Source organism: Acidobacteriota bacterium (genome assembly GCA_016184105.1).
In the GTDB taxonomy this organism is placed as follows: Bacteria; Acidobacteriota; Vicinamibacteria; order Vicinamibacterales; family 2-12-FULL-66-21; genus JACPDI01.
In genome coordinates this window covers 1-57,671 of sequence record JACPDI010000027.1, presented here as the reverse complement: position 1 = coordinate 57,671, position 57,671 = coordinate 1, and the positions used below count along the sequence as shown (strand labels likewise).

The window sequence follows — 57,671 nt, the reverse complement described above, 5'->3', positions numbered from 1 at the left end:
CGCTGCCGACGGGCTTCGGGCGTCGCCCCGGCGCCGCCGCGCGCCGTCCCCCTGTCGAGCGACTCGGCGTCGCCACCACGGGGGCCCCCACCGGCGCGGCTCCATCAACCTTCCGCGGGCGTGCGGGCGCTGGCGCTTCGGCAGCCGCTCCCGACAAGGCGTCGGCCGCCGCCAGCTCCCGCACCGCGAGGTCCGTCTCACCCAACGCCGCGTACACGAGCGCCGCGTGGATCCGGAACTCCTGACGCTCCGGCGATCCGCTCACCGCCTGCTCGAGGTACCGGCGGGCGGTGATGTTGTCTCCGAGCAGGTGATGAACCCAGCCGATCGTATCGGCGATCGCCGAGTCTCCTTCGGCGAGACGAAATGCCCTCTCGGCGTACGGGAGCGCCTCGGCGGGCCGCCGCAGATCGACGGCGATCAGGTACGCGAGGTCGTTCAGCGCCGGCACGTTGTTCGGATCGACCGCGAGCACCTCGCGGTACGCCTCGGCCGACCGCTCGTGGAACCCAGCGCGCTTCAGGAGTCCTGCCTGGAACAGCCGGGCGCGCACGAAACGCGGGTCGAGCGCGATCGCCGCTTCGATTGCCTGCTCCGCGGCGGCGAAATCGTCGCGCGCCAGCCGCGTCTCTGCCAGCGCCATCTGAACGCGCGCCCCATCCACCGCCGACTCCGGCGCGAGCGCGGCCACCCGGCGCGCCGCGAACCAGTGCGGCAGCCCGGTGCGCGCGTCGATCGCGGGCTCTTCGACCGGGGCCTCCTCCCCCTGCCGCCGCCCGAACGGCGCGCAGAACGGGTCGGCGACGATGACCGACTGCCAACTGAGATAGGGCAACGCGAGATAAAAAGCATCGACCTGGTTCATGCCCGCCAGATAAGCCGGAAATAGAATGGCCGGCCGAATCGCGCCGTCGACGTACGGATCCGCCACCGATCCGGCCGCTGCAGCGCCCGCGCCGATCAAGGCCCCGAGCCCGGGGCTGCCTGCGGTCGCAGCCCCCTGGAATGTGCCGGCATCGCCGGCGAACAGGCCGGATGCAATCGCGCCCGGCGCGAAGCGCGCCTCGGGCAGGCGCGGGTGACCGTGGACCGCGCCCGACGAAAAGTAGCCGAGCAGCGCCTGGTCCGTCCGCAGCGGACGCGAAGTGTCATCGGTCACCACGCGTCCCTCGAAGCCGCGGGCGAGGAGGGCCGCGGCGGCCTCGCGGAACAGGCGCTCGCGCACCGCATCCTCGGTCCCGGACCTGTCGAGCGCGAAAACGCCGTCGACGGCGGGTGTCCCGGTCCGGTCGATGAACGCGCGCACGTGCGCCTCGGTCACGCCGTCAAGGCGCGAGACGAGCGTGACGTCGTGTGCCTGGTGGGAAAACGGCCGGGCCGCGTCCAGCGGCTCCAGGCCAAGAAAGTACGGATTCTGTACCGGTCCGGCGATCTTGACGGGCCCTCCCGCGAGCCGCCGGTAGATCAGCGCGAGTTCGGAGTCGACGCTGGCCGTCGTGCCTTCCCGGCCCAGGGTGCCGGCGATTCGCAGCGGCACCCCTCTCATCAGGACGATGTACCGGACGCGGTCCTGCGCGCCGCGCCGCAGCAGCCACTCCGCGACCGGCCGCTCGACGTTCCGCGCGTACTCGGCGCGCGAGATCTCGTCCTGCGGGGGCACCGCGATTCGCACCACGTGGTCCGCGGGAATCCCGCGCGCCCGGACGTAGTAGTCCGCCAGTTGCATCGACGCGCGGCTCGTGCCGTTGGCCACGACCAGCACCTGGTCGGGCCGCGGCACGGCCGCCGCCGCGTCGGCGCACGGCAGAGCGAGCAGACACAGCAGGGCGGCGGGAGCCGCGCGCGCGCGCGCCATCACGTCTCCACGCGTTGGCCGGCCTCTGCGCGGCGGTCACGACCGCTCCTGCGATCGAAGACCACCGGCGCCTGGAGCGACGCGGGCATCTTTCGCGCCGTGTGATCGTGCTGAAAGATGCGTCCCCCCGTCGTTTCAATGCGCAGGTTGAACGCGATCGGGAAGTGCACCAGTACGTCGCGCACGGCGGTGAACAGTGCTGACGCGCACAGGGCCTCATCCTCCGGGGTCATCGATGAGATGAAACGTATTTCCATGGTTGCCGTCCGCACTCAGCCGTCGCAGGGTGCCGCGAGTCGTGCAAGCAGTATTCCGCCGAAACCGCAGCGGTGGCAGCAGATCGTCCCCACCGCGCGAACAAGTCGCCGCGGCAACGGACAAACATCTGCCGAACGTCGAACCCATGCGCGACGGCACACGCCGGATATCGGCAGGTGAAGCGTTCGCGTGGCACGCGCTGTGCGACGTCGAACCGCGTCCATGCCATCGGCGGGAAATTCGTCTGCCCACCTCCCAATCGATGCGTCGCTGGAACGAGTAATCACGTCGGTGATCCGGCCGCTCGTCTTGGCATCCGACGTCGGGCAGGCGCTCGCGTCGGCTGTCTCGGCATTGCTGCAGGCGCCCTCAGTGCTGATGCTCCGCGAGGACGGTGCCTGGCGCGTGGAGGCGTCGGCAGGCGGCGCCGACCTCGAACCCGACCCGGCCTCGCTTGCCGCGATGCTGGGCGGCGACTTGTCGCAGCCATTCATCGCGGTCGAGTCGACGCAGGGCGGCCGGCCGTGGGTCTGCGTGCCGTTGACCGTCGATCCCACGCGCTCGCGCGTGCTGCTGATCGCGTCGGCCGCACGCGCGGTGGGGTCGGCGGCCGCCGAGTTGACGTTCGCGCCCCTGCTCGCCGGTGCACGCGCGGCCAGCCGCGCGGCGAGCCGGATCATGCGACGCGCGTACCGGTTTTCGCGCGCGCTCGGGGTGGGTCTCTCGCGACAGGCGCAGTATCAGCTCATCGTCGACTCGCTCGCCGGTGCGGCGCGCGCGCGCATCGGCGCGCTGGCGCTGAAAGATCCGGCCTCCGCGTTTCTGAGCGTCGTCGCGACCAGTGGGTATCCGGCTGCGCTCGTCGCCGACCTGCAGATCGCGCCGGGCGTGGGCATCATCGGTGGGACCTACGTGAGCGGCAGGCCTGTCGTGGTTTCCGACGTGGCGACGCTCGGCCGTCCGCCCCGGCCGCGCTACCGCACCGCATCATTCATCGCGGTGCCGCTGCGCGCCCGCCGCGAAGTGCTCGGCGTCGCGTGTCTCGCGGACCGCACGGACCGCCGCCCGTTCGACCGCGCCGACTTGCTGGCCGTCAAAGCCATGTTGGCGCCGGCTGCGCTGGCCCTGGTGTCGGATCGCGCCGCGCAGGAGGCGGAGGCGCTCGCGAAGGCGGCGGCCCTGGACCCGCTGACCAGGCTCCTCAGCCGACAGCATTTCTGGCAGGTGTTGCAGGCGGAGGTCGAGCGCGCCAGGCGCCACGGGCTGGAACTCTCGCTGCTGATGCTCGACCTGGACGAATTCAAGGCGGTCAACGACACGTACGGGCACCTGGTGGGAGACGCCGTCCTGCGCGAGGTCGGCGACGTGTTCCGGCGGTCGATCCGCGCGTTCGATATCTGCGCGCGCTACGGCGGCGACGAATTCGTCATCGTGCTGCCGGCGAGTGGTGCGGAACAGGCGCTCCGCAGCGCACGGCGCATCGGCCGGGCCGTCGCCATGCGCTGGACTTCCCAAGCCGCCCAGTCGGGCGGCGCGCGGGTGACCGTCAGCGTCGGGGCGGCGGTGCTGCGCCCGTCGGACAACGCGGCGGATCTGGTGGCGCGCGCCGACCGCGCCTTGTATTCCGCGAAGGCGAGCGGCCGGAACATCGCCTGCCTCAGCGACGACTGAGCGTCAGGCGCGTTCCCCGGCCGGCCGGACGAGAGCGGCCAGCGCGACACGGCTCTGAATCCCGAGCTTGTGGAAGATGGAGTGCAGGTGCACCTTGACCGTGCCTTCGGAAATTCCGAGGCGGTTCGCGATCTCCTTGTTCCGCAATCCGTTGCCCACCATTCCGGTGATCATCTGCTCGCGCGGCGTGAGGCTTTCGGCCCCCCGCATGGCCGTCTTCAGGAGCCGCCGCACGACGTCGCTCGCCAGCCGGCGCTCCAGCCAGAGTCCCCCGGTGCTTGCCACGTCCAGGCAGCGTGCCATCAACGCCGGGGCGACATCCGCCGGCAGGACCGCGCGCGCTCCCAGCCTCAGCACGCTGACGACGTGGGCCGTCGACAGGTACTCCACGACGACGATCAGCCGGGCGTCGGGCGCGGCGACGCGCGCCCGCTTGACGAACTGGATGTCGGACTGCCGATGAAGACTGAGGATGGCGATCTGCGGGTCCGTGGTCTTCAGAACCTGCAGGAACCTGGACGGAGAGGTTTCTGCGCCCACGACGTGAACGCCCTTTCGCCTGCGGATGGCATCCGTGATCCCGTCCAGCATCCGCCGCCGGTGGCCGAATACGGCGATTCGCAGGGTCGCCATGGCGCAAGTATGGCTGGAGAGTCCGGCCGGATGTCAATCCAATCCTTGTAAAAAACCTGTGATCTCTACGTGTACGATATATGCCATCAGTCATATTGTGTTCTGCGGCCAGTCGCGGTACAGTCCGCGCCTCAGCCCAGCAAGGGTGGCAGCCGCGAGCCGCCCGAGTGATCGGGACGATCGGAGCCCAATGCCAGTCGCCGACAGTTTGATCGGTGTGAGCGAAGCTATTCGTCGTCTGGAGCAAGATATCCAGTGCGCGACCGGTTCCGACGCGAAAGTGCTCATCACGGGCGAGAGCGGCGTCGGCAAGGAAGTGGCGGCACAACTGATTCACAAAGGCAGCACACGGCGGAATCGGCCCTTCCTGACGCTGAACTGCGCGGGTGTGCCCGACAGCCTCCTGGAATCCGAGCTGTTCGGCCACATGCGGGGCAGTTTCACCGACGCGTATCGCGACAAGCCCGGACTTCTGGAAGCCGCCGACGGCGGCACCGTCCTGCTCGATGAAGTTGGCGAGATGAGCCCCAGGATGCAGGGCCTGCTGCTCCGATTTCTCGAGAACGGCGAGATGCAGCGCATCGGCGCGACACGAAGCGAAACCCGCATCGACGTGCGGATCATCGCGGCCACCAATCGCAATCTTTTCGAGGGAATTGCCACCGGCGCCTTCCGGGGCGACTTGTACTATCGTCTCAACGTGATTCGGATCGAGATTCCCCCCCTCCGCGCGCGGCCGGAAGACATCGGCCCTCTGGTGACGCACTTCGTCACGCACTTCGCGGCGATGTACCACATTGCGCCCCCCCCGCTTGGGCCGCATACGCTGAGCACGCTGCAGTCGTACCCGTGGCCGGGCAACGTCCGCGAGCTGCGGAACTACGCCGAGCGCCTCGTCGTGCGCTGCGTGGCCGGGCTTCCCAGAGACGAGCCCCCGCCGGGGGAACAGACGCACGCGGCGGCGCCGGCAGAGAGTACGGCGCATCCCCAGATCTCCCGGGCCGATCGCCTGTACGAGCGCATGGTGACCGGAGGAGAGTCGTTCTGGTCGGCCGTCTACCCGGGATTCATCAACCGGGATCTGACGCGGGAAGACCTGCGCGCGATCGTGTCGCGCGGCCTCCAGCACACGCGCGGGAGCTACAAGTTGCTCCTGCAGCTCTTCAACATGAAGCCGGAGGACTACAAGCGGCTGCTGACATTCCTGCGCAAGCACGACTGTCACATGCCGTTTCACACGTTCCGCACGGCCGTGCCCGCAGACGAGCTGCGCTCGCGGCCTGCAGACACCCGCAGGACCGCCTGAGCGCGCCGGCGCCGCCGGTTTTCTTTATCGAGCCGACAGCTCGTCGAAGGCCACGCCGAGCACCGTCGCCAGCGTCAGTCGCGGCGGAGCTGACTGGTACCCTTCGAAGCCCGGCAGCGCTTCGAGCGCGGTGATTTCTTCCCGGGACCGGCCCGCCGCCAGTCCCTTGCGCACGTGCGACAGCAGCGCGTCGAAGTAATCGCGCTGCCGGAGCACGTCCTTCCCGCTGACGGTCACCGGCAGCCCCTCCTTCGCGTGGCCGGCGATGTAAATCGTGTCGCCCGGCATCGCCTTCGCGATCTGCTCCAACGAGGTCAGCCAGTTCTGGATCGAGGCGCCGGCGCCCCGATCGACGAACGGGTGCCTCTGGTGGAACAGCAGGTCCCCCATGTGCACCACCTGCGCCCTCTCGAAGTGGATGACCGCGTCGCCGCCGGTGTGCGCGGGACCGTGATGGCGCGCCGTCACGCGCTCGTCACCGGCCTCCTCCGTCCACACGGCTTCGAAGGTCGCGTCTGGGAACACGGGCGACGCCGCGTTCGGCTGCGCCTGCGCGGCCGCCTGCTTCTGCAGCTCGGGCACGCGCGCGTGCGCGACGATCTTCTTCACCACGCCCTTGAACACGCTGTTGCCGCCCGTATGATCGCCGTGGTGATGTGTCAGCAGGACCAGGTCAGGCGCGCGGCCGGCCCGCTCCCGCAGTCCATCGAGGCAAATCTTCGCGGTATCGGGAAACTGCGTGTCGACGACCAGCAGCGTGCCCGGGTTCGACAGCCACCCGATGGTCCCGCCTCGCGCCGTGAAATATCCGACGTTGCGGCGGATCGCCTCGAATGTCGCGGCCGGGGGAGCAGCCGGGGCCTGCGCAAACGCAAACCCGCGGAATGGGACCGCCGTCATCGCGGCGGCGGCCGAAGAGAGGGTGAGAAATCTGCGGCGCGTGATGGACATAAGCCGAATACCTACCACAGCGGCCGCCGGAAGACCAAACCACGGGGGACTCAGAGAACGTGATCAGTTGCCGTGGCGTGGTGCCTGACGAATAATCACGGGGTGGATCTGGGGCTGAAAGGCAGGATTGCCATGGTGGCGGGCGCGAGCCGCGGGCTCGGGCTCGCTGTCGCGCGCGCGCTGGCCCAGGAGGGGGCGCGGGTATCGATGTCGTCGAGCAACGCGGGCGCAATCGGGGCCGCCGCGCGGGCGCTCGCCGCGGAGACCGGCGCGGAAGTCGCGGCATTCACGTGCAATGTCAGGAAGCCGGACGAAATCGACCGCTGGGCTCGCGACGCCGCGGAGCGCTTCGGTGGGATCGACCTGCTCTTTACGAACTCCGGCGGGCCGCCCGCTGGTCCGGCGATCGAGTTCGACGATGCTGCGTGGCGGGATGCGGCGGAACTGCTGCTGTTCAGCGTGATCCGGTTGATCCGCGCGGCGGTGCCCTCCATGAAGGCGCGCGGCGGCGGCGCAATTCTCGTCTCCACCTCGTCGTCGGTCAAGGAGCCGATCCCGAACCTCGGGCTGTCCACCGTCATGCGCGCGTCCGTCTCCGCGCTCGCCAAAACGCTGGCGCAGGAACTCGCGTCGGAGAAGATCCGGGTCAATCAGATCATCCCGGGGCGCGTCGATACCGACCGCCTGCGGCACCTCGATGAGATCAACGCGAGAAGAGCCAACATCTCACCCGTTGCGCAGAAAGCGCGCTCGATCGCGGCGATCCCGGCGGGACGCTACGGCACGCCGGACGAATTCGGACGCGCCGCGGCGTTTCTCCTCTCCGACGCGGCAGGATACGTCACGGGCGCGACGCTGCAGGTCGACGGCGGGCTCATCCGCAGCATCCTCTGACCTTTGCCCTATTTCCCGCCAAGGATCGCCGTGTACTCCGGCTCGACGTTCTCGAAGAACACCCCCTGGAACTGGCCCGGCTTGAGCGCCGGCAGCTGCAGCTCCAGCGTGTGCTGGCGGTCGGGCGCCAGCGCCGAGACATCCGCGTAGAATCCCACGAACGTTTCGCGGACAGCGCGTACCGCCGAGTACGCGCGCTCGAGCTCGACCGCCTGCCCGTCGATCGTCAAGCGCGGTTCCCATCGATCGTCGGGTTCCGCGATCTGCACGTAGAGCAGCAGCCGGTGCGGCGCGAGCCATGTCGCGCGCAGTTGGTCGGCGGTGTAAGAAATCGGCCACGCCTTCCGCCTCGCCGCCAGCTGATCGAAGACGCGGCGCGGTACCGAGAAACGTGCGGTCAAGGTGCCGCCCGCGAACGCCGGATCGTAGTCCCCGATCGGCTCGGCCCGTCCGAAGGGGACGCCGTCGAAGGTGACGCGCGTTTCAAACACTCCGGGCGACGGGGAAGACACGGGGAATTCCCGCCCGTTGATTCGCAAGCCGGTCACTTTCGGGCGGCCGGGGAGCAGGACCGTGATCTGACCCGACGTGCCCGGCTCCCCGCGCACATCGGTCAGCGACACGACCCCGCCGGCGAACGACACCGACCCCGGCACGCCGAACAGCAGCGGCTCCAGCACGGGGCCGGCGACCGCTTGCACGGAGAGCACCAGGGCGGAGTGCCCGTCCATCCGCACCGACATCGCCTCGCCGTGGGACCACAGGCCGCGGCCGGGCCTGCCGAGCCGGCGTGGCACAGGGTGCACCTCCTCGACGTGATACGAGCCGCCGCCGGAAAGGCCGATCCGCTCGTCGAGCGGAACCTCCGCCCGCAACGCGCGCGCGTTCGGGTTGAACAGGAAGATGTAGCCGTGGCCGTCGACGATCGCGGCGGTGCCGTCGATCCGCCCGATGCCGGGCTCTCCGAGAATCGTGCGCGTGTGTCGCAGCACGTCCCGGTTCAGCCGCGCCCATTCGAGCCACGACCGGAACCACCGCACGTCTTCCGGAGCGAAGTGCCGATACTCCTCGAGATCGCGCGCGGGAATCATGTTGATCACGTTGTTCCAGCCGCCGACGGCGATCGACGACAGCAGCGAGTAGCGCCAGCCGACGGAGTCCCAGTCGCGCACGCGGAACGGCTCGAGCACGATGCCGCGGTCGGATTGATGCTGCGGCATGTCGCCCGTCTCGTCGCTGCGCGGCGTCTGGTGGGTGATGAAACCGGGCACGAGTTCGCCCGGCGCGAAGTCGTAGTTGCGATAGCGGTACGCGGTGTACCGCTCGCGGTTCGCCGATACGCGGTCGACGCTCAGATCCGGGAACGGCGTGAAGCTCTCGGGTTGCTCGTCGTTGTACGTCGGATGCGGGTAGCTGCCGGCGAGCCAGCTCCACGGCCCGTACAGGTGATACGCCTGGCGCCCGTCAATGACGATGTCCGGCATCCGCGCGCGGAGCGTCTCCATGACCCGCCGCCATCCGGCCCACTGCGCGTACCGGCTCGGCCCATCGAAATTCAGGAACGTGTGATCGAAGGCATAGCCGCTGATGCCGGTCTTCTTCCTGAACGCGACGAGGGTCTCGATCAGCCAGTCCTGCAGCGAGCGGAATCCCAGGCTCGCGTATGTCCTCGCGCCGGCTGCGGCATGGGGACGCGTGACGAGCCACTCGGGATTCTGCGAGAAGGCGAGCACCGGATAGACGTAGGCGACGAGCGACACGCGGCGGGACTTCGCGTGGTCGAGCATCTCCTGCACGGAGGGGGGCACCGCATCGGCCGCCGGGTTCCACTCGTTGCGGCGGATCTTCTGGCCGAGCCCCAGCCACAGGAGGTTTTCCCACTTCCAGTCGTCCGTGCTGTCGTCGCGGCGCGCGAGCGACGAGTTGGTTGGCGCGAACAACACGTGCGCCGCGCCGAGATCGGCGGCGCGGTCGATGACGCGCCTGTACTCGGCCCGACCCGCCTCGGTGGCAATGTCAATCTGATAATCGTTCACGCACCAGCCGACGAAGATGTTCAGCGGTTCGCGCGGCTCGTACAGCATGAAGGCGCGCACGATCGCGGTGAACGCCGCCACCTCGGCCTGGTCCATGCCGGGCGTCGAGGCCGCGGGGCCGAAGCGCCACTCGGGCTGCATCCGCGCCGGCAGCAGCACGCCGCTGCGCTGGTACGGAGCGAGGATGCCGCGGTCGGCGACGAACGGCCCGTCGGCGCGTGTCCACTCCATGGCGGGGCGGTAGCTCACCGAGACGCTGTTTCGATCGCGTGCGATCTCCAGGAAGGGATTCTGGGCGAGGGCGAGCAGGCCCCGCCCGTCGGGGAACCGAAGGGCGGCCGCGTAGCTCCCCAGCCCCAGATCGTTCCGCTCCATCGGCGCGATGTACGCCTCGGCGACGTGCGTCGTCAGCGTCGCATCGAAGACGACGACCTCGTCGACGCGGAAACGGTCGCGCGTCCCCGGTTCGATGGTGATCTGCTTGCTGATGAAGCGCCAACCCGGCTTCAGCTCGTATGTGACCTGGATCGCATGTGGGCCGGCTGGCCACGTGAACGTGACGCGCTGCGACTCGGCGATCTTCCGGCTCGGCGCTGCGGGAAACCCGTAGCGCGTGCCGTCGACCGTGACACTGAATGCGTCGCGCGCGAACCCGTACGGCGCGTCGCCGGAGCCGTCCGCGAGCGTCGTCAATCCGCTGGGGCCGAATCGCGCGGTGACGAGGCCGTTGGAGAGCGTCTGCGCCGAGGCGGGGGCTGTCTCAGAGCCGGCGGTAACCGCGAGTGCGAGCAGAGCGGCCGGGAAACGGGCAGCTATCACGGCAGTCCTCCTTCGAGAATTCCCTCACCGTAGGGTCGCGGCAGTTCGCGGGACCACCCGCAATGAACAAATCGCCAACACGCACGGCACGAAAAGGCCGCGTTTCCTGCCAGTGCCGTGTACGTTCACGTTAAGGCCACACCATCTTACGACAACAGCGCGGCGCGCGGGTAGCCCGGTCGCTGGCACCCGACGGCGGGCCTTTCCTACCCCAGTCGATCCAGGAACAGATCCAGATTGCTTCGCATCACCACGTGCGGTGCAATCTGCACCCTCGGCGGCGGGCACGTGCCGTACAGGAGGTACTGACACAGCGACTGCAGCGCAATGCGCCCCTGTGTCAGCGGCCGCTGGTAGAGCGTCGCCGCGACTTTTCCCGCGCGGATCCATTCGACCAGTTCCGGAAACAGATCCGTCGTCACAATCGTCAGGTTGTGCAGCCGCCGTTCCTGCTCGACCGCCTGGAGCACGGGCAGGGAGTTCGCGGTGCTGACGTAGATGCCCTTGAGCTCACGGTGAGTTCTGAGCACTTTGAGCGCGCGCCGGTATCCTTCGCGCGGGTCGTCGTGGGCTTCCACGACCGGCCCGAGGTGCAGCGGCGATTCGGCCGCCTTCAGGCTGGTCTCGAAGCCACGGAGCTTCTCCGCATGGTCCTGCGTGCCCAGCCACCCGGTGAAAAATGCGACGCGGCCCGCGCCGGACGCGAATCGCGCGAGCAGCTCGCCGGCGACGGCGCCGACCGTGTAGGGATCCGATGAGACCGATGTGAGCCGCTGCGTCTCCGGCGCGTCGGTGACGACGCAGACCACCGGGACGTCGCGGCGGGCTGCTCTGCGGATGCAGGAGCGCAGCGCCGCCGGATTGCCCGGGGCGATGATGAGGCCGTTGGTGCCCTCACGCAGCGCCTGCTCGAACAGCGGCACGTCTCCCTCGCCGAGGCGCGGGTAGCTGCGGAACTCGACGTGCAGCGCCGGCGCGAACAGCGCGGCAGCCTCGCCAATCCCGGCGCGCAGCGAACTCCAGAAGGCCGCGATCTCCTGCGGCAGGTGTACGGAGACGAGGATGTGCTTTCGTGACTTCAGGTATCGCGCCGCGAGGTTCGGCCGGTACCCGAGCGACTCCGCCATCCGCAGGACGCGCGCGCGCGTCAGCGGGTTGATGCCCGGTTTCGCGTGGAGCGCGCGGTCGACGGTTCCGATGGACACGCCGAGCGCCTTCGCAATGTCCTTGATGCCGACCGGCGGGCGCGGCGTCGTCGCGGTGTGTCGGAGGTCGGAAGTCATCTGTCCGCGCGAGCCTTCAGCACCTGCTGCGATGGAGTTTCAGGCGCGCGATGCGGACGGCCACGGCCTGGCATCATACGCCATTCCGGACGCTGCTTGACCGTGGTGCCGCGGATGCGGTAGCGTATGCCGCGTTCCGTGAACGTTCACGGTAACGCAGTGAAACCGCCGGAACTAGGGTTTTCCAGGCGCATATTTCCCCCTCGCTTGCGGGCCGCGCGGCGCGCCTCCCCTCGCGGTCCTTCGCTCTCGCTGCCGGCCCCTCAGCGGGCCGGCGTGTTGGAAGGAGTTCCGCCATGATGTCTGCAGTCCACCGACAGTGCCGCGGGCTCGTGCGTGCGAGCGCGATCGCGATCGCCTGCGTCACGCTCGGAGTCATCACCGCTCCGGCGGGCGCCCAGCAGCAGCTGGGCGCCATCCAGGGCACGGTAACCGACCGATCCGGTGCGGTCGTGCCCGGGGTCACCGTGACCGTTCGCAATCTCGCCACCGGAGTGACGATCACGGCAACGTCAAACGACGTCGGCGTCTACCGGATGCCGAGCCTGGATCCGGGACGATACGAGGTGACCGCCGAGCTGACGGGGTTCCGCAAGATGGTGGAGCGGGACGTCACCGTCTCGGTCGGTGCCACGGTCGGGATGGACTTCCGGATGCAGCCCGGCGACCTGTCCGAGACGGTGGAGGTCGTCGGCCGCGTCGCGGACATCCAGACCGAGAAGGCCGAGCTCTCGGCGGTCGTGGAGATGGAGAAGATTGTCGATCTCCCGCTCGTCAGCCGGAACCCGCTCGCCCTGGCGGGCTTGCAGCCAGGCGTGGTGGGCATTCCCAGCACGGCCAGCCTGTTCGCCCCCGAGCAGGGGCTCGGCATCACCGCCAACGGCGTGCGCGAGAGCGGAAACAACACGTTTGTCGACGGCATCACGGTCAGCGGCAACCCGTGGGGCGGTTCGATGCTGATTGTGCCCAACGTCGAGGCGGTGCAGGAGTTTCAGATCATCGCGAACAACGCCTCGGCGGAATTCGGACGTAACGCCGGGGCCATCGTCAGCGTCATCACCAAAGGGGGGACCAACGAGCTGTCGGGAAGCGCGTTCGAGTTCAACCGCAGCGAGCGGTTGCGCTCGAAAAACATCTTCGAGACCGCCAAGCCCCCTTACAGCCGCAACGAGTTCGGCCTCAGCCTCGGAGGACCGATCCGCCGCGACCGGACCTTCTTCTTCTTCTCGTATGACGGGTTGCGGCAGGAAGGCGGCGGCGCCGCGCTCCGCACCGTCGAGACCGAACAGCTCGTGAACTGGGTCGCGACGAACCGGCCGAACTCCATCGCGGCGCAGCTGCTTCAGAGATACAAGCCGTCGATGTATCCAACCGGCGGGTTCCGCGATCTGGGCGGTCCCCTGCCGGGGGCGAACGTGTGGTCCACGATCCCGGACGGCGTCCCCGATGTCGGTACTGTTTCGCTGGCGCTGACGGCGAAGACGATCGGAGACCAGTTCAACTCACGGATCGACCAGGTGTTGCGCGCCGGCAGCGATCGGATTCGCGCGTCGTACTACGTGAACAAAATCAATACTCCGTTTGTGTACGTCCGGCCCCCGTTCGACCACGACTACCCGTTTCTCAACCAGCTCCTCGCGGCGAGTTACTCGCGCGTGTTGTCCAGCCGGACCCTGAACGAGTTGACGGTCGGGTGGGTGCGCCAGCATGGAGAGACCGGCGACCCGACGCCCGAAGCGCCGACCATCAGCATCGCGGGCCTGAGCTACGGGTTCGGCGTGCCTTTCTGGCAGCCGATTTCGTTTACCCAGAACAACCTCGAAGTTCGCGACGTCGTGACGCTGAGCCGCGGCACGCACAGCTTTCGCACCGGAGGCGAGTTCCGGTACACGAGGGATTTTGGTTTCCTGAATCTCTGGAGGCGTCCGACTTACAGGTTCCAGAGCATCCTCGATTTCGTCGACGATGAGCCGTTCTCCGAGACGCGGGCCGTGGACCCCGCGACGGGCCAGGCGGTCTCGAGTCCCGGGACGTTCATCACGAAGGAGTGGGGGCTGTTCTTCCAGGACAACTGGAAGCTCCGGCGGAATCTCACGCTCAACCTCGGCCTGCGCTACGACAATTTCGGCAACCCGCGGAAGAAGGAAGGTCCGTTCAACGGCATCATCCTCGGACCGGGCGGGAGCCTGCAGGAGCAGGTCGCGCGCGCGAAAGCCGGACTGGTGGATGCGATCTACAAGACCGACTGGAACAATGTCGCACCCCGTGTCGGCATCGCCTGGGATCCTGCGGGAGATGCGGAGCTCGTCGTGCGTGGCGGCGCCGGGGTGTCGTACAATCGCATCAACAACACGGCGTTCAGCGACGAGCGGCTGAACCCGCCGTTGTTCGCGGCGGCGACCACCAGCATTCAGACGCCGTCGGTTCCGATCGTCTACACGCTGGGGCCGAGCTATTCGCCGAATCCCGCGCTCGGCAGGGGGCTCGACGAGAACGGCGGGATCCGCGGCGCGCGGGTCGAACTGCGCGCGATCGACCCGGCGATCACGATCCCCTACGTGTACAACTGGTTCGCGGGCGTGCAGCGGCAGCTCGGATGGAGCGTTGTTCTCGACGTGAGCTATGTCGGGTCGGCGAGCCGGAACCTGCTGGGCAGCGACGCGCCGACGAGCACGGACGTCAACCGCGTCGCGGGCGACGTGCTGGATGGCGTGCTCGATCGCCTCAACCGGAGCTTCGGGAGGATCGACATCACGGCGAACCGCATCGATGCGAGCTATCACGGCCTGGCCGCCCAGGTGAGCCGCCGCTACAGGCGGGGATTCGCCTTTCAGGCGGCATATACCGTGGGGAAGGCGACCGACTACGGCGGAGATCCCGAGGCACTGACCGATCCCGGGCGCGAGAAAGGACCTGCCGACTACGACATCCGCCACTCGTTCAAGTGGAACGCGGTCTGGGAGATCCCGTTCCGCTCGAACGCCAGGGCGCTGCGTGCCCTGCTCGGCGGCTGGCAAATCAACACGGTGACCGTCTACCAGTCCGGCAGCCCGTTCAACGTGACGTGTGGCTACGCTTACCCCCGGTGCGACTTCAATGCGGATGGCCAGTCGGGGGAGCGCGTCAACCTGACGAGCGCCGATCTCGGCAGTCCCTCGCAAGCACAGTGGCTGTCCGGGGTTCTGACAACGGCGGATTACACGCTGCCGGCCCAGGGAACGCTCGCGACGGTCGGGCGCAACGCGCTGCGCGGGCCGTCGTACTTCAACACGGACCTGTCGCTGTTCAAGAACGTTCGCCTGCCATGGGGCGAGCGCACGCCGACCGTGCAGCTCCGGCTGGAGGCCTTTAACGTCTTCAACAAGGCGCACCTGAACAACCCCGTCAGCGGGATCGAGGACGGAAACTTCGGCAAGGTGGTGTCGCTGGGCCGCGACGCACGTGTCATCCAGCTCGGGGCGAGATTCTTCTTCTAGTCCCGTCCGCCGGCCGGCGCGCCCACGAACGGGCGCGCCGCGCGGCGGATCTTCGGACGGACTGGCTGGCCGACCGATGAGGCACTCGTTCGAGGAGTCGATGTACATCGTTCCGTTGACCCGAGCGCGCGATGCGCGCGGCTGAATCTCCCTTTCCACATCGCCGCTACAATCCGCTGCTCGATGAGTGGGTGTTGGTGTCGCCGCAGCGCCTCGCACGGCCCTGGCAGGGGCAGGTCGAGTCCGGGAGCGATGAGGACCTTCCGCAGCACGACGCCCGCTGCTATCTTTGCCCCGGCAACGAGCGGGTCGGCGGGCAGCGGAACCCCGCCTACAGCGGCACGTTCGCCTTCGACAACGATTTTCCTGCGCTGCTGCCTGCGGCCCCCGGCGGGCCGCCGAGCCGTCGGCTGTTGGTATCGACCCCTGAGCGCGGGCGGTGTCGCGTCGTCTGTTTTTCGCCGCGGCACGACGTCACGATCGCAATGATGGATCGCCCCGCCATTCGAGCCATCGTCGATCGCTGGGCGGAGGAGTGTGCGGCGCTTGCGGCCGGCGGGCCGTTCGCCTATGTGCTGCCGTTCGAGAACAAGGGGGCGATGATGGGGTGCAGCAATCCGCATCCGCATGGCCAGATCTGGGCGACCGAACACGTGCCGACCATGGCTGCCAGGAAAGACAGGATGCAGCGGGCGTATTTCGCCGCGCACGGCAGTGACCTCGTCGGCGACTATCTCGCTGAGGAACTCCGAAGCGGAGATCGGATCGTGTGCGCCAACAGTGCCTGGGTGGCGCTCGTGCCTTTCTGGGCGGTGTGGCCGTTTGAGGCCATGGTGGTGCCGCGGCGTCACGTGCGAGATCTGCCGTCGTTGACCGACGCCGAGCGCGACGCGCTGGCGGATGCCCTGAAGCGTCTCACGGTCCGCTACGACAACCTGTTCACCTCTTCGTGTCCCTACTCGATGGCCTGGCACGCTGAGCCGGCCCATGGCGAGCCTCACCCGTACTGGCGGCTGCACGCGATCTATCAGCCGCCGCTGTTGCGATCGGCGAACATCCGCAAATTCCTGGTCGGATACGAGCTCGCCGGTGAGCCCCAGCGGGATCTCACGCCGGAAGAGGCCGCGGCCCGGCTGCGCGAGTCTTCAGAGCGTCACTATCGCCATGACGATCGCTGACCTGCACCGTGGAACGGGAGCGCGCGCCGCACACCTTCGGCGCGCTCGACCTCCATCTGATCCGGCCGCCTCCGGCGGCTCGCGTCGTGACGACGCCGATCGCGAACGGCCGGTTCGCCGATGACGCAGCGCAATGCCCCGGCACCAGCGCTGGCGAAAGCGGCCTGCGCGCGGTTCAGCGACCGGTTCTGCGCCGCGCCCGCCCGCGTCTGCTTCGCGCCGGGCCGGGTGAACCTGATCGGCGAGCACACCGACTACAACGAGGGGTTCGTCCTGCCGATGGCGATCGATCGCGGCATCGCGGTGGCAGCCGCGCCGCGCCGCGATGGCGTCATCCGGGCGCACAGCCCGGCGTTCGGCGAAACGCGCGAGGCGGCGCTCGACGCCCTTGGTCCAGCGCGCCAGCTCGGATGGTTTACCTACGTCGCCGGCGTGGCGTGGGCGATGCGCGAGGCAGGATACGTCGTCGCGGGCGCCGATCTCGCCATCGAATCTGATCTGCCGTCCGGCTCCGGACTCTCTTCGTCGGCGGCGCTCGAGGTCGCCTGCGCCCGGGCGCTCACGGATCTCGCTGGGGAGCGGTGGGACCCGGTCGCGGCGGCGGGCCTCTGCCGGCGCGCCGAGAACGAGTTCGTCGGCGTTGCGTGCGGCATCATGGACCAGTTCGCGTCCGCCCTGTCGCGTCCGGGCGAGGCGCTCCTGCTCGACTGCCGCTCGCTCGAGAGCACAGGAGTGAGGGTGCCGCCCACCGCGGTCTTTGCCGTGCTCGACACCGCCGTGCCGCGGGCGCTGGCGGCCAGCGCGTACAACGATCGACGCGCCGCCTGCGAGGCGGCCATCGTCGCGATTCAACGGGTCGCTCCGGCGGTCCGTGCGCTGCGCGACGTCGATCGCGCGCTGCTCGCGTCGGCCGGAGATGGCCTTGACCCGATCGTCCGCCGGCGCGCGCAGCACGTGGTGGACGAAAACCTCCGGCCGGGCGCGATGGCTGCCGCGCTGCGCGAAAGAGACCTCGCGGCGGCGGGGCGCCTGATAGACGCGTCGCACGAGAGCCTGCGCACGCTCTACGATGTGTCCTCTCCCCATCTCGACGCGATCGTCCGCATCGCGCGGCGGCAGCCCGGGTGCGCCGGCGCGCGGATGACGGGCGCGGGCTTCGGCGGGTGCGCCGTCGCGCTGTTGCACCGCGACGCGGCCGGCGGATTCTCCGACGCCGTGCGGGACGCGTATCGCGCCGAAACCGGCCGTCCCGGCCAGGTGTTCCTCGTGTCCCCCGCCGGCGGCGCGCGCATGATGGCGTGCACCACAGGAGCGTAACGGCATGCGTGTTTCGACAATCGATTACGTCATCATCGCGATGTACTTTGCCTGCGTGCTCGGGATCGGCGTCCTCCTCAGGAAACGCATGCGGAAGAGCACCGACTTCCTGCTGGCGGGCCGATCCATCCCGGCGTGGGCCGCCGGGCTGGCGTTCATCGCCGCCAACCTCGGCGCGCAGGAAGTGATCGGGATGGCGGCGAGCGGCGCCAAGTACGGCTGGCTGACCAGCCATTTCTACTGGGTCGGCGCGATCCCCGCGATGGCGTTCGTCGCCATCTTCATGATGCCCTTCTACTACGGCTCGCGCGCCCGCAGCGTGCCGGAATACCTGAAGCTGCGGTTCGATGAAAACACCCGCACGTTCAACGCGCTGTCGTTCGCGGTGATGACCGTGCTCTCGTCCGGCATCAGCATGTTCGCGATGGCGAAGCTGCTCAACCTGCTCCTCGGGTGGGACATGACGGCGAGCATTCTCCTCTCGGCCGCGGTCGTCCTCGGCTACATCGTCCTGGGCGGGCTGACGAGCGCGATCTACAACGAGGTGCTGCAGTTCTTTCTCATCCTGATCGGATTCGCGCCGCTCGTCTGGATGGGCCTGCGCGACGTGGGCGGCTGGAGCGGCATGCGCGCGCGGCTGCCTGACGGCTTCACGCACGTCTGGTCGAACCTCGGGAGCGCGACGGCCAACCCGATGGGGATCGAATGGTTCGGCATCGTGATGGGACTGGGGTTCGTGCTGTCGTTCGGCTACTGGTGCACGGACTTCCTCGTCGTGCAGCGGGCGATGGCCGCCGACTCGATGAACGCGGCCCAGCGGACGCCGCTCATCGGCGCGATCCCGAAGATGCTGTTCCCGTTCGTCGTGATCTTGCCAGGCCTGATCGCGATGGCGCTGACGCTCTCACCGCCTGCCGGATCACCGCCGCTGCTGCCGATGCTTCCGGACGGGACGCCCGATTACAACATGGCGATCCCGTCGATGCTGGCGCGCTACTACCCGGCCGGGCTCCTCGGCCTCGGCCTGACAGCGCTCATGGCCAGCTTCATGTCGGGCATGGCGGGCAACGTGACGGCGTTCAACACCGTGTGGACCTACGATCTGTACCAGGGGCACATCAACCCCGGCGCGCCCGACCAGCATTACCTGCGGATGGCGCGCGCCGCGACGGTGGCCGGCATCGCGCTGAGCGTCGCGACGGCTTACATCGCGATGCGCTTCAACAACATCATGGACATGCTGCAGCTGGTCTTCAGCTTCGTGAACGCGCCGCTCCTTGCGACATTTCTCCTCGGGATGTTCTGGCGTCGCGCCACCGGCCATGGCGCGTTCTGGGGGCTCGTGGGGGGCACGCTGGCGGCGCTGCTGCACTACCAGCTCACCTCCGTCGCCGGCGCGGCGGCATCGCTGCTGCCCAAGCTCGCAGCGTGGCACGCCTATCCATCGGACATGGCGCAGAACTTCTGGGGCGCGATCTGGGCGTGTGCGGCGTGCTTCGTGCTGACGGTGGCCATCAGCCTCGTCACGCGCGCGCCGGATCCCGCGTCATTGAAGGGGCTCGTGTACGGGTTGACGCCGATGCCGGAGCACGGACACGAGCCGTGGCACCGCCGGCCCGCGGTGCTCGCGGTCGTGGTGCTGGCGGTCACGATCGGTCTGAATATCGCCTTCTGGTGACAAGGGCCCGACGGAGCCGGGACAGTGAGGCGGCTGCCGCTACTCGACGCCGAACGCGAACACCGTCCGCGACACGTACTCTTCGCCCGGCCGCAGCACCGTGGACGGAAAGCTCGCCCGGGTCGGCGAGTCGGGGAAGTGCTGTGTCTCGAGGCAGAAGCCGAACCGCCGCTTGTACGCGCGCCCCTCCTTGCCCGTGATGCTTCCGTCCAGGAAGTTGCCCGCGTAGAACTGCAGCCCCGGCTCGGTGGTCGCGATCGTCAGCGTCCGCCCGCTCGAAGGCTCGGTGACGCGCACGGCGCGTTGCAGCCCGCTCCCCGTTCGATTCAGCACCCAGTTGTGATCGTAACCGGGGCCGACTTTGATCTGCGGGTGATCCGCGTCGATGCGCGCGCCGATCGCGACCGGCTGGCGGAAATCGAAAGGCGTGCCCGCCACCGGCGTGAGCTCGCCGCTCGGAATCAGGGTCGGATCGACCGGGGTGTACCGGTCGGCGTTGATCTGCACCTGGTGACCGAGGATGTCGCGGCTGCCCTGGCCCGCGAGGTTGAAGTAGCTGTGCTGCGTCAGGTTGACGATCGTCGGCTTGTCGGTCGTCGCCTGGTAATCGACCGCCAGCTCGTTGCGATCGTTCAGCGTGTAGGTGACACGGACGGTGAGCGTGCCTGGGTATCCTTCTTCACCGTCGGGGCTCGTGCGGGTGAACACAACCCCCGCCGCCTGGCCGTTCTGGAATGGGTCTCCTTTCCAGAGCGTCTTGTCGAACCCCTTCACGCCGCCGTGCAGGTGGTTCGGTCCGTTGTTGATCGCCAGGCTGAACGCCTCGCCGTCGAGCGTGAAGCGCCCCTTCGCGATGCGGTTGCCGTACCGGCCGATGATGGCGCCGAAATACGCGTCGTTCTTCTTCTCGTAGTCGGCCACGGTGTCGAAGCCGAGCACCACGTCGTCCAGCCGGCCCTCGCGGTCGGGCACGCGCAGAGACAGGATGATGCCGCCGTACGTCATCGCGCGGACCTCGACTCCGGAGGCGTTGGTGATCGTGAACACTTCGACGGCGGAGCCATCAGCCAACGTGCCGAAACGGACGCGCGAGACCGCCGGTCCCTCGGGGGGAGATGCGTGAGCCGTCGTCATGGCGACGACCACACAGGTTATCATCTGGCGCATGCGCGCAATGTTCGTCATCGGGGTTCTCCTGCCGGCCACCCATGCGCCGCGGCCATCAGCGCGGCATCGGTAGCCCGCTAGCCGACTCGGATCATGACGACGTCATGTGCGGCGACCGGCGCCGCGAAGGTGCCGGTGACCGCCCCGAGGTCTTTCTTCTGCCAGAGATCGCGCACCGGCCTGGCCGCGTCGAACGGCAGGCCAAGCTCCTGCCACGAGACGGCGACCGTTGCGTTCGTCTCGCCGCGGTTGAACAGAATCACGGCGTAAGCGCCCCCGTCCAGCGGCTTCGACCACACTTCCAGATCGCCGTCGTCCCGGACCTTGCGTCCCTGGCGGCCGAGCGGATCCTGGTTGACCGCGATGGCGTCGCGATTGAGCAGGATCTCGCGCACCTCCGGCGTCATCTGCCGCACGTCGTTTCCCGCCATGAGCGGCGAGGCGAGCAGCGTCCAGAAGCTGAAGTGCGCGCGGTTCTCGGCGATGCTGAGGCCGGGATTGCCCACCTGCAACATATCGGGGTCGTTCCACCCGCCAGGCCCGGCGTACTTTTCGAGCCCGGTCTGCCTGTCGAGGATCCGGACCCAACCGTGCCCGCCCCACGATTCCGTGCAGTCCCAGCAGGGCAGGATGTCGCCGGTGGTGCGCCACAGGTGTGCCACGCCGCGCGCCCAGGTGGCGGGCTGGCTTCGTCCCCACTCGCACATGCTGAACACGATCGGCCGGCCGGTGGCCCGCAGCGCGTCCCGCATCGTCGTGTAGGCGATCCTCGGGTCCACGCCGTCGGTGCTGCACCAGTCGTATTTCAGGTAGTCCACGCCCCAGGCGGCGTACTGTCGTGCGTCTTCGGTTTCGTATCCATTGCTGCCCGGCCGCCCCTGGCAGGTCTTCGAGCCGGCGTCGGAGTAGAGGCCGAACTTCAGGCCTTTCGAATGCACGTAATCGGCCAGCGCCTTCATGCCCGAGGGAAACCGCTTCGGGTCGGCCACGATGAGGCCGGACGCGTCGCGTGACACCTGCCAGCAGTCGTCGATCACGACATAGAGATAGCCGGCCTCCCTCATGCCGCTTGCGACAATCGCGTCGGCCGTCTCTCGAATCAGCGTCTCGCTGACATCGCACTGGAACCGGTTCCAGCTGTTCCAGCCCATTGGCGGCGTGCGCGCGAGATCCATCCATGCACGGCGCGATTCCGGAGCGGGCTGTTGGGCGGCGGCCGGCGGCGCAGCGGTCACCAGGACGAGCAGGGCGGGAGCGATATGACAGGGTGAGGTCCGCACGGCGCGATCATACGCTGGTAATACGGAGCTGATGCATTAGACTTACCGGCCTTGGGTATGCGGGATTACAGGGTCTGGACAACCGGGCTCCCCCTTGCGGGGTTGGCGGACGCGCTGCCGCACCGCTCGTTCATCGTGCGCGCCAGCGCGAAGGCCGAGGCGTGGGCGGTGCCTGCGCTCCTCGTCCTGTTCCTGTTCCTGCACGCCGCCTGGTTCGTCGACGCGCCCGGCGACCTCGACGCGTTCAATTTCGCGCTTGGCGTTCGACGCTTCGACGTGGCGGCGCACCAGCCGCATCCCCCGGGCGCACCTGTTTACATCGTTGCCGGCAAGGCGGCGACATGGCTCTGGCGGTCGCTGGGAATGCCCGTTCACCCTCTGGCGGGACCGGAAGCGCCGGCGCTCGGGCTGCTGTCGATGGTTACCGGCGCGCTTTCCATCGTTCTGCTGTGGCGCCTCATACGGCGGGCCGGCGGTGGTGGCTCCGCGCGGGCGCGATGCGTCACGCTGGTCGTCGCCTCCGCGCCCCTGCTCTGGATGCTGGCTGCCTGCCCCCTCAGCGATGTACCGGGATTATTCATGATTCTGGGCGCGTACCTGTTGATGGCGCGAGGCCAGATCACCGCCGCGTCGATCGTGGCGGGGATCGCGGTGGGCGTGCGTGTGCAGACCGCGCTGCTCACGGTTCCCGCTCTCCTCGTTGTCGCGCTGCGGACGCGATCGCGGAGGGAGGCCGCCGTCGCGTGCGGCTCGTTCGGCGCCGGCGTCGCGCTCTGGCTGGTGCCGCTTCTTGCCAGCGTGGGGCCGCGCAAGTACTGGATCGCGCTGACGGAACAGACGCGACACGACTGGTCGAACCCGATGATGCTTGCCGCGGCGCCGTCCGCCCGGCAGACGCTGGAGAGCCTCGGCAATACGTTCGTGAGGCCATGGGGAAGCCCGGCTCTCGCAGCGGTGATCCTCGCCGCCGCCGTCTATGGCGCCGTCCGGCTGCTGCGCGCGTCGCCTCGCCGCGCGTTGGGCCTGGCAATCTGTGCGGTTCCCTACCTGCTGTTTCACCTCATCTTCCAGGAGACGGCCACCACCCGATATGCCCTCCCCGTGATTGTCTCCGTGGCGTACCTCGTCGGTGTAAGCGTCGAGGCGGTACCGCGCGTGTGGCGGGAAGCGGTTGTTCTGTTACTGGCCTGTGCGAGTCTCTTGGTCTCCGCGCAAGGTCTGAGTGCCTACGCCCGCGATGGTGCGCCGGCCATGAGAGTCCTCAGCGACATGCACCAGCGCGCGAGCGAAGCCCGGCCCGCATTCGTCACCGGACATCGCAATCTGCTTCGCATTCACGAGATTCTGCCGTCCCCGCCGCCCTGGCACATGGTCTGGTCAAGGGCGCGCCGCGCGCGGCGCGCGCTGGTGGAACACTGGGCGCGCGGCAACAGCACGCCCGTCTGGTTCCTTGCGAATCCGCAGCGGACTGACCTCGCCCTGTTCGACCGGCGATCCCAGAGCGTACTCGGGGCGTACGAGCTGGACGTGCGGGCCGCCCGCATGCTCGGAGGCCTGCGGCCGCGGGCCGTGAGGTGGCTCGAGCTGCGGCCGCCCGCGTGGATTGCGGTCCAGGGATTCGCCCTCACGCCTGAGATCAACGACATGTCGGAGCGCCGTCGAGAAGGCCCGTCCTGGAACGGCGCGATCGCGCTGATTCGGCGGGTCCCCAAAGGAGCCGTGCTCGCAGTGGCGGGCCGGCACGTTGGCCCGGCGAGCGACCCTCCGGTGCGTGTCGTGATCGAGGTGGACGGCCGTCCTGCGCGCACCCTGTTCGCCAATGCGCGGGAACGTCACTATCGTGCTCTCGTCCACCTGCGGCCCGACCAGCTGGCGGGGAACGGCCCGTATGCCACGGTCAGCATCCGCAGCGCGCCGGACACCGCGACGGATCAATTCATTCCAGTCACCGTGGAGCACTTCGACTACCAGCCGGATGACGGCACGCTGTTTACCTTTGCGTCAGGATGGCACGAGCCGGAACTCGACCGCCGCACGGGACGCACATGGCGGTGGGCCAGCCGCCGCGCGACGATGCTCGTCCATCGGCGCCCCGGCACAGAGATCGAGTTCGAGCTGTCGGGGAGTACGCCTCGGGCGCGGCACGCCGACACGGCGGAGATCCAACTGGTATCGGGCAACCGGGTGCTCGCTCGACTCTCGGGAGGACTGCAGTTCTCGCGGCGCGTCGTCGTTCCCAGCGATGTTTCCCAGTCGTGCGACATTGAGGTCGCGATCGAGTCCGCGTCCTGGTTCGTGCCCTACGAAACGGGCGAAAGCGCCGATCAACGCGAGCTTGCGGTTCAGGTCTTTCACGTCGAGACGGGTCCTTCGAAGGACAGGTAGGCTCGCTACAGCGCCCGGTCCGGCCGGAGCGTGTCCGGCAGCGCCACCGGTTCCGGCTCCGGCGTGAAATCCTCCCCCGGGTTGATGAATCGATCCGTCTCCAGGCTGTACTGCTTGTCGTACAACGTGCGGTAGCGCCCGCCGAGCGCGAGGAGCTCCGCGTGGGTGCCGCGCTCGACGATCTCGCCGTGCTCGAGCACGAGGATCTGATCGGCGCTTCGGATGGTGGACAGCCGGTGCGCGATGACGAACGTCGTGCGCCCCTTGCGCAGCGACCGGAGGCCGTCCTGGATCATCGCCTCGCTCTCGCTGTCGAGGCTTGACGTCGCCTCGTCGAGCACCAGGATCCGCGGGTCGGCGAGGATCGCGCGCGCGATCGCCACGCGCTGCCGCTGCCCGCCCGACAGCTTCACGCCGCGCTCGCCGACCACCGTGTCGTACTTCTTCTCGAAGCCATCCACGAACTCGTCGACGTGCGCGATGCGGCTGACGTCCCGCACCTGTTCCGGCGTCGCGTCGGGACGGCCGTAGCGGATGTTCTCAGCGATCGTCCCGTCGAAGAGGAAGTTATCCTGCAGCACGACGCCGAGCTGCGCGCGGTAGTCGCGCAGCCGCACGTCGACCAGATCGCGCCCGTCCACGAGCACGCGCCCGGAGAGCGGGCGATTGAACGCCATGACCAGGCTGATGAGCGTGCTCTTCCCCGACCCGCTCGACCCGACGAGCGCGGTCGTCGTCCCGGCGGGCGCGTGGAAGCTCACGCGTTTCAGCACGGGCGCCCCCGCGGTGTACTCGAAGCTCACGTCGCCAAACACCACGTCCCCGTCGATCGCGCCGAACGGCGCTCGCCGGCTGTCCTGGTCGCTCTCAGTGGGCATCCGCAGGATCTCGCGGATGCGGTCGAGCCCCGCGAACGCCTCGCTGATCTGCGTGCCGATCGACGCGATCTGCACCACCGGCGCGGCCATCAGGCCGGTGAGAAAGATGTAAAAGAGGAAATCGCCGAGCGTCATGTGCCCGTCGAGAATCGACCGCCCGCCGATGACGATGAGCAGCACGCCGATGATGCCGACGACGATGCTGGAAAAGGCGGTGATCGCCGAGACGCCGGTGATCGACCTCGCGATGTTGCGGAACAGGCGGTGCACCCCTCTCGTGAACACCAGTTCCTCGCGCTTCTCCGCCGTATACGTCTTGACGATGCGGATGCCGCCGAGCGTTTCGTTGAGGCGCCCGGTGACCTCCGCGTTGATCTTGCCGCGCTCGCGGAAGAGCGGCCGCAGCCGCTTGAACGCGATCGCCATCGCGCCGCCGAACGCGCCGAGCGCGACGAGCGTCACCGCCGTGAGCCACCAGTTCAAATAGAAGAGGATCGCCAGCGCGATCGCCGCGGTGACGACGCTGCCCGTGAGCTGGACCAGGCCGGTGCCGACCAGGTTCCGGATGCCTTCGGCGTCCGTCATGATGCGCGAGATGAGGACACCCGCCTGCGTGGAGTCGAAGTACGCCACCGGCAGCCGCGCGACGTGCGCCTCGACGCGCCGGCGCATGTCGGTGATGGCGCGCTGCGCGGCCACGCCGAGCACCTGCGAGTTGCCAAACGAGGTCACCGCCTGGACGATGGTCGCGCCGCCCGCCGCGAGGGCCAGCGGAACCAGCAGCTCGCGCCGTCCGCGCCCGATCACGTCGTCGATCAGGAACTTGGAGGTGGCGGGCAGGACGAAGCCCGACACGCGGTTGATGAGCATCAGCACGAGGCCGACCGCGAGGCGCCCGCGCCGGGCCCAGACGAGCGCGCGGGCCTCTTCCCACGCGCCCCGCGTGATGTTCGCCGCACGTTTCGGCTCGGATCCGGCCATTTTCATTAGGATGCCCCTGAATCGCTCATTGTCTCAGGTTCGCACGCGGCAAGGGGGAGTATCATTTCCTGCATGACGGTGCACCTCATCAACCCCAGCCACGTGGCGTTCGGCATCGGCGTCATCACACCCAGATGGCTGTACGTCCTGGCTGCCGCGACCCCCGCGGACTACGGCGTGCCGCGTTTGACGGATGAAACGCTGGAGCCGCTGGACCTGTCCACGGTTGCCGCCGGCGACGTCGTGGGCATCGGGATCCACACCGGGAACGCGCTCCGGGGCTACGAGGTGGGCACCGCGGCCCGGGCGGCGGGCGCCACCGTGGTCTTCGGCGGCATCCACGCCACGCTGTATCCGGAAGAGGCCTTTTCGCTGGGCGGCGCGCACGCGGTCGTGAGCGGCGATGGCGACCGCATCTGGCCCGTGGTGCTCGCCGATGCCGCAGCCGGGACGTTGAAGCGCACCTACGAGGGCGGCAAGATCGAATCCGACGCGTTCCTCCCGGGCCGCTGGGACCTTCTGCCGAAGGGACGCTACATGTGGGCCTCGGTGCAGACGGTACGCGGCTGCCCGAAGCACTGCTCGTTCTGCTCGGTGTGGCGCACCGACGGGCAGAAGCCGCGGCAGCGGCGCGTGGACGCGCTCATCGGCGAGATCGTGGATCTCAGGCGCCGCGGGTTCCGCTTCATCGCGCTCGCCGACGACAACTTCTATCCCGTGACGCTCGAGGACCTGCGGATGGCGAAGCGCCGCGCCGATTCGTCGCAGTTCGAGCGGCTCCAGGCGCTCCGCGAGGAGCGCTTCGAGTTCATGCGGCAGCTCGCGCGCCTTCCGGAAGACACGGTGTTCTTCACGCAGATCACGATGGAGGCGGCCGAGGATCCCGAGTTTCTCGAGGCCATGCACCGCGCGCGCATCCGCGGCGCATTGGTCGGCGTGGAGTCGGTCACCGCCGAGGGCCTGAAAGACGTCTACAAGGGGTTCAACGACAGCGGCGAAGCGCTCGTCGAGAAGCTGCGCCAGTTCAAGCGCCACGGCGTGCACGTGCTCGGCTCCTTCATTTTCGGGCTGCCGAGCGATCGGCCTGAGACCTTCGACATGACCCTCTCGGTCGCGCAGCGCGCCGACGTGACGTTCGCGCAGTTCGTGATGCTCACGCCGTTCCCCGGCACCCTGGACTTCGCGGCATGGGAAAAGACGATGGCGGAGTCCGCCGAGCAGATCGGCGGCGTGCCCGTCACGCGGCACTGGCTCATCCCGCAGGCCATCCGCACGAAGGTCTACATCAAGCACCCGATCATGAGCCCCGAGGAAATCCGCCGGCGCACGCAGGAGGTGTGGGACCGGTTTTACAGCATTCGCAGCATCTGGTCCCGCTCGGGCGCCGTCACCTCGATCAAGGGGCGGATCGCGTTCGTGCTCATTTCGAAGATCTATCGCCAGATGTACGCGAATACCGGCATCGCCACCGACAGCGCGCGCGTCACGCGTTCGGTGCGCTGGGTGCGGCTGATGGCACGCCCGTGCCGCCGCATTTTCGCGGGAAAGCCGATGCCGTCGCTGCAGATCGGCTAGCGGTCAGTCCTCGACCGCCGAGGGGACAGGGAAGGGACGGACGCGGTGGCGTCCGTCGCCGAGCAACACCCGCGAGACCAGGCCCCGCGAAGCGCGCCGATCCGGCCGGGCCATCCCCTCGCGCGCGTCCGCCAGGGTCACCACCGCGGGAATCGTCCTCCCACCCGCGAGAAGAGCAGGCAGCGGCGCCTTTCGCGGCGCGCGCGCGCGCGAGGCCTTGCGTACCGGCGCTCGTCTCTTCAGTTCCGGCCCGGGGATCGTCGTCGCGCCCGCGATCTGCGGCGGCGCCGGCGGCGCGATGGATTTCGCCATCGTGCCGGCCGGCAAGGACAGCTCGCGCTCGACCGTTTCGTCGCCGACGAGCAGCAGCGGCATCAGCAGGAACGTGCAGGTCGCGACCGCGGCGAGGGCAAATCCCGCCAGCTCGCGCTTCTGGTGGGACTCCAGGTCCGAGAACCGCACGCGCGGCGCCGCGTCGTCATCGGCGCCGCTGCCACGGTGACAGGCCGCACTGGCCAGCCAATCCTCGGAGTGGACGGTCACGCGTTCGCCAGTGTCAAAAGCCGCGCCACCAGCCCGGCCGTCACGGGCCCGCGCAACTCGTTACAGCAGTGCTGGTTCTGGATGCGGTGTGAAATGCCGTAAACCGTCGAAACTCATACGGACAGACGATTCGCGGGAGGTTTTTACATCTTTCCCGGGATTTCACACCGCAGGCCGGCCTTCGCGCGGGCGCCGGACGCGCCGCCACAGCACCCAGGCGGTGGATGCGGCCGCGGGCCACAACCGTCTCCGCATCCACCAGGGCTTTCCGGCGTCGTACTTCCGACGCCCTCCGCGGCGCGACGCGCGGCGATCGCGCTGCGCGTGGTCCCTCCGCTCCTGGGTCGCCATCGCTTCGTCCACCGGGAGGGGCGCTCCGCTCGCCCGTCCGGCGTGGGAGCAAGCGCGGTACCGCGGTGCGATCCGTCGAGCTTGAGCTCGGCCGTCGGGTCCGCTTTAATGGAGCGTGATGTCGCGGGTGCGCCGGTGGCTGCTGGTCGCTGCGGGGGTGATCTCGGCGGGTCTCGGCGCCCTGGGAGCCGTGCTTCCCGGGCTCCCGACAACAATCTTCCTTCTCCTCGCGTCGTATTGTTTCGCGCGCAGCTGTCCGTGGCTCGAACAGCGGCTGCTGCGCAACCGGCTGTTCGCGCCCTACATGGCGTTCATCGACGGCGGCCGGCCCCTTCCCCGCAAAGCCAAGGCGACGGCGATCGCGAGCGTGTGGATTGCCGTCAGCATCAGCCTGACGCTCCTGTACTCGGGTGGCAGCCTGGAACCGTGGTTCGCGATGGTCGTGGGTCTCGCGGCAGTCGTGGGGACGCTTGCCATCTCCACCGACGCGGCCACGCGCATGCTTCGCGCGCCGGATCGCCGCTATCCTGCCGCAGGCTCCAGGGTTCAGGATGTTCCTGAACCCTGAAGCCTGAACGCGTCGAGCGTTGTCGATCCAGGCACCCCGAGCGGCGATGGCGCTTCACCCGTCGGTTCGAGCGACGGAACGGGATCCCCGCGGCTGACAGCGCGCTGACGGGCGGCAGGCATCAGTGCGAAATCTGGCGGGGGTGTGCCAAGCGCGGCCTGGGCGCGAGCGCCAGCCAGGGTGACCCGAACAACCACAGCGATGACGGCTGCATCTTCATTCCGTCCATGGGGAGGGGATTCTAGCGGCGCGCGCCGCGTACAGCACGGCAATTTTATGAAGCTCATCTGTTGCGGTCCGGATGGGCTTCGGGCGTAAGCTACACGTGAGGAACGCCGCCGAGACATGACACCAGCGATTCAGACGGACGCGACGGAGCGGTTCTCGGCCAGGATCGATCGCGCGCTGCTCGATGGGCTGGCGGCACGAGTGCTCACCGAGGCGCCGCGCGCCGAAGAGGCCGTCACCCTGCCGTTCACCAACGGCCTGCTGGGCGTCGTGCCGCGCTGTACTCCCGCTGACGTCGGTGCCGCCGCCCGGCGCGCGCGGAGCGCGCAGCCCGCGTGGGCCGCGGTGCCTGCCCGCGATCGGGCCGCGGTGCTCCTCCGCTTTCACGACCTGGTCCTCGCCCGTCGCGAAGAAATCCTCGATCTGATCCAGCTCGAGAGCGGGAAGGCGCGGCGCGACGCGCTGGAGGAAGTGCTCGACACCGCAAACGTCGCGCGCTACTACGGACACGTCGCGCCCGGACTGCTCCGGCCGCGGCGCCGTCAGGGCGCGTTCCCCCTGGTCACACGGGCGTGGGAGCACCATCCGCCGCGTGGCGTCGCGGGTTTCATCGCGCCGTGGAACTACCCGCTCACGCTCGGCATCACCGACGCGCTTCCCGCGCTGGCGGCCGGCAACGCGGTCCTGATCAAGCCGGATCTCAAGACGCCGTTCTCCGCGCTCTGGGCGGTAGCCCTGCTCGAGAAGGCCCGACTGCCCTCCGGCGTCGCCCAGGTCGTCACCGGCGAAGGCGCGGCGCTGGGGCCGCGGCTCATCGAGGAAATCGACTTCCTGATGTTCACGGGCAGCACGGCGACGGGCCGGATCGTCGCGCGGCAGGCCGCCGGGCGCTTGATCGAGTCGTCAATGGAGCTGGGAGGCAAGAACGCGATGATCGTGCTGGACGACGCCGATCTGAAAAGAGTCGTCCCCGGCGCGGTGACCGCGTGCTTCTCGAACAGCGGGCAGCTCTGCATCTCGATCGAGCGGCTTTACGTCCACGAGCGCATCTACGACGTGTTCGTGCCGCGGTTCGTCGAAGCGACGAACGCGCTGAGACTCGGCACCGGCCTCGACGATGGTTCCGCCGACATGGGATCGCTCGTCTCGCGCAAGCAGCTCGACGCCGTGGCGCGCCACGTCGACCAGGCCGTGGCGCTTGGGGCGCGCGTGCTGGCCGGCGGCCGCGCGCGGCCTGACATCGGTCCGTACTTCTACGAGCCGACGATCCTCGAGAACGTCACGGCGGACATGGCCGTCTGCGGCGAAGAGACCTTCGGCCCCGTCGTCTCGCTGTGTCGAGTTGCGACCGAAGACGAAGCCATCGAACGCGCGAATGCGAGCCCGTTCGGATTGAACTTCAGCGTGTGGACGCGCGACACGCGGCGCGGGCGCCGGATCGCGACGCGCCTCCAGGCAGGGACCGTCAACATCAACGAGGGGTACGGGGCTGCCTGGGGATCGATGGGCGCGCCGATGGGCGGCTTCAAGGGCTCCGGGCTTGGCCGCAGGCACGGCGAGCAGGGATTGCTGAAATACACCGAGGCGCAGACGGTCGCCGTCCAGCGCCTGCTCCCGATCGCGGCGCCACCGTTCATGCGGCAGCACACGTACGAGCGCGTCATGGTGCTCGCCATGAGGGTGTTGAAGCGGTTGCCGTGGGTGCAGTAAGGGGAGTGCGATGACCGAGTTCGCGGGGCAGACGGTTCTCATCACCGGTGCCGCCAGCGGCCTGGGACGGCAGCTCGCGCGCGGCGCCGCCGGGGCGGGCGCCGCCGTCGTGCTGTGGGATATCAACGAGCAGGGCATGAGCGCGGTCGCGCGGGAACTGCGCGCCGAGAGCGCGTCGTGGGTGCACTCGCGCGTGGTGGACGTTTCGGACCGCACGGCGGTCTACACGGCCGCGGCCGCGCTGTCGGCCGTGTACCGCCCGATTGACATCCTCATCAACAACGCGGGCATCGTCACCGGAAGGCCGCTGCTCGAGATTCCGGACGATCGCATCCAGGCCACCTTTGCCGTCAACACCCTCGCGCTGTACTGGACGACCAAGGCGTTTCTGCCGGAGATGATCCGGCGCGGCCGCGGGCACATCGTGACCATCGCGTCCGCCGCGGGGCTCATCGGCGTGGCCCGGCAGTCCGACTATTCCGCGAGCAAGCACGCGGCGGTGGGTTTCGACGAGTCGCTGCGATCCGAGCTTCGTCGAACGGCGCCGTTCGTGCAGACGACCGTGGTCTGCCCGTACTACATCGATACCGGCATGTTCGCCGGCGTGACGTCGCGGTTTCCCCTGCTGCTGCCGATCCTGCAGGAGCAGAAAGTGGCGGACCGCGTCCTGCGCGCGATTCGGCGCGACGAGCGCCGGGTCCTGATGCCCCCGCTCGTCCGCCTGCTGCCCGCCCTGCGGCTGCTCCCGGCTCCGCTCTTCGACCGCGTGGCCGATCTGTTCGGCATCCACTCGGGGATGGACGGGTTCAGGGGGCGCTGAGGTGTGAAAGTCCCGCGTTCTGCGGTGGAAAATCAGAACGCGAAGCCGGACGACAGGTGCACGCGCGTGCCGCCGCCGTCGAAGCCGCGCGCGAGATCCAGGTTCAATTTCAGCACGGAGGCGATCATGAACACGCCGGCGCCCGCGCCGGCGTGCCACGGCACGTCGCCGAGGCGCACGCCGCGGTCGGTGGCCTTTGCCGCGTCGGCGAACACCGTGATACCGAAACGCGCGCCGCGAATGACCGACGTCAGGGGCACACGCAGCTCGGCGGATGTCACGAGCACCCGATCGCCATCGAACGCGCCGGCCCGGAAGCCCCGCAGGGTGGACGATCCCCCGAGCAGCAGGCGTTCGTACGGAGGCAGCGCCGCGTCGCTCGTGTAGTACTGCGCCCGCCCCGCGGCGACGGCCTGGCCGATCGTGCGCAGGTATCCACGCGCCTCGGCGGAGTAGCGGTTGATGCGCGGCCGATCGCTCACGTGGAGGGCGGTCCACCCGCCGCTCACGTAAACGGCGTTGGCGGGAAAGGCGGGGTCGCCGCGCGTGTCGAGCGCCGCCATCGTGCCGGCGGTCCATTGGCGATCGTCCAGCGCCCCGAAATCCACGCGGCTTCTGGACGTATCGACGCCGACGCGCAGGACGTGCGCGAACCGCCGCTCGGCGCCGGCCCTGAGCTCGACGCGCTCGTCATCGATGCCGAACCGCGGATTTTCGCGATTCCACACAGCCACGCTCGACGTCACGCGCGTCAACGGCCCGCGACCGAACGTGCGCTCGAACTCGAGCGCAGCCCGCTTCGTGCCGCCCCAGGTGAGGGGTACCGAGAGGCGTTCGCCGGCGCCGAGCAGATCGACCGTGCTGACCCGCGCGCCGTACGTCAGGCCGTAGCCGTCGGCGTAGCTCACGATCGGCAGGAACATCGCCTGGCTGCGAAGCCGCCTGAACGGACCGAGCACGGGGCTGGGAGGCGAGGCGGCCGACCGGACGCCCGGCCGCTCGTGCACGATGAGCACCAGCGCCACGTCGGCGGGGTCGGCGAGCGATCGGTAGCGCTTGCGCACATCCACCGTTTCGAACAGCCGGCTCTCCTCCAGGCGCTTCCGAACGTGTGCGACCGTGTCGGCTTCGATCGGCGCTCCCGCGTTGACCCGCGCGATCGCGAGAACGTCCGCGTCGGTCACGAACACGTTGCCGTGCACGCGCACCTCCCGAATGATTTCGGGGGCGCCCGTCGCGGGTTGCTCGTCTACGATACAGGGACCGTGGGGGCCGCGTTCCTCGCGGACCTGCACAAGTGCGGGCCCGGGCGGAGCATCAGGAACCTCGGGGACTTTTGGCGGCGTGGGGACCCTGATCTTGGAGGTGACCTCCGCCTCGCGGTACTTGGAAAAGGCGCGCCCGAGCGCGACGTCGAAGGAGCCGTTCGCGAGCGTCAGGCCGGCATGGATGCTGATCTCCCGAGGCAGCCAGACGCCGGCGAACGGCTGGCCCATCGTCATCGACGCGCGGATCTCGTCCACGCGCACGAGCCACGCGCCCGGCAGGAAATCGAGCCAGACGTTGTCGAACGTGTACTTGACGATCTGGTGTTCCCGCGGATCGATCCACAGCGTCACGAGCGCGGTCTTGTTCATCCGCCGCTCGATCTCGTGCTCGTCGTCACCGTCTTTGAACAGGTGCGTGGGGTAATACTCGACCCGCAGGACCTCGTGGCCTTCGAGCGTTTCCCGCCCGGCAAGCAGGTAGTGGCCCGGCTCGAACGTGAAGTCCATGAAATACGCTTCAGAGACGAACCGCGGCTCGGTCGGCACGGCGCCGGGGCCCAGGTCGACGCCGGTCACCGTGACTTCGCGTTTCGCGTCGCGTTCCGCGCGGCGCTTCTCGCGGCGGATCCAGTCGCGCTCGTACTCGTCACGCGCGGCCTCGCCGACGGCAACGCCGTCGAATCGGACCGGGCTGCGCACGTGCCGGCCGTCGCGGACATACCAGGTGTACTCGCGCCTCGTCCGCCAGAGCGGCGCGCGGCCCGGCCCGAGGACCTGAAACGATTCGACTTCGTCGAGCACGTAATCGTTGAGCGTCTTCCGGTTCACCTCGCGCCGCGCGAGCACCTGCTCCATGAACCGGTCGAGGTCGTTCGACGGCGCCGGTTGTGCCTGCGCCCCGAGCGTGGAGAGGGCAATCGCGACGGCGGCACACGCGAGACGCGTGCGGGCATGGAAGATCGAAAGCGACACTGGACCTCCGGGGCAGGCAGGCCGACCATGAATTAGACGGCCAGGCCGGCGCCGCGGTTCGACGGAGGGTCCCCTTGCGGCGGGCCCGTAGGCGATGTACACTTCTTACACATGAAACGTACAAATCTTGTGCTGAATGAGCAGCTCCTGGAGGAGGCGACACGGCTGAGCGGCGAGCGGACCTATTCACGAACCGTGGAGCGGGCACTGGAGGACTTCGTCCGGCGCGCGAAAGCCCGCCGGATCATGGACCTGGCCGGTTCCGGCCTGTGGGAGGGGAACCTGTCGGAGGTCCGCGAGGATCGCGGCGTCTACCGGAGCCGTCGCCGTGGTCCTCGTTGACACGTCGGTCTGGATCGAAGCGTTCCGCTCGCGGCCGCGCCTCCGCCTGGACGAAGTGGTCGACTTCGACGAAATCGTGACCTGCCTGCCGGTCATACAGGAGGTGCTGCAGGGGTTTCGCGAGCAGCGCGCCTTTCAGACCGCCCGGGACGCGATGCACGCGCTTCCCATCGTCGAGTCGCCGCTTCGCGCGTCGGTGTTCGACGAGGCCGTGGATCTCTACCGCGGCGCCCGGCGGGCGGGGGTGACGATCAGGTCAGGCGTGGACTGCCTCATTGCCGCCTGCGCCCTGCGCCACGGCCTCACCGTGATCCACCACGACCGGGACTTCGATCTGCTCTCGCGTATCTCGCCGCTCACAGCTCGCCGTGTGTAGGGACGAACCCAGCGCTAGCTTCCCCCCACCTTGTGCGGCGTGCGCGTGCGCGGGACGAAGCCGCGGGTCGTCCTCGTCTTCCAGGGCTGTTCGGTCTGCGGCTTGGGCGTGCGCCCGGCGGTTGACGGGCCCGCCTCGGCCGGCGGGGCGGGCGCTTCGGCGGCGGCTTTGGCCCGCGCGGCTCGCGCCTTCGCCTCGTCCTTGTCGAGGCAACAGTGTTTGTACTTGCGGCCCGAGCCGCAGTGACAGGGCTCGTTGCGCCCGGGCCGTTCATCACTCTGCAGAGTCATTGAAAACAGTGTACCAGTAGAATCGTGTGCGTGTGCGCATGAAGGCTGTTCCCGTCTTCTGCGCGCTGTGTGCCCTGGCGAGGTTGCCGGTTCGTCTTTGTTTTGTCAGAGAAACACCGACACGCTCACGCCTTCGAGCATTGCCGCGATACTATCCCGCCCCGCAGGAACGCGCGCGCGCCGTGGCGGTCGCACGCAGCGCCTTGCCAGGGGAGAGGCCATGTGCAGAGCAGGCCGAGTCGTCGCCGGAGTGTTGTTGTGGGTCGCCGGGTCGCTGTCGCTGTCCGCCCAGGAGGTGCAGACGCCCGAACGCGCCATTCCCAACCAGTACATCGTCGTCATGGACGATGAGCAGGTGGGGGGCGCCGAGATACCTGCGCTTGCCCGGGCGGTTGCGCTCCAGCACGGCGGGCGCGTGCTGTTCGTCTACCAGCACGCGCTCCGCGGCTTCGCGCTCGAGGTCTCCGCATGGGCAGCGGCTGCGATCGCGCGCGATCCGCGCGTGCGGTACGTCGAGCAGGACGCGGTGATGGAAATCGTCGATACGCAGGCGAGCGCCACCTGGGGGCTCGATCGCATTGACCAGCCCGACCTGCCGCTCAACGGAACGTACGTCTACAACACGACCGCTTCCGGCGTGCACGCCTACATCATCGACACCGGCATCCGGCGGACGCATGCGGAATTCGGCGGCCGGGTCTCCGCGAGCGGCTACACGGCGATCACCGACGGCAACGGCACCAACGACTGTAACGGCCACGGTACCCACGTGGCGGGGACCGTGGGCGGCGCGACGTACGGTGTCGCCAAAGGGGTGACGCTGCACGCGGTACGCGTCCTCGACTGCGGCGGGTCGGGCACCACGTCGGGCGTAATCGCCGGCGTGAACTGGGTCACGTCGAACCGGGTCCGGCCCGCGGTCGCCAACATGAGCCTCGGCGGCGGTGCGTCCACCGCGCTCGACGACGCGGTGCGCAATTCCGTGGCGGCCGGTGTGACCTATGCGGTTGCCGCCGGCAACAGCAACGCCGACGCGTGCACCACCTCCCCGGCGCGCGTGTCGCAGGCGCTGACGGCCGGCAGTTCCACGAACACCGACGCGCGCTCCTCGTTCTCCAACTATGGGACGTGCGTCGATCTCTTCGCTCCGGGATCGAGCATCTCGTCCGCGTGGTACACGAGCGACACCGCCACGAACACGATCAGCGGCACGTCGATGGCCTCGCCGCACGTCGCGGGCGCCGCCGCGCTGTATCTTGCGACGGATCCGGGCGCGCCCCCGAGCACCGTGCATGCCGCCGTCGTCGACAACGCGACCGTGGGACGGCTGACCGGCATCGGCACTGGCTCCCCGAACCGGCTGCTGCATTCGATCTTCGGCGGCGCGCCGGCCGATACGCCGCCGGTGGCGAGCTTCACGTCTTCATGCACCGGCGTGACCTGCACGTTTGATGGAAGTGGCTCGAGCGACGATCGCGGGATCGCCGGCTACTCGTGGACGTTCGGCGACGGGCAGAGTGCGTCCGGCGCCAGCGTGTCGCATACCTATGCCGCCGGCGGCACGTACACCGTGCAGCTGACGGTGACCGACACGGTAGGGCAGACCGACGTCGAGACGAAGTCCGTGACCGTCTCGGCGAGCGGCGGCGATCCATGCACCGCCTGTGAGAAGTACACCGGCTCGCTCAGCGGAACCGGCGCGTCGCAGTACCAGCCGAACGGAACGTACTACTACACCGGCGTGTCCGGCACGCACCGCGGATGGCTGCGCGGGCCGGCCACTGCGGACTTCGACCTCTACTTGCAGAGGTGGAATGGCTTCTGGTGGGCGACCGTGGCGGCATCGGAGAGCGCGACCTCCGAGGAGCAGATCGCGTACACGGGCACGGCGGGGTACTACCGGTGGCGTGTGTACTCGTACAGCGGCAGCGGCAGCTACACCTTCTGGCTGCAGCGCCCCTGAGGCGGCGCAAGGACCACCGCAGAAGGGCGGCGTCTTTCAGGGCGCCGCCCCGCCTTTCTCCATGCTAGACTCGCCGCGTTTGTTCGGCATCTCCCACATCGGCGAGCAAGGAGGAGGCTTATGCGATGGAGGCTCTGCGTCGGCTTCTTGTGCGCAGCAACGGTTGCCGGATGGGGCATCCGGTTCACGCCCCTCGTCCTCGCGCAGGCGGCGCACACGCCCGCCGCCGACGAGTTCGTCGTGCGCGTCGTCTCGAGCGCGCCCGGCCAGGTCACCGGAGGAGACGCGCGGCTGCACATTGACGTGCCGCTGACCGTGCCGCTCCATCAGGTACAGGTGCTGCTGAACGGCGCCGATCGGCGTTCCCAGTTCAGCCTCATTCCCGGCACACGCACCCTGACCGGCGTCATCAACGGTCTGGCGCTCGGCGGGAACAATCTCCTCGTCAGGCCGAACGGGCAGGGAATCGGGCGGCCGGCCGCCGTGTCGCTCCTGCTCGAGAACCATCCGATCACGGGGCCTGTCTTCTCGGGGCCGCACCAGTACCCGTTTGTGTGCACGACGATGACAGAGGGCCTCGGGCAGCCGATACCGGACGACCCGGCGACCGGGACGAAGGTCCTCGACCCGGGAGGCGTCGTGATCGGCTTGAGCCGCAACTGCACGGTGCCAACGCAGGTGGTGTTCGTCTATCGCACCACGTCCGGCGCCTGGAAGCCGTACACGCCCGGCATGCCTCGGCCCGCCGACATGCGGCAGACCACGACGATCGAAGGCAAGACCGTGGACTTCATCGTCCGGTGGGAGCGCGGGACGATCAACAGATTTATCTACAGCATCGCCATGTTGTCTCCCTTCGACCAGGATGCCTCCACTCTGGATCGCGGCGCGTGGAACGGCCGGGCGATCTACCGGTTCGATGGCGGCGTCGCGATCGGGCATTCACAGGGACGTGTCAGCCAGTCGGCGATGCTGTACGAGACCGGCCTGGCGCGCGGTTACGCCATCCTGCACTCGAGCGGCACGCGCACGAGCACGCACTACAACCTGCAGCTCGGCGGGGAAACCGCGCTCATGGTGAAGGAGCGGTTCGTCGAGTTGTATGACGTGCCGCTGTACACGGTGGGCGTCGGCGGATCCGGCGGCGCGATCCAGCAGTACGTCTACGCGCAGAACCACCCGGGCCTCATCGACGCCGCCATCCCTCAGTACTCGTATCCCGACATGGTGACGCAGGCCGTGCATGTCGGCGACTGCGAGCTGCTCGAGTTCTACATGGACGTGCTCGACTGGGCCAATCCGCGCTGGGCGACCTGGACGAACCGCACGCTGCTGCAGGGGATGGCGGCGAGCGACACGCTTCGAAACGTGTACCGCGGCGGCGCGCCGGGGCTGACCGAGTGCATCAACGGCTGGCGCGGTCTGGCCCCGCTGGCCCTGAACCCTCTCTACGGTGCGGTGGCTAATCAGCACCTGTTCGTGCCGCTCTCGGCCATTGCCGCGATCGAGTGGACGCACTTCGCGGACATCGTCAACATCGTGGGACGCGGGGATGACGGCTACGCGCGCCGCTACTGGGACAACGTGGGCGTGCAGTACGGACTGCAGGCCGTCGCGTCCGGGACGATCACGCCCGCCGAGTTCCTCAAGGTGAACGCGATGGTGGGCGGGTGGAAGCCGCAGGGGGCGATGGTGCAGGAGGGGAGCCCGTTCTATCCGCCCGGCGTCATCGATCCCTCGAACTGGGATCCGTGGAGCGCGCGCAATCAGACCTTCAGCCTGAATCCATTCGTCAGCCCCGCGTCGCGCACGGAGGGGGAACTCGAGGCGATGCGCGCCGTGTATCGGTCGGGGCTGGTTTTCAGGGGAGACATCGACATTCCGATCATCGACTGGCGGCATTACCTCGAGAGGCAGCTGGACATGCACAACTCGCATCAGTCCTTCGCGTCGAGGAAACGGATGCTCAACGCGGACGGCGACGCGGGCAACCAGGTGATCTGGTTTACCGACGCGAATCCCGCGCCGGTGTTCGACCAGACCCCCGAGGCGCTCGAGGTGATGGACGAATGGATGCTGCAGATCCTGGCGAACCCGTCCGCAGCCGCCGCCGGCAACCGGCCGCCGCGCGCGACCGACCGGTGCTTTGACACGGCCGGTGTCGAGATCGCCAGGGGACCGAACGTGTGGGCCGGGATCATCGACGACGATCCGCCGGGCGCGTGCACGACGCGCTTCCCGACCTACAGCACGTCGCGCCGTGTTGCCGGCGGTCCGTTCGAGCAGAGCATCTTCAAGTGCGCGCTGATTCCGGTGGAGGAGGCTATCGGCCGCGGGTTCTACGGCGTGTGGACGCCCAGCTTCGCCGACATCGGAATGCTGGCGGCGATCTTCCCGCAGGGGGTGTGCGACTACGGCCGGCCCGATCGGGGGCTGCCGGCCGCAGCCGGTTCGTAAGCGCGGGACCCGCGATGTCGGATGAGGCCGGCGAGCGGTCAGTGCGTCAGCGGCCGCGTGCGACTCGCAACGGCAATCGTCTGCCCGCCGAAGCCTGATTCCACTGGCGCGGGCGAATTGCGGACGCAGTTCCGGCCGGCGGCCTTGGCCTGGTAGAGCGCCTGGTCGGCGCGCTCGATCAGCGCGGCCGGCGACAGCTCGCCGCCGGTGTTGCTGGCCACGCCGACGCTGATGCTCAGCGTCACGCTGGCGCTGCCGGCCTCGACAGGCGCCTGCTCCATTTCTCCCCGCAGCCACTCGGCGAGTCGCACGGCCCCCTGCGGCGGTGTCTCGGGCAGGATGACCAGGAACTCGTCGCCCCCGTACCGGCACCGGATGTCACTGCGCCGGAGCATGGATCGAAGCCGCTGGCCGACGACCGCCAGCACGTGATCCCCGAACAGGTGGCCGTGGACGTCGTTGATCCGCTTGAAATGGTCCACGTCGAACATCAGGATCGACAGCGGCGTGCCGCTCCGCTGCGATCGCGCGATTTCCGTCTCCAGGACCTCGAAGCCGTGGCCGCGGTTGACGCAGCCGGTGAGTTGATCGGTCAGGCTCGTGTCCCGCGCCTGCGCGAACAGCTGGGCATTGCGGACGGCGATGGCGAGCAGCGTCGCGGCGGCGCCAATCTTCCGGCGGAGATCCGCCGAGTGCTTCACCCCTTCGATCGCCACGACGCCGACGCGCAGCGTGCCGACGGCCATCGGGAAGCAGACGTGCCCGTCGACCTCGATTCCGTCGGGACTGACGAGGTCTTCCGCCGGGCCGGCTGTCGCGCGATCGGCGATCCCTTCCAGCTCGCCGATCGGCCACCGGCTTCCGGCGGTGTCCGTCAGCCGGTCCCAGGCCGCGTCCGACCGGAGGAGGACCCAGATCTCGGCGCCCGCGCCGAGCGCGGGCAGATGTCGCCAGAGAGTTTCTCTCAGGGTGTCGGTTGAGAGCGCGCGCGCCAGCGCCTGGCCGAACAGCATGAGCTGCTCGAGCTCCTGGGCGCGGCCGCGGGCCTGGGCCGCTTCAAGGGCGGCGGCGGCCGCCTCCGCTTTCGATTCCCGGCGGCTCGCGTGCTGGTGGAACACGAACATCACCGTCAGGATCAGCAGCGCGGGCAGCAGCCCGACACCGTAGGTTTGCTCGATCCCGCGCGCGAACTCGAGCCCCTGCTGGATCGAGGGCTGAAAGACGACCAGCAGGGCGAAGGCAAGCCCCGCGAGCAGCAGCGGGTCGTGGCGGCCTGTGACACGGAAGCGCATGGAGGCGAGCGGGAGCACACGGCGTGCCGCCGGGTCGCCCTGCAGATGGAACAACTTGCGGCGATGTGTGCTCCCGAAACTGTGCGGTGATGTGCGGTGTGCGCGCACGCGTTCGCGTCCGCGCCCGCGCCAGGCCCAGCTGGGGCCGCCCCCACTTCTCCCTTGCGCGCGGCGGCCATCCGTGGTGGGATCCGGCCCTCGCCGTGGCATTTCGCCGGGAGGAGACGACATGAAATGCCCTGTCACGATCAGCGTCAACGGGCGCGCGTATCGCCAGGAAGTTGAGCCCCGGCTCCTCCTCGTGCACTTCCTCCGCGATGCCGGCCTGACCGGTACCAAGATCGGATGCGACACCAGCCAGTGCGGTGCGTGCACCGTGCTGATGGAGGGCGTCGCGGTCAAGTCCTGCACCACGCTTGCCGTTCAGGCCGACGGGATGCGCATCACCACGATCGAGGGGCTTGCGGATCACGAGCGGCTCACGCCGCTCCAGGAAGCCTTCTGGGCGAAGCACGGGCTTCAGTGCGGCTTCTGCACGCCCGGGATGGTGTTCGCTGCGCACGAACTGCTGCGCGTCTGTCCCAATCCGTCCGCCGAGCAGATCCGCCACGGGCTGGAGGGGAACATGTGCCGGTGCACCGGCTACCAGAACATCGTGCGCGCGGTGCAGGCGGCCGCCGCCGACCCGCGCGTGGGCGCGGCTGGAGGTGTCAGGTGATGACCACCGATGTCGCGCCGGCGCGCGTGTTCGGCTCCGGCATCCGGCGCCGCGAGGATCCGCGGCTTCTCACGGGCTCGGCCCGCTACACCGCCGACGTGACGCTGCCCGGCATGGCGCACGCCGCGATCCTCCGCAGCCCGCACGCCCACGCCCGCATCCGCCGCATCGACACCAGCCGCGCCGCGAGCGCCCCGGGAGTCGTCGCGGTGTTCACCGGCGCCGACACCGAAGCCGCGCTGAAGCCGATCCCGTGCGCGTGGCTGCTCACCAACGCCAACCTGAAGACGGCGCCGTACCGCGCGATGGCGTCCGGAACCGTCCGCTACGTCGGCGACGCCGTGGCGGTCGTGGTCGCGGAGTCCGACTACGAGGCCCACGACGCGCTCGATCTGATTGACGTCGAGTACGACCCGTTCCCCGCCGTTGTCGATCCGCAGAAAGCTGCGGCGGCCGGCGCGCCGCAGCTCCACCCCGAGGCCCCCGGCAACGTGGCGTTTCACTGGACGGTCGAAGGAGGGGACGTCGACGCCGCCTTCAAGTCGGCCGGCGTGGTCGTGCGGGACCGGATCATCCAGCAGCGCCTGATCCCGACCGCGATGGAGCCGCGCGGCGCCGTCGCGCAGTTCACGCCCGCGACCGGCGAGCTCACGCTCTGGAACACCACACAGAACCCGCACATCGTCCGGTTCATCATGTCGATCGTGACCGGCGTGCCCGAGGACCGGCTCCGCGTGATCGCGCCCGAGGTGGGCGGCGGGTTCGGCAGCAAGATCCCGCAGATCCAGGGGGATTTCATCACCGCGTTCTGCTCGATGAAGCTCGGACGCCCGGTGAAGTGGATCGAAACCCGCTCCGAAAATTACCAGTCGACGACGCACGGGCGCGATCACGTGCAGGAGGTCGAGATCGCGGCGGCGAAGGACGGCCGCATCCTGGGGCTGCGCTGCAGCGTGTGGGCCGGCATGGGCGCGTACCTGTCGACCGCGGCGCCCGGCATCCCGACGATTCTGCACGGCCTGATGCTCTCGGGTCCGTACAAGATCCCCGCCGTCAGGGAAGACGTGTACGGCGTCTACACCACCACGACGCCGGTGGAGGCGTATCGCGGCGCGGGACGCCCCGAAGCGACCTTCATGCTCGAGCGCATGATGGACAAGCTCGCCCGCGCGCTGCGGATCGACCCGGTGGAGCTCAGGCGCCGCAATCTGATTCCGCCGTTCGACAACGGCTACGGCGTGGTCACCGGACTGACCTACGACAGCGGGAACTACGAGGCGGCGCTCGAGAAGCTGCTCGGCCACATCGGGTACGACGCGCTGCGGAGCGAGCAGGAGTCGGCGCGCGCGAGAGGGCGGTACATCGGAATCGGCGTGTCGACCTACGTCGAGATCTGCGGTCTCGGCCCGTCGCAGGTGGCCGGCGCCGTCGGATTCCAGGGCGGCCTCTGGGAAAGCGCCATCGTCCGGATTCACCCGAGCGGCAAGGTGAACGTGTTCATCGGGGCCTCGCCGCACGGACAGGGCGAAGAGACGACGTTTGCCCAGATCGTCGCCGACCAAATCGGCGTCGCCGTCGCCGACGTGAAGGTCGTGCACGGCGACACGGACAACACGCCGATGGGCTGGGGCACGTACGGGAGCCGCACGACGGCCGTCGGCGGAGCGGCGCTCGCCGTCGCCACGCGGAAGATCAAGGAGAAGGCGAAGCTGCTGGCGAGCCATCTGCTGGAGGCGGCCGTCGAGGACATCGACTATGGCGACGGCAAGTTCTTCGTGAAGGGGTTTCCGGACCGCCACAAGACGATCCAGGAGATCGCCCTGCTCGCCAACGTGGCCTGGAATCTTCCGCAGGGCATGGACGCGGGGCTCGAGGCGTCCAGCTTCTACGATCCGCCGAATTTCACGTATCCGTTCGGGGCGCACGCGGCCGTCGTGGAAGTGGACGCCGAAACCGGGCACGTGCGGGTGTTGCGCTACGTGGCGGTCGACGACTGCGGCCCGCAGATCAACCCCGTCATCGTCGAAGGGCAGGTGCACGGCGGCGTCGTGCAGGGCATCGGACAGGCGCTCTGGGAGGAGGCGGTCTACGACGGGAACGGTCAGTTGCTGACCGGGTCGCTTGCCGACTACGCGATTCCGCGCGCCGACGTGCTTCCGGACATCGAGGTGCTCTCGACCGTGACCCCTTCGCCGCATCATCCGCTCGGGGTGAAGGGGATCGGCGAAGCGGGCACGATCGCCTCCACGTGCACGGTGTACAACGCCGTCATCGACGCGCTGCAGCCGTTCGGCGCCGACGCGATCCGGATGCCGCTGACGCCGGAGCGCGTCTGGCGCGCGATCAGGGAGCCGCATCCAGGCAAGGGAGTGTGAGCGATGTACCCCGTGAGCTTCGACTACTATCGCGCGCACTCGGTGGCCGATGCCCGGCAGCTGCTGGCGGACCATCCCGGCGCGAAGCTGCTCGCCGGCGGCCACAGTCTCGTGCCGCTGCTCAAGCTGCGCCTCGCCGCCCCGGATGCCGTGATCGATATCGGGCGCATCCCCGATCTCCGCGGCATCGCGCGCGAGGGGGACGACGTCCGCATCGGCGCGCTGACGACGCACGCGGAGCTGGCGGCCTCAGCGGTGCTGCGAACCGCGGCGCCGGCGCTCGCCGACGCGGCGGCCGGGATCGGGGATCCGGCGGTGAGGAACCGCGGGACGATCGGCGGCAACCTCGCCCACGCGGATCCCGCGTCGGACCTGCCGCCGGTGCTCGCCGCGCTCGACGCGCGCATGGTCGTCGCGGGACCCGACGGCGAGCGGACGATTCAGGCAGACCGGTTCTTCACCGGCCTCATGACCACCGCGCTCGCCGAGCACGACATTCTGCTGGCGGTGCGCGTGAGGGCGTCCGGCCGCGGTGAAGGATCCGCGTACGAGAAGTTCGCGCACCCCGCGTCGCGCTACGCCGTGCTCGGCGCCGCCGCGTGGCTGAGCGTGGCAAACGGGTCCTGCACCGCGGCGCGGGTGGCGCTCGGCGGCCTCCTGCCGCACGCGCGCCGCGCGGCCGCCGTGGAGCAGGCGCTCGTCGGGCGGCCGGCAACCGTCGACGGGATGGCCGAGGCCGCCACGCGCGCGGCCGCGGACCTCGGAGCGGACGTGACGGGCGACATCTTCGCCTCGGCCGAGTATCGCGCCGCCATGGCGCCGGTGTACGTCAGGCGGGCGCTCGTCTCGGCCCTGGCGCGCGCGTCCCTGCTGTGAGCCGTTTGTCCGGCAGCGATTCGCGGATGCCGGCGTCGGTTGACGATCTGCAGCGCGCGCTGGCGGAGCGGCAATATGTCGCCGGTCGCGGCCTGGCGGTCTCGATCTACCTCGCGCTGAGGCTGCAGCGGCCGCTGTTTCTCGAGGGTGAGCCCGGCGTCGGCAAGACGGAAGTCGCCAAGGCGCTCGCCTCGGCGCTGGAGACCGAGCTGATCCGCCTCCAGTGCTACGAGGGACTCGACATCAGCCATGCCGTGTACGAGTGGAACTACCCGCGGCAGATCCTCGAGATTCGCCTCCTCGAGAGCGCGCACGCGCTCGATCCGCGGGCGGCCGAGCGCGAGCTGTTCACCGATGCGTTTCTGATCAAGCGGCCGCTGCTGCAGGCGATCGAGCAGACGCGCGGGCGGCCGCCGGTGCTGCTCATCGACGAGATCGACCGCGCCGATGAGGAGTTCGAGGGCTACCTGCTCGAGCTGCTCTCGGACTTCCAGATCACCATTCCCGAGCTGGGGACCATCCGCGCGGCCCGGCCGCCCGTCGTGGTGATCACCTCCAACCGGACCCGGGAAGTACACGACGCGCTCAAGCGCCGCTGCGTGTACTGCTGGATCGACTATCCCGATGCCGCGACCGAGCTTCGCATCCTCGCCGTGAAGCTCCCGGACGTGCCCGCCCGCCTCGCCGCGCAGGTGACGGCATTCGTCCAGGAGCTTCGGAGGGCGGAGCTGTACAAGACCGCGGGCGTGTCGGAAACGCTCGATTGGGCGGCCGCGCTCGTCGCGCTCGATCGCGAGGAGCTCGACGCGGACGCGATCGACGAGACGCTCGGCATCCTGCTGAAGAACCAGGAAGACATTCAGATGGTTCGCGGCGAGCGCGTGCAGGCCATGCTCGGCCGCGCGCTCGCGCGTGGGGCGGGCGGGTGAGCGACGCCGGCGCGTTCGCCGCCAACGTTCTTCGGTTCGGGCGCATGCTCCGCGCCTCCGGACTCGACGTGCACCACGGGCGGCTGCTCGACGCGCTGCGCGCGGTCGAGTGGGTTGGCGTCGGCAGCCGGACGGACGTGGCCGCGGCGCTGCGCGGCCTGCTCGTGCACAGCCGCGATGACATCGCGCGCTTCGATCGGGCGTTCGAATTGTTCTTCGGCGCCCATCGGGCGCCGGCGCCAGGCCTTCCGCTCTTTGCGCTGGGGGAGCGGCCGCGCGTCGTCGCGAGGCCGGCACCCGGTGTGCCGGTGCAAGTCGATTTCGAGGACCTGCGAGAGGGCTCGGCGGCGGTCGGGCGCGTTGTCGGCGCGTGGAGCGCTGCGAGCGTGTCGCGCACGAAGGACTTCGGCGAGTTCTCCGAGTCCGAGCTCGAACGGGCGCGGGTGCTGCTCGAACGGCTTCCGTGGACGCTGGGCCCGCGCCGCACGCGCCGGTGGCGGCGCGCGTCGGGCGGCGCGCCGGACCTCCGCCCGCTGCTGCGGCGGAACCTGATGCGGGGCAGCGACGTGATCGACCTGCCCCGGCGCGAGCGGCGGGAAACCGCCCGCCCGATCGTGCTGCTCGGCGACGTCAGCGGATCGATGGAGCGGTACAGCCGCCTGCTGCTGTACTTCGTTTACGGCCTCTCGCGCGGCGCGGCGCGCGTCGAGAGCTTCCTGTTCGCCACGCGCCTGACGCGCGTCACCTCGCATGTCGCGAAGCGCCGGGGTGCGGCGGACTGGTCGCGGTTGTCGCGCGAGGTCCAGGACTGGGGAGGCGGCACGCGCATCGGCGAGGCGCTCCGGGCGTTCAACACCCGCTGGGCGCGGCGCGTCATGCGCAACGGCCCCGTCGTGCTCATCGTCTCCGACGGCTGGGACCGCGGCGATCCGGCGCTGCTCGCCCGCGAGCTCGCGCGCGTGCGGCGAAGCTGCCGGCGGCTGATCTGGCTCAACCCGCTGCTCGGGTCCGCGCGCTACGAGCCGCTGACGCGCGGGATGCGGGCCGCGCTGCGGCACGTCGACGATTTTCTTCCGGCGCACAACCTGGCGAGCTTCGAGCAGCTGGCCGATCGCCTGCGCGTCCTCTCACCCGGATCCCGGCCCGTCGGTTTGCGGCGGAAGGACGTCTGAGATGGAGCTCGACGCCACGTACGTGTTCCCTGGCTCGGTCGAGGCGGCCTGGAACCTGTTGATGGACACAGGCGCGATCGGTGCCTGCCTTCCGGGATGTCGCGGCCTGAAGCCGATCGGCGACGACCGGTACGAAGTGGAGCTTGCCGTCGCCATCGCGGCCATCACCGGACAGTTCAAAGGCACCGTCGCGCTCGAGGACAAGCGTCCCCCGGACTCGTACGTCCTGATCGTCGAGGGCAGCGGCCGGCCCGGGTTCGTGAAGGGCCGCGCGCGGGTGACCCTCGCCCCAGACGGCGACCGCACGCTGGTGCGCATTGCCGCGCAGGCCGATGTGGGCGGCACCATCGCGCGGGTCGGGCAGCGCCTGCTCGAAGGCGTCGCGCGGACGACGATGGATCGTTTCTACACCTGCCTCTTTGGGGTCAGATCCCGAATTCACACCTTTTTCTAGGGCTAACCCCTTCGAAGAGCTTGACGCCGGGAACCGCCTCAACTACCCTGCGCGGCAGCCGCTCGCCAAATCCGGAACAACGGTCGGCAGGCCCCAGCCATGCTGCGCCGCAGATTTCGACTGTCGCATCGCCCTCTGATGGTAGGCGCTGTCTTTGCGCTTGCCGCCGCGGCGCTCCTCGTTGTCTACCTCCAGCAACATTCCAGCGCTTACGAACGCCGCCAGACCGCCCTGATCATTCAGCAGGCGTGCGAGCGCACCGCGATGGCGCTCGGCGCGGAGGTCAGGCGGCTGTTCGACGGGGCGGTCATCGACGTCATCGGCGGCCTTGGCCACCCGGAGCTGGAGGAGCCAAAGCTGCCGGCGCTGGCCACCCTGTTCAACGCCGCCCACAACCGTTTTCCCTACGTTCATCGCTTCTTCATGTGGAATGCGGATACCGCGAAGCGGTTTCCCGACCAGGTCCTGATCTATGAACCCGACGTCGCCAGGGCGCCGCCACAAGACCGGATCTTCTGGATTGACGGCCGGCCGATCGGGGCGCTGCTGCAGGATTCCGTGCTCAGCCGCGAGATCTTCAACGTGGCGCAGGATCTGACGGTACACCACCACACCTTCAGCGTGACCAACCGTGTCATCGCCGGCACGGCATACCAGCTGGTCGTCCATTTCTCGTTTGCCGACGGCCGCCGCGAGAAATACCTCGCCTTGAACGGATTCATCGTCGACCTGGAGAACGTCCGGACGCGGCTCTTCGAACAGCTGGCGGCCAGTGAGTTCCGGCGGATCCTGAACGCCGAGCCCGGCGGCTCCCGATTCACGCTGACGGTCATGGACGATGCCGACCGCATCGTGTCTGGTCCCCGGGTGCCCGCCGGCGCCGTATCGGCGGCGGTTCGCGCGGACATGGTGTTCTTCCCCGAAGAGTCCCTGAATCCCTGGCTGGGCGCGCGCCCCGAGCCTTCGCGCTGGCGCCTGATCGTCAGCGCCGCGCCGGCACCGGCCGCGTGGGGGAACTACCGCCTGGCCACCGCGGTGGTGCTGCTGATGCTGATTGCGCTCGCGTGCGCCATGACAGTGGATCGCCAGGCGATTCGGCTTTCCAGGATGCAGGCGAGCTTCGTGGCGAACGTCTCGCATCAGCTCAAGACGCCGCTGACGACGCTCTCTGCCGCCTCCGAGACGCTCGGCTCCGAGCGCATGCGACTGCCGGAGAGAACCGCGGAATACGTCCGCATCGTCGCCGCGCAGACCAAGCAGGTCTCCGGACTGGTCGACCAGATCCTTCACTTCTCGCGGGCCGAGGCGATCGGGGCGAGCTACGAGTTCCAGCCCATCGACCTGGGGCAGTTCGTCGAGACCGCCGTCGCCGACTTCACCGCGCACCGGCTGCGCGCCGGCGCCCGCCTGACGTTCGAGGCCGAGCCCGCCGTCCCTGCCATCGAGGCGGACCCGTTCGCCCTCGAGCAGGTCCTCGTCAATCTCCTCGACAACGCGGTCAAGTACGCCGGCGAGAACAACGAGATCGCGGTGCGGGTCGGTGGCGCCCCGGGCTTCGCCGTTCTGACCGTCCGTGACCACGGTATGGGAATCGACGAAGCGGACCGTCCCCACATTTTCGAGAAGTTCTATCGCGGGCGCCAGAACGGGCACGGCCGTCGCGGCTTCGGTCTCGGACTGACGATCGTGGAAGCCATCGTTCGTGCACACGGCGGGCGCGTCCACGTGACGAGCGCGCTCGGACAGGGTTCCGAGTTCCAGGTCATGTTGCCGGCCGGCGGAGGACACGATGGCTGATAGCGCCCGCGTGCTGATCGTCGAAGACGAGGCCGATCTGCAGATGATCCTTCGTGACAACCTCGAGTGCGAAGGCTACGAGGTTCTCGCGACCGACTCGGGTGAGCGGGCGCTCGAGCTCGCCATCGATCACCCGCCGGACCTCATCGTGCTCGACATCCTGCTGCCGAAAATGAGTGGGTACGAAGTCTGCCGGCGTCTCAGGCTCGGCGGCCTTCAGGTGCCAATCGTGATGGTGTCGGCCAGGAACACCGACATCGATCGGGTCGCGGGGCTGGAACTGGGCGCCGATGATTATCTGGGCAAGCCATTTTGCGTGCGCGAGCTGGTCGCGCGGATGCGTGTCCAGTTACGGCGGCAGAAGGCCGGCGGCTCCGCCCGTTCCGAGGTGGTCTTCGGCGACCTGACCGTCTCGCTCTCACGGTGTGAGGTGCGGCGCGGCTCGTCTCGACTTGACCTGTCGACCCGCGAGTTCGAGCTGCTGCGCTACTTCATCCTGCACCAGGGAGAAGCGCTGACGAGGGAGCAGCTCCTCACCGCCGTCTGGGGGTACAGCAGCCGCTCGCTGACGCGCACCGTCGACAACTTCGTCGCGAAGCTCCGCAAGAAAATCGAGACGAACCCCGCCGAGCCGCGCCACGTGGTGACCGTGCACGGGCTCGGCTACCGGTTCGTCGGGTAGGGTCCCACGCGGGCGGCTGACGCCGGCGACGCGGCACCCTGCGAGTCTCGGCCGCCGGAGACAACTCGTTACAGACCGAGACAATCAGCGTACGGGCCGGCCGCTAGCATGAAACACCCGGAAGGAGGTCTCATGCGAGGCGCTCGAACGGCCAGCTGGATTGTCGCAGTGGTTCACGCGATCGCGTGGCTCGCGATCGTGCCTGGAGTGCTCTGGGCGCAACCCTCCACCGGCAGGATCTTCGGGACGGTGAGCGATTCGAGCGGGGGCGTCCTGCCGGGCGTGTCGATCGTGGCGACGAACGACCGCACGAAGATCGCACGGACGACCGCCAGCCTCGACAACGGGCACTTCGAGATTACCGAGCTGCCGGTGGGCCGTTACACGGTGACGTTCGAGCTGATGGGATTCAAGACCGTCGTGACGCCGGGTGTCGTCGTGTCGGTCAGCGAGGCGACGCGCGTCGCGACGTCAATGGAGGTGGGGAACATCGAGGAGAGGGTGGAGGTCGCCGGGGCAGCGGCATTTGTGGAGACCCGCGAGCCCACACTGGGCGCGGTGGTCGAAGAGCGGCGGATCGCCGAGATGCCGCTGAACGGACGGAACTTCCTGCAGCTCTCGTCGTTCGCGCCGGGCGTCACCGTGAACTACCGGCCGATTGCCCTGAAAGGCTCCCCCTCGAGCATGCCCGGTGGCCTGGCGAACATGCCGAGCGTCAACGGCACGCGCAACACGATGAACGCGGTGCTCATCGACGGCGCGTCGAACAACGACCCGGTGCTCAACACGGCGGCGATCGTCCCCGTTCCGGACGCGATCGAGGAATTCAAGATCCAGACGAACATGTACCCCGCCTCGTTCGGTCAGGGCGGCGGGTCCGTCATCAACATCGTCACCAAGTCCGGCGGCGTGGACTTCCACGGCTCGGCGTATTACTTCGGCCGCAACGACGCCCTCGACGCGGAGAACTTCTTCCTGGCACAGAAGCCGGACCTGAGACGGCACCAGGCCGGCGGTACCGCGGGCGGCCCCCTGCGCGCCGTGGGTCTCGGCTCGAGAACGTTCTTCTTCGGCACGTTCGAGAGCCTTCGGCTCGAGCGCGGCGGCATCCTGAACTCGATCGTTCCCACGCCCGCCCAGCGCCGGGGCGACTTCACGAGCTCGCCGAACCGGCTGCGCGATCCCGTCGGCGGCTGCATTGCCGGCAACGTGATCAACCCGGCCTGCATGGATCCCGTTGCGGTGAATCTGATCGACCGGCTGTGGCCGTCGCCGAATGCGGGCGCCAACCTGTATCAGGACGCTCCGAACCTGACAAACGATCGCGATCAATTCCTGATCAAGATCGACCAGAGCACCGAGAAGCACACTGTGTCCGGTCGGTATGTCATTGACGACGGGGTCGAACGGACGCCCGTCGCCGGGCTCTCCGGGGTGGGCGCCGCGTCGGGTTCGGGAGTGCCGGGATTTCCGGTCACGAATCCCAGCCGGTTCCAGAATTTCGTCGCCTCCGACACGTGGATTCTCTCGAACCGCGCGCTGAACCAGCTGCGTTTCGCGTACATCAGAACGACATTTGGAAACAATCTGCTGCAGGAGCGGGACGATCCGGCAGCGTTCGGCCTGCGGTATCCCGTCAACGAGTTTCCGTCGCTGCCCGGGTTCTCCGTGGCGGGATTTGCGCTGACCGGGCCCCCCGCGCAGAAGGACTTTTCCAAGAAGAACCAGATCTTCGTGATTGCCGACAGCTTCACCTACGAGCTGGGGTCGCACTCGCTGAATGTCGGCGGCGAGATCCGCCGCTCGATGGTGGACGTGGACGCCGGCAACTTCACCGCGGGGAACTTCAGCTTTTCTGGCATCGTGACCGGGAACAGCTTCGCCGACTTCCTGCTGGGCGCTCCCGAGTCGTTCCTGCAGGTGTCCGGCGACGCCCGGCGCAATTTCAGGAGCCTCTCCTACGCCGCGTTCTTCGAAGACAACTACAAGGTGCGGTCGAACGTCACGCTGACGCTGGGCGTGCGCTACGAGGTCTTCGGACCGTTTGGCGACCCGTCGATCCACGACATCGGCCACCCGCGGCTGGCCACCTTCATTGCCGGAAAGCGATCGACGTGGGCACCGGATCTGCCGGTCGGCATCGTGCTCGCCGGCTTCGATGAAGGCGTGCGGGAAACGATCGTGGCGACCGACTACAACAACTTCGCGCCGAGGCTGGGTGTCGCGTGGGATCCGCGCGGCGACGGGAAGTTCAGCATCCGTGCTGGATACGGCATCTTCTACGACGCGACCGTCCTGGATGGCGTGATCAACAGCACTGACGGAACCCCGTCGATCAGGCCGGCCGCATCGGCATTCCTCCCGGGAACGCGCGCGCTCTCCGATCCGTTCCGCGGCAGGTCGCCGTTCAATCCGCCCATCACGTTTCCAATCCCGACGACCACGGGGCTGAGCCCGACCATCGTCGATCCGGACCAGCGGACGGCGTACGTGCAGCAGTGGAACGCGACGGTGCAGAGCGAGCTGCCCGGCAACATGCTCCTGCAGGTGGGCTACGTGGGCACGCGGGCGCGAAATCTGACCGGGCCTGTCAATTTCGCCCAGGCATGTTTTGCCTCGGTCGAACGACCGTGCAACGGCGAGACGACCAACACCGCCGCGAACCTGACGAGGCGGCGTCCCTACCCCGGGCTCAACGGCCTGACCACGGTCGTCGGCGCGTTCTCGTCCGACTACCACGGGCTGCAAACGGGGCTGACGAGGCGAATGGCCGGAGGCCTGGCCTTCCAGCTCTCGTACACCTTGTCCCAGACGATGGACGACTCGTCCAAGGTGAACTCGTTCTTCAACATCGAGGGGCAGACGAACCCGCAGGACAACTACAACATTGCGGCGGAGCGGGCCCGGTCTGCATTCGATGCCCGCCACCGTCTGGTCGCGAACTTCAGCTACGAGCTCCCGTTCGCGAGGGGGAGCCAGGGATTCGTCAAACACCTCGCCGGCGACTGGCAGGTGAACGGAATCGTCAGCCTGCAGAGCGGCAGCCCGTTTACGGTCTTTGACAGCCGGGGCCGATCGCTGGCTGGAGGCGGCGCCGATCGCCCGGATCAGATCTGCGATCCCAATCTGCCGGCGAGCCAGCCGACGCCTGACCGATGGTTCGACACGGCGTGCTTTCAGGAAGTCCCGCTCGGTGTGCGATTCGGCACCGCCGGCCGTAACACCGTCCTGGCGGACTCGGTCGAGACGTTCGACCTTTCGCTCATGAAGTCACTCCGTCCAAGTTCCGGGACGCGGGTGGAGTTCCGCCTGGAGATTTTCAACGTCCTCAATCACAGGGTCTTTGCGGTGCCCGTCAACAACCTGGCCTCGCCGTTGTTCGGCCGCGTTCTCGCGACGGCTGTCGACGAGCGCCAGATGCAGTTCGCTCTGAAGTTCATCTTCTGATCGGGGTGCGGCATGAACGCGACGACGACGATCGACGGCGTGGCCAGGCGGACTTTCCTCCAGAGTGCGGCCTCGCTGGTCGCGGCGCTCGGCGCGCTCCCCGAGCCGCTCGCCGCGCAGGAGCCGAAATCCCTCGTCGTTGACTGCCACGTGCACCTGGTGCGCCGCGCGTTTCCCACGAGAGGGCTCGAAGCGCACTACGCCTGGCATGAGTACGGAGGGGACCTCGTCGTGGCGGAGATGAACCGGGCGGGCGTCGACAAGGGCCTGCTCAAGACGTACTCGCCGCAGGACCTGCAATACGTCACGCTCAAGAACCTTCCCGGCGGGAGCAACGCGCTCGACACCAGCGAAGAGTACATGGTCGGGTGGGCGAAGAAATACCCGGATCGGCTGTTATGGCTCGACGTCTTCAACCCCAAAGACGACGATCTCAGCCGCTGGCGGGAGAAGATCAAGGATCCCCTGCTGAAAGGTCTCGCGTTCTATCCCACGAACTTCTACCCCTCGGGATTTTCGCTGGCGCATGCGGCCTACATCGAGATTCTCGAGCGGGCCGTCGAGCAGGACAAGAAGCCGGTCCTGATCTCGTTCGAGCAGACGCCGCCCGACCAGCGGGCGACCCGATTGAAGCACTGGGTGGAACTCGTGAGGCGCTTCGGATCGAACGTGCATTGGGCCGTCATGCACGGAGGGTACTGGCGGCGCGGCCCCGGCCAGTTGGAGCGCCGGTCGCTGGTCGATGCCGTGCAGGCGCTCAACGCCGAGTTCAACAACATCTGGTTCGAGACGGCCGGGGAGCGGGAGGAGTACCCCTACGTGGAGTGGCAGGAAAAGGTCCACGCGCTGGCAGACGAGATTGGGTTCGACAAGATCATGTGGTCAACCGACTGGCCGTACGTCGATGCCAACCATAAGTACTTCCAGCTTGTCGAGGCGGTTCGCCGGCACGGCGAATGGCTGTCGGCCACGGAGAAGCGGTGGTTCCTCGGCGAGAATGCCACGCGCTTCATGAACCTCGCCGAGGCGAGGCGCGCGTCGTAGTCGCGTGCGCACGAGGACACTTCAATGACGACCAGGACGTCGCGGCGCAGATTCCTTCAGGCGTCGTCCGCTTTTGGCGGCGCGTTGTGCGCGTTGGCGGGCCGGGCGCGGGCTGGTCTTCCGGTCGACGCAGCCATCCAACCGAGCCTCGCGGGCGGCCCGGTGATTCCCGAGTCCGCGTACAGGCGCCGCGCGTCGGCGGTGCAGGCCGAACTTCAGAAGCGGGACATGGCCGCGCTGGTCGTGACCTCGCTCCAGGAGTACGACACACGCTACATCGCGCAGCATGCGCCCGGCGTCCTCGTCGTCCCCGCCTCCGGCGAGCCGACGCTGTTCGCGCCGGGCCGGCCCAGGACCTGGCTGTCCGACGTGCGATCCGCGGCGACGCTGCCAGCCATGCTCGATCAATGTGCCGCGCGCCTGAAGGACCTGCGGATCGAACGTGGCCGCGTTGCGCTCGGAGGAGAGCTCGAATGGGCCGTCACCGCCAGGCTGGCGGCCTCGCTGCCCCAGATGCGTTTCGAGCCCGGCAACGAGATCCAGGACCCGCTCCGTCTGGTCAAGGACGAGCACGAGATTGCCGTGCTCCGCCGCGTGCAGGAAATCTCCGACGCGCAGATTGAGGCGGGACAGCGCGCGATCGCGCCGGGCCGGCGCGACTGGGAAGTCCTGGCGGACATGGCGAGGGCGGGCGCGGCGCGTGGTGCTGAAATCAACGAATCCCGGCACCTGATCGGCTACGGGCCGGGCACCGACGATCTCTGGGTCCCGATGACCGGCCGCAGGATCCAGGCGGGCGAGGTCGTGAACTTCGAGGGCATCGTGTACTACGGCCACTACGTGGTCGAAACCCCGGTGACGTTCGCGGTTGGACGCGTGTCCGCGAAGCAGAAGGCTCTCGCCGACGTCACCTTCGACGCCTTCCAGGCGGGGATTGCCGAGATCAAGCCGGGCAGACCGCTCGGCAGGGTGGTCGATGCGTCGAACGCGATCCTGAAGGCGCACGGCTACGACAAGATGATCAGGCGGCACGGCCATTTCTCCGGGATCTCGAACAACGACCGCCCCGCCTTCGGCGATGCGATTGACGCCGGGTTGCTGCTCCAGCCCGGCATGTTCATGAGCTATCACACGACGATCATTTCGCCGACCAGGGAGGCGATCGCCGTGGTGGGCCGGGAGGTGCTTGTCACGAAGGACGGATACGAGTTCCTCTCGAAGATCAAGCCGACGCCGATGGTCCCGGCCGGTTCATGAGCGCTCGAGCACGCGCCCGCGGGCGGCTGATGCCCAGGCCGCCCGGAGGTGCGCAGGAGATCGAGCATGCGTGGAGCAAGAATCCCCCGTCGCACATTTCTGGAGAGGGGCCTGCTCGCCGGGACAGGAATGGTCGCGATCCCTGCACTCGGGTGCGGCCGGGCGACCGCCGACGGGGAGTCGCCAGTCACTCGACTGGACGACCCGCCGGAGGCGAAGGTCCTCAATTCCCGCGCGTACGGCCGGACACGGATCAGGCGCGTTCAGGATGCCCTGAAGAAGAACGGCGTCGACGTACTCGTGGTCAGCAACAGGGGCATGGATTACATCAGCTATGTGAGCAACTATCACCCGTCCTCGTTCCAGCCCGGCGTGGCGCTGATTCCCGCCGAAGGACAGCCGGTCCTCTACCTCCAGATGTACAGCCCCGCCCACGCGCGCGCCGCCAGGCAGACCATCTGGATCGACGAGGTCGTCGACGTTCCGAAGGACCCGGTCTCGGAGAGCAGCAGCTACAACCTGTACGTCGATCTCCTCAAGACGATCAGGGATCGCAAGCTGCAGTCGGGACGGATTGGCCTGGCCGGCGGCGAGGTGGACTGGATGCTCGTCTCGTTTCTCCAGGCGCAGCTGCCCGCGGCCAGCGTCGTCGAGGCCAGCGACGTGTTGTTCTCGCTGGTCCTCGTCAAGGACGCCGTGGAGCTCGGTCTGATGCGGTACGCCCAGCGCATCATCGATGAAGTGGCATACCCGCAGTACCAGAGGTCGTTGAAAGTGGGACGGCTCGACTCGGAGGTGTATGCGGACGTTCTCGACGCCATGCTCAGGGCCGGCTCCGACGCCGCGAACAGCCGGCTGATTCTCGGCGGAGGTCCCTACGACTCGGGCGCGTGGGCGGGCGGCGTCGAAAAGCGCCCGCTGGAGGCGGACGACATCGTGCTGACCCGGCCGATCCCGCGCGTCCAGCACTACCAGATGGAGAAGATGTTCACGTTCGCCCTCAGCCGCTCGATTCCCGAGTCGCAGAAGCGCGGCGCGCAGGTCGTCCATGAGGCGTTCCTGCTTACGCTGGAGGAGTTGAAGCCCGGGCTGGAGATGCGGCCGATCTACGAGAAGGTCACCAACTACATCAGGAGCAAGGGCTACGCGGAAGGATCGTGGGTTCCCATCGGGCACTGGATCGGTGTGGACAGTCATCAGGGGTGGCGGATCACGTCGCAGGGCACGAGGGATCTGATCCTTCAGCCGAACATGATCCTCAGCTGGCATCCCAATGTCGTGGTGCCTGGCGAAGCGAGGGCCTGTTCCTCGGCGTGCCTCCTCATCACTGACGCGGGAGTGGAGAACATGTCGAAGATCCCGATGCACCCGACCTATGTCATCGAGCCAGGCACGTGACGTGCCGGCGTGCGTACACAGGAGGATCACACATGCGCAGCACGAGTACGGCCCGTCGGCGGTTTCTCAAAGGGGGCGTTGTCGCAGGAGCGGCGGCTCTGGCAGGCTGGCCGCCGGAGGCGTGGGGACGATCCGGGGCAGCCGCCGGCCTCGCGGGTTCCGACGGGAAGTACCCGTTGCCGCCGGAACTGAACGTCCTCAATTCCAAGGCGTACGGTCGGCGGCGCATTCGGAAATTTCAAGATGCCGTCCGGAAGGCCGGGCTCGACGCGCTGATCATCAGCAATCGTGCGCTCCAGTACGTGGGCTACGTCACCAACTACCACCCATCGAGCATGCAGCCGGGCGTGGTGCTCGTGCCGGCCGAGGGCGCGCCGATCCTCTTCGTGCAGATGTACAGTTCGGCTCACGCTCGCGTGGCCAGGCGCACCATGTGGGTCGATGAGGTCGTCGATGTGAAGAAGGACCCCGTCTCCGAGAGCAGCGTCCTGAACTTCTATTCAGAGCTGACGCGCGCGCTGACGGACCGGAAGCTGACCAGAGGCCGTCTCGGTGTCGCGGGAGGGGAGTGGGACTGGTTCCTGCCCGCGTATTTCCGCGAGCGGCTGCCGGACGCGAAGACCGAGGATGCCAACCGTCTGCTCTGGTCGCGGGTGGCGACCCGCGACGAGGTGGAGCTCGCGATCCTGAAGTGGACCTCGCGCCTGAGCGACGAGGTGGC

Annotated in this window: 42 protein-coding genes and 1 pseudogene (1 of these 43 running past the window's edge); 30 read left to right on the top strand and 13 right to left on the bottom strand. The window is 68.4% G+C overall.

What is annotated here, in order from left to right:
* Together HYU53_09915 and HYU53_09910 are read right to left on the bottom strand one after the other, a co-directional pair.
* Positions 1 to 1,855, bottom strand: the 5' portion of a protein-coding gene (locus HYU53_09915) for a TIGR03790 family protein (protein MBI2221509.1). The gene continues 287 nt to the left of window position 1, outside the view; only the first 1,855 of its 2,142 coding nucleotides appear in the window; it begins with the start codon at positions 1,853 to 1,855; its stop codon lies off the left edge, out of view.
* Positions 1,855 to 2,112 carry a hypothetical protein gene (locus HYU53_09910; protein ID MBI2221508.1) on the bottom strand — a complete coding sequence of 86 codons (258 nt, stop codon included), beginning with the start codon at positions 2,110 to 2,112 and terminating at the stop codon, positions 1,855 to 1,857. Before HYU53_09910 ends, HYU53_09915 begins: the two co-directional genes overlap by 1 nt.
* Positions 2,113 to 2,422: 310 nt before the next feature.
* Between HYU53_09910 and HYU53_09905 the strand changes: the two genes are divergently transcribed.
* On the top strand, positions 2,423 to 3,784 hold the full coding sequence (locus HYU53_09905; GenBank protein ID MBI2221507.1) for a sensor domain-containing diguanylate cyclase: 1,362 nt from the start codon (positions 2,423 to 2,425) through the stop codon (positions 3,782 to 3,784).
* Between the two features lie 3 nt (positions 3,785 to 3,787).
* On the opposite strand, the gene HYU53_09900 is transcribed toward HYU53_09905, so the two are convergent.
* Positions 3,788 to 4,417, bottom strand: coding sequence for a response regulator transcription factor (locus HYU53_09900; GenBank protein MBI2221506.1), 630 nt, complete (start codon positions 4,415 to 4,417; stop codon positions 3,788 to 3,790).
* A 217-nt stretch (positions 4,418 to 4,634) separates the two neighbouring features.
* Here HYU53_09900 and HYU53_09895 point away from each other — a divergent pair, with 217 nt between their 5' ends.
* Positions 4,635 to 5,723, top strand: coding sequence for a sigma-54-dependent Fis family transcriptional regulator (locus HYU53_09895; GenBank protein ID MBI2221505.1), 1,089 nt, complete (start codon positions 4,635 to 4,637; stop codon positions 5,721 to 5,723).
* Between the two features lie 24 nt (positions 5,724 to 5,747).
* Here HYU53_09895 and HYU53_09890 read toward each other — a convergent pair whose 3' ends face one another.
* The gene (locus HYU53_09890; protein MBI2221504.1) at positions 5,748 to 6,674 is read right to left on the bottom strand and encodes an MBL fold metallo-hydrolase; all 927 of its coding nucleotides are present in this window, start codon (positions 6,672 to 6,674) and stop codon (positions 5,748 to 5,750) included.
* Positions 6,675 to 6,776: 102 nt separating this feature from the next.
* Between HYU53_09890 and HYU53_09885 the strand changes: the two genes are divergently transcribed.
* On the top strand, positions 6,777 to 7,568 hold the full coding sequence (locus HYU53_09885) for an SDR family oxidoreductase (protein MBI2221503.1): 792 nt from the start codon (positions 6,777 to 6,779) through the stop codon (positions 7,566 to 7,568).
* An 8-nt stretch (positions 7,569 to 7,576) separates the two neighbouring features.
* On the opposite strand, the gene HYU53_09880 is transcribed toward HYU53_09885, so the two are convergent.
* On the bottom strand, positions 7,577 to 10,423 hold the full coding sequence (locus tag HYU53_09880; GenBank protein MBI2221502.1) for a hypothetical protein: 2,847 nt from the start codon (positions 10,421 to 10,423) through the stop codon (positions 7,577 to 7,579).
* A 206-nt stretch (positions 10,424 to 10,629) separates the two neighbouring features.
* Positions 10,630 to 11,706, bottom strand: coding sequence for a LacI family DNA-binding transcriptional regulator (locus HYU53_09875; GenBank protein MBI2221501.1), 1,077 nt, complete (start codon positions 11,704 to 11,706; stop codon positions 10,630 to 10,632).
* A gap of 296 nt (positions 11,707 to 12,002) precedes the next feature.
* Here HYU53_09875 and HYU53_09870 point away from each other — a divergent pair, with 296 nt between their 5' ends.
* The 4 genes from HYU53_09870 to HYU53_09855 all read left to right on the top strand — a co-directional run bounded on the left by HYU53_09870 (position 12,003) and on the right by HYU53_09855 (position 19,355).
* Entirely contained in the window at positions 12,003 to 15,182 is a 3,180-nt protein-coding gene (locus HYU53_09870) for a TonB-dependent receptor (protein MBI2221500.1), read from the top strand.
* A gap of 131 nt (positions 15,183 to 15,313) precedes the next feature.
* On the top strand, positions 15,314 to 16,360 hold the full coding sequence (locus tag HYU53_09865; protein MBI2221499.1) for a UDP-glucose--hexose-1-phosphate uridylyltransferase: 1,047 nt from the start codon (positions 15,314 to 15,316) through the stop codon (positions 16,358 to 16,360).
* Between the two features lie 120 nt (positions 16,361 to 16,480).
* Positions 16,481 to 17,677, top strand: a complete 1,197-nt coding sequence (gene galK / locus HYU53_09860; protein MBI2221498.1) for a galactokinase — start codon at positions 16,481 to 16,483, stop codon at positions 17,675 to 17,677.
* Positions 17,678 to 17,681: 4 nt separating this feature from the next.
* A complete protein-coding gene (locus HYU53_09855) occupies positions 17,682 to 19,355 on the top strand; it encodes a sodium:solute symporter family protein (protein MBI2221497.1) in 1,674 nt (557 codons plus the stop codon).
* Between the two features lie 39 nt (positions 19,356 to 19,394).
* Here HYU53_09855 and HYU53_09850 read toward each other — a convergent pair whose 3' ends face one another.
* Both HYU53_09850 and HYU53_09845 read right to left on the bottom strand, forming a co-directional pair.
* Positions 19,395 to 20,489: a galactose mutarotase gene (locus HYU53_09850; protein ID MBI2221496.1), complete on the bottom strand. Its 1,095-nt coding sequence runs from the start codon at positions 20,487 to 20,489 to the stop codon at positions 19,395 to 19,397.
* Between the two features lie 110 nt (positions 20,490 to 20,599).
* Positions 20,600 to 21,697: a glycoside hydrolase family 27 protein gene (locus tag HYU53_09845; protein ID MBI2221495.1), complete on the bottom strand. Its 1,098-nt coding sequence runs from the start codon at positions 21,695 to 21,697 to the stop codon at positions 20,600 to 20,602.
* A gap of 162 nt (positions 21,698 to 21,859) precedes the next feature.
* Between HYU53_09845 and HYU53_09840 the strand changes: the two genes are divergently transcribed.
* The gene (locus HYU53_09840; GenBank protein ID MBI2221494.1) at positions 21,860 to 24,187 is read left to right on the top strand and encodes a DUF2029 domain-containing protein; all 2,328 of its coding nucleotides are present in this window, start codon (positions 21,860 to 21,862) and stop codon (positions 24,185 to 24,187) included.
* Between the two features lie 5 nt (positions 24,188 to 24,192).
* Here the strand turns inward: HYU53_09840 and HYU53_09835 are convergent, their stop codons facing one another.
* A complete protein-coding gene (locus HYU53_09835; GenBank protein ID MBI2221493.1) occupies positions 24,193 to 26,046 on the bottom strand; it encodes an ABC transporter ATP-binding protein in 1,854 nt (617 codons plus the stop codon).
* A gap of 72 nt (positions 26,047 to 26,118) precedes the next feature.
* On the opposite strand from HYU53_09835, the gene HYU53_09830 reads away from it, so the two are divergent.
* On the top strand, positions 26,119 to 27,621 hold the full coding sequence (locus tag HYU53_09830; GenBank protein MBI2221492.1) for a radical SAM protein: 1,503 nt from the start codon (positions 26,119 to 26,121) through the stop codon (positions 27,619 to 27,621).
* A 3-nt stretch (positions 27,622 to 27,624) separates the two neighbouring features.
* Here the strand turns inward: HYU53_09830 and HYU53_09825 are convergent, their stop codons facing one another.
* A complete protein-coding gene (locus HYU53_09825; GenBank protein ID MBI2221491.1) occupies positions 27,625 to 28,164 on the bottom strand; it encodes a hypothetical protein in 540 nt (179 codons plus the stop codon).
* Positions 28,165 to 28,633: 469 nt separating this feature from the next.
* Here HYU53_09825 and HYU53_09820 point away from each other — a divergent pair, with 469 nt between their 5' ends.
* From HYU53_09820 to HYU53_09805, 4 genes are all read left to right on the top strand, one after another.
* Positions 28,634 to 29,083: a YbaN family protein gene (locus tag HYU53_09820; GenBank protein MBI2221490.1), complete on the top strand. Its 450-nt coding sequence runs from the start codon at positions 28,634 to 28,636 to the stop codon at positions 29,081 to 29,083.
* Entirely contained in the window at positions 29,080 to 29,328 is a 249-nt protein-coding gene (locus tag HYU53_09815; protein ID MBI2221489.1) for a M36 family metallopeptidase, read from the top strand. Before HYU53_09820 ends, HYU53_09815 begins: the two co-directional genes overlap by 4 nt.
* Before the next feature lie 100 nt (positions 29,329 to 29,428).
* Complete coding sequence (locus tag HYU53_09810; protein ID MBI2221488.1) at positions 29,429 to 31,021, top strand: succinate-semialdehyde dehydrogenase (NADP(+)); 1,593 nt, start codon at positions 29,429 to 29,431, stop codon at positions 31,019 to 31,021.
* A 10-nt stretch (positions 31,022 to 31,031) separates the two neighbouring features.
* Positions 31,032 to 31,841: an SDR family oxidoreductase gene (locus HYU53_09805; GenBank protein ID MBI2221487.1), complete on the top strand. Its 810-nt coding sequence runs from the start codon at positions 31,032 to 31,034 to the stop codon at positions 31,839 to 31,841.
* Between the two features lie 32 nt (positions 31,842 to 31,873).
* Here the strand turns inward: HYU53_09805 and HYU53_09800 are convergent, their stop codons facing one another.
* Positions 31,874 to 34,081 (bottom strand): FtsQ-type POTRA domain-containing protein, encoded by a 2,208-nt coding sequence (locus tag HYU53_09800; GenBank protein ID MBI2221486.1) that lies wholly within the window; start codon positions 34,079 to 34,081, stop codon positions 31,874 to 31,876.
* A gap of 111 nt (positions 34,082 to 34,192) precedes the next feature.
* Between HYU53_09800 and HYU53_09795 the strand changes: the two genes are divergently transcribed.
* Complete coding sequence (locus tag HYU53_09795; GenBank protein MBI2221485.1) at positions 34,193 to 34,423, top strand: type II toxin-antitoxin system VapB family antitoxin; 231 nt, start codon at positions 34,193 to 34,195, stop codon at positions 34,421 to 34,423.
* Positions 34,410 to 34,799, top strand: a complete 390-nt coding sequence (locus HYU53_09790) for a PIN domain-containing protein (GenBank protein ID MBI2221484.1) — start codon at positions 34,410 to 34,412, stop codon at positions 34,797 to 34,799. The genes HYU53_09795 and HYU53_09790 overlap by 14 nt, the downstream gene beginning before the upstream one ends.
* A 176-nt stretch (positions 34,800 to 34,975) precedes the next feature.
* On the opposite strand, the pseudogene HYU53_09785 reads toward HYU53_09790, so the two are convergent.
* Positions 34,976 to 35,089 (bottom strand): annotated as a pseudogene (locus HYU53_09785) (SEC-C domain-containing protein).
* A 220-nt stretch (positions 35,090 to 35,309) separates the two neighbouring features.
* On the opposite strand from HYU53_09785, the gene HYU53_09780 reads away from it, so the two are divergent.
* Positions 35,310 to 37,052, top strand: a complete 1,743-nt coding sequence (locus tag HYU53_09780; protein ID MBI2221483.1) for a S8 family serine peptidase — start codon at positions 35,310 to 35,312, stop codon at positions 37,050 to 37,052.
* Positions 37,053 to 37,172: 120 nt separating this feature from the next.
* Positions 37,173 to 39,509, top strand: a complete 2,337-nt coding sequence (locus HYU53_09775) for a hypothetical protein (GenBank protein MBI2221482.1) — start codon at positions 37,173 to 37,175, stop codon at positions 39,507 to 39,509.
* 38 nt (positions 39,510 to 39,547) lie between these two features.
* Here HYU53_09775 and HYU53_09770 read toward each other — a convergent pair whose 3' ends face one another.
* On the bottom strand, positions 39,548 to 40,801 hold the full coding sequence (locus tag HYU53_09770; protein ID MBI2221481.1) for a GGDEF domain-containing protein: 1,254 nt from the start codon (positions 40,799 to 40,801) through the stop codon (positions 39,548 to 39,550).
* Between the two features lie 229 nt (positions 40,802 to 41,030).
* On the opposite strand from HYU53_09770, the gene HYU53_09765 reads away from it, so the two are divergent.
* The 13 genes from HYU53_09765 to HYU53_09705 form a co-directional block, all read left to right on the top strand.
* On the top strand, positions 41,031 to 41,519 hold the full coding sequence (locus tag HYU53_09765; protein ID MBI2221480.1) for a (2Fe-2S)-binding protein: 489 nt from the start codon (positions 41,031 to 41,033) through the stop codon (positions 41,517 to 41,519).
* Complete coding sequence (locus HYU53_09760) at positions 41,519 to 43,894, top strand: molybdopterin-dependent oxidoreductase (protein ID MBI2221479.1); 2,376 nt, start codon at positions 41,519 to 41,521, stop codon at positions 43,892 to 43,894. Before HYU53_09765 ends, HYU53_09760 begins: the two co-directional genes overlap by 1 nt.
* Before the next feature lie 3 nt (positions 43,895 to 43,897).
* Positions 43,898 to 44,770: a xanthine dehydrogenase family protein subunit M gene (locus HYU53_09755; GenBank protein MBI2221478.1), complete on the top strand. Its 873-nt coding sequence runs from the start codon at positions 43,898 to 43,900 to the stop codon at positions 44,768 to 44,770.
* Positions 44,771 to 44,796: 26 nt separating this feature from the next.
* Positions 44,797 to 45,699, top strand: coding sequence for a MoxR family ATPase (locus HYU53_09750; protein MBI2221477.1), 903 nt, complete (start codon positions 44,797 to 44,799; stop codon positions 45,697 to 45,699).
* Between the two features lie 44 nt (positions 45,700 to 45,743).
* A complete protein-coding gene (locus tag HYU53_09745) occupies positions 45,744 to 46,871 on the top strand; it encodes a VWA domain-containing protein (protein ID MBI2221476.1) in 1,128 nt (375 codons plus the stop codon).
* 1 nt (position 46,872) lies between these two features.
* The gene (locus HYU53_09740) at positions 46,873 to 47,325 is read left to right on the top strand and encodes a carbon monoxide dehydrogenase subunit G (protein MBI2221475.1); all 453 of its coding nucleotides are present in this window, start codon (positions 46,873 to 46,875) and stop codon (positions 47,323 to 47,325) included.
* A 138-nt stretch (positions 47,326 to 47,463) separates the two neighbouring features.
* On the top strand, positions 47,464 to 49,122 hold the full coding sequence (locus HYU53_09735) for a HAMP domain-containing histidine kinase (GenBank protein MBI2221474.1): 1,659 nt from the start codon (positions 47,464 to 47,466) through the stop codon (positions 49,120 to 49,122).
* Positions 49,115 to 49,804, top strand: coding sequence for a response regulator transcription factor (locus tag HYU53_09730; protein ID MBI2221473.1), 690 nt, complete (start codon positions 49,115 to 49,117; stop codon positions 49,802 to 49,804). Before HYU53_09735 ends, HYU53_09730 begins: the two co-directional genes overlap by 8 nt.
* A gap of 132 nt (positions 49,805 to 49,936) precedes the next feature.
* Positions 49,937 to 53,251: a TonB-dependent receptor gene (locus tag HYU53_09725; protein ID MBI2221472.1), complete on the top strand. Its 3,315-nt coding sequence runs from the start codon at positions 49,937 to 49,939 to the stop codon at positions 53,249 to 53,251.
* A gap of 12 nt (positions 53,252 to 53,263) precedes the next feature.
* Positions 53,264 to 54,295, top strand: coding sequence for an amidohydrolase family protein (locus HYU53_09720; GenBank protein ID MBI2221471.1), 1,032 nt, complete (start codon positions 53,264 to 53,266; stop codon positions 54,293 to 54,295).
* 162 nt (positions 54,296 to 54,457) lie between these two features.
* On the top strand, positions 54,458 to 55,552 hold the full coding sequence (locus tag HYU53_09715) for an aminopeptidase P family protein (GenBank protein MBI2221470.1): 1,095 nt from the start codon (positions 54,458 to 54,460) through the stop codon (positions 55,550 to 55,552).
* A gap of 129 nt (positions 55,553 to 55,681) precedes the next feature.
* A complete protein-coding gene (locus tag HYU53_09710; GenBank protein ID MBI2221469.1) occupies positions 55,682 to 56,950 on the top strand; it encodes an aminopeptidase P family protein in 1,269 nt (422 codons plus the stop codon).
* Between the two features lie 32 nt (positions 56,951 to 56,982).
* On the top strand, positions 56,983 to 57,671 hold a 689-nt coding region (locus HYU53_09705), incomplete at its 3' end, for an aminopeptidase P family N-terminal domain-containing protein (GenBank protein ID MBI2221468.1).

Excerpts from the sequence above, each read along its gene's own strand:
- HYU53_09910 (MBI2221508.1), bottom strand. The coding sequence starts at position 2,112 with ATGGAAATACGTTTCATCTCATCGATGACCCCGGAGGATGAGGCCCTG.
- HYU53_09900 (MBI2221506.1), bottom strand. The coding sequence starts at position 4,417 with ATGGCGACCCTGCGAATCGCCGTATTCGGCCACCGGCGGCGGATGCTG.
- HYU53_09890 (MBI2221504.1), bottom strand. The coding sequence starts at position 6,674 with ATGTCCATCACGCGCCGCAGATTTCTCACCCTCTCTTCGGCCGCCGCC.
- HYU53_09875 (MBI2221501.1), bottom strand. The coding sequence starts at position 11,706 with ATGACTTCCGACCTCCGACACACCGCGACGACGCCGCGCCCGCCGGTC.
- HYU53_09870 (MBI2221500.1), top strand. The coding sequence starts at position 12,003 with ATGATGTCTGCAGTCCACCGACAGTGCCGCGGGCTCGTGCGTGCGAGC.
- HYU53_09865 (MBI2221499.1), top strand. The coding sequence starts at position 15,314 with ATGCGCGCGGCTGAATCTCCCTTTCCACATCGCCGCTACAATCCGCTG.
- galK (MBI2221498.1), top strand. The coding sequence starts at position 16,481 with ATGACGCAGCGCAATGCCCCGGCACCAGCGCTGGCGAAAGCGGCCTGC.
- HYU53_09855 (MBI2221497.1), top strand. The coding sequence starts at position 17,682 with ATGCGTGTTTCGACAATCGATTACGTCATCATCGCGATGTACTTTGCC.
- HYU53_09850 (MBI2221496.1), bottom strand. The coding sequence starts at position 20,489 with ATGACGACGGCTCACGCATCTCCCCCCGAGGGACCGGCGGTCTCGCGC.
- HYU53_09845 (MBI2221495.1), bottom strand. The coding sequence starts at position 21,697 with ATGGATCTCGCGCGCACGCCGCCAATGGGCTGGAACAGCTGGAACCGG.
- HYU53_09840 (MBI2221494.1), top strand. The coding sequence starts at position 21,860 with ATGCGGGATTACAGGGTCTGGACAACCGGGCTCCCCCTTGCGGGGTTG.
- HYU53_09835 (MBI2221493.1), bottom strand. The coding sequence starts at position 26,046 with ATGGCCGGATCCGAGCCGAAACGTGCGGCGAACATCACGCGGGGCGCG.
- HYU53_09830 (MBI2221492.1), top strand. The coding sequence starts at position 26,119 with ATGACGGTGCACCTCATCAACCCCAGCCACGTGGCGTTCGGCATCGGC.
- HYU53_09820 (MBI2221490.1), top strand. The coding sequence starts at position 28,634 with ATGTCGCGGGTGCGCCGGTGGCTGCTGGTCGCTGCGGGGGTGATCTCG.
- HYU53_09810 (MBI2221488.1), top strand. The coding sequence starts at position 29,429 with ATGACACCAGCGATTCAGACGGACGCGACGGAGCGGTTCTCGGCCAGG.
- HYU53_09805 (MBI2221487.1), top strand. The coding sequence starts at position 31,032 with ATGACCGAGTTCGCGGGGCAGACGGTTCTCATCACCGGTGCCGCCAGC.
- HYU53_09795 (MBI2221485.1), top strand. The coding sequence starts at position 34,193 with ATGAAACGTACAAATCTTGTGCTGAATGAGCAGCTCCTGGAGGAGGCG.
- HYU53_09780 (MBI2221483.1), top strand. The coding sequence starts at position 35,310 with ATGTGCAGAGCAGGCCGAGTCGTCGCCGGAGTGTTGTTGTGGGTCGCC.
- HYU53_09775 (MBI2221482.1), top strand. The coding sequence starts at position 37,173 with ATGCGATGGAGGCTCTGCGTCGGCTTCTTGTGCGCAGCAACGGTTGCC.
- HYU53_09770 (MBI2221481.1), bottom strand. The coding sequence starts at position 40,801 with ATGCGCTTCCGTGTCACAGGCCGCCACGACCCGCTGCTGCTCGCGGGG.
- HYU53_09765 (MBI2221480.1), top strand. The coding sequence starts at position 41,031 with ATGAAATGCCCTGTCACGATCAGCGTCAACGGGCGCGCGTATCGCCAG.
- HYU53_09760 (MBI2221479.1), top strand. The coding sequence starts at position 41,519 with ATGACCACCGATGTCGCGCCGGCGCGCGTGTTCGGCTCCGGCATCCGG.
- HYU53_09755 (MBI2221478.1), top strand. The coding sequence starts at position 43,898 with ATGTACCCCGTGAGCTTCGACTACTATCGCGCGCACTCGGTGGCCGAT.
- HYU53_09750 (MBI2221477.1), top strand. The coding sequence starts at position 44,797 with ATGCCGGCGTCGGTTGACGATCTGCAGCGCGCGCTGGCGGAGCGGCAA.
- HYU53_09745 (MBI2221476.1), top strand. The coding sequence starts at position 45,744 with ATGCTCCGCGCCTCCGGACTCGACGTGCACCACGGGCGGCTGCTCGAC.
- HYU53_09740 (MBI2221475.1), top strand. The coding sequence starts at position 46,873 with ATGGAGCTCGACGCCACGTACGTGTTCCCTGGCTCGGTCGAGGCGGCC.
- HYU53_09735 (MBI2221474.1), top strand. The coding sequence starts at position 47,464 with ATGGTAGGCGCTGTCTTTGCGCTTGCCGCCGCGGCGCTCCTCGTTGTC.
- HYU53_09730 (MBI2221473.1), top strand. The coding sequence starts at position 49,115 with ATGGCTGATAGCGCCCGCGTGCTGATCGTCGAAGACGAGGCCGATCTG.
- HYU53_09725 (MBI2221472.1), top strand. The coding sequence starts at position 49,937 with ATGCGAGGCGCTCGAACGGCCAGCTGGATTGTCGCAGTGGTTCACGCG.
- HYU53_09720 (MBI2221471.1), top strand. The coding sequence starts at position 53,264 with ATGAACGCGACGACGACGATCGACGGCGTGGCCAGGCGGACTTTCCTC.
- HYU53_09710 (MBI2221469.1), top strand. The coding sequence starts at position 55,682 with ATGGTCGCGATCCCTGCACTCGGGTGCGGCCGGGCGACCGCCGACGGG.